The organism is Streptomyces sp. NPDC056347 (assembly GCF_042262625.1).
Taxonomy (GTDB): Bacteria; Actinomycetota; Actinomycetes; order Streptomycetales; family Streptomycetaceae; genus Streptomyces.
Window position 1 is genome coordinate 1 of record NZ_JBHJQP010000036.1, and the last position, 48,845, is coordinate 48,845.

The 48,845-nt window shown below is 72.6% G+C and carries 43 protein-coding genes and 4 tRNA genes; 13 read left to right on the forward strand and 34 right to left on the reverse strand.

What is annotated here, in order from left to right; all coding sequences use genetic code 11:
- Nucleotides 1-37: 37 nt before the first annotated feature.
- From ffh to ACFCV8_RS11395, 5 genes are all read right to left on the reverse strand, one after another.
- Complete coding sequence (gene ffh, locus ACFCV8_RS11375; protein ID WP_376685071.1) at nt 38-1,585, reverse strand: signal recognition particle protein; 1,548 nt, start codon at nt 1,583-1,585, stop codon at nt 38-40.
- Nucleotides 1,586-1,703: 118 nt separating this feature from the next.
- Nucleotides 1,704-4,181, reverse strand: a complete 2,478-nt coding sequence (locus ACFCV8_RS11380) for a [protein-PII] uridylyltransferase (RefSeq protein WP_376685072.1) — start codon at nt 4,179-4,181, stop codon at nt 1,704-1,706.
- An 80-nt stretch (nt 4,182-4,261) separates the two neighbouring features.
- A complete protein-coding gene (locus ACFCV8_RS11385) occupies nt 4,262-4,600 on the reverse strand; it encodes a P-II family nitrogen regulator (protein WP_376685073.1) in 339 nt (112 codons plus the stop codon).
- Nucleotides 4,597-5,949: an ammonium transporter gene (locus ACFCV8_RS11390; protein WP_376685074.1), complete on the reverse strand. Its 1,353-nt coding sequence runs from the start codon at nt 5,947-5,949 to the stop codon at nt 4,597-4,599. The genes ACFCV8_RS11385 and ACFCV8_RS11390 overlap by 4 nt, the downstream gene beginning before the upstream one ends.
- A gap of 316 nt (nt 5,950-6,265) precedes the next feature.
- The gene (locus ACFCV8_RS11395; RefSeq protein WP_376685075.1) at nt 6,266-7,741 is read right to left on the reverse strand and encodes a hypothetical protein; all 1,476 of its coding nucleotides are present in this window, start codon (nt 7,739-7,741) and stop codon (nt 6,266-6,268) included.
- Nucleotides 7,742-8,164: 423 nt separating this feature from the next.
- Between ACFCV8_RS11395 and ACFCV8_RS11400 the strand changes: the two genes are divergently transcribed.
- A complete protein-coding gene (locus ACFCV8_RS11400; protein WP_376685076.1) occupies nt 8,165-8,824 on the forward strand; it encodes a bifunctional DNA primase/polymerase in 660 nt (219 codons plus the stop codon).
- A gap of 106 nt (nt 8,825-8,930) precedes the next feature.
- Here ACFCV8_RS11400 and ftsY read toward each other — a convergent pair whose 3' ends face one another.
- A complete protein-coding gene (gene ftsY / locus ACFCV8_RS11405; protein ID WP_376685077.1) occupies nt 8,931-10,142 on the reverse strand; it encodes a signal recognition particle-docking protein FtsY in 1,212 nt (403 codons plus the stop codon).
- Nucleotides 10,143-10,251: 109 nt separating this feature from the next.
- Between ftsY and ACFCV8_RS11410 the strand changes: the two genes are divergently transcribed.
- Nucleotides 10,252-11,664 (forward strand): purine-cytosine permease family protein, encoded by a 1,413-nt coding sequence (locus tag ACFCV8_RS11410; RefSeq protein ID WP_376685078.1) that lies wholly within the window; start codon nt 10,252-10,254, stop codon nt 11,662-11,664.
- Between the two features lie 57 nt (nt 11,665-11,721).
- Nucleotides 11,722-12,687, forward strand: a complete 966-nt coding sequence (locus ACFCV8_RS11415) for an LLM class flavin-dependent oxidoreductase (RefSeq protein WP_376685079.1) — start codon at nt 11,722-11,724, stop codon at nt 12,685-12,687.
- A 21-nt stretch (nt 12,688-12,708) separates the two neighbouring features.
- Here the strand turns inward: ACFCV8_RS11415 and ACFCV8_RS11420 are convergent, their stop codons facing one another.
- From ACFCV8_RS11420 to ACFCV8_RS11435, 4 genes are all read right to left on the reverse strand, one after another.
- Nucleotides 12,709-14,121 (reverse strand): sugar porter family MFS transporter, encoded by a 1,413-nt coding sequence (locus ACFCV8_RS11420; protein WP_376685080.1) that lies wholly within the window; start codon nt 14,119-14,121, stop codon nt 12,709-12,711.
- An 81-nt stretch (nt 14,122-14,202) separates the two neighbouring features.
- Nucleotides 14,203-17,775 carry a chromosome segregation protein SMC gene (gene smc / locus ACFCV8_RS11425; protein ID WP_376685081.1) on the reverse strand — a complete coding sequence of 1,191 codons (3,573 nt, stop codon included), beginning with the start codon at nt 17,773-17,775 and terminating at the stop codon, nt 14,203-14,205.
- A gap of 391 nt (nt 17,776-18,166) precedes the next feature.
- The gene (locus ACFCV8_RS11430; RefSeq protein ID WP_352276296.1) at nt 18,167-18,379 is read right to left on the reverse strand and encodes a hypothetical protein; all 213 of its coding nucleotides are present in this window, start codon (nt 18,377-18,379) and stop codon (nt 18,167-18,169) included.
- 438 nt (nt 18,380-18,817) lie between these two features.
- Entirely contained in the window at nt 18,818-19,099 is a 282-nt protein-coding gene (locus ACFCV8_RS11435) for an acylphosphatase (protein WP_376685108.1), read from the reverse strand.
- Nucleotides 19,100-19,258: 159 nt separating this feature from the next.
- On the opposite strand from ACFCV8_RS11435, the gene ACFCV8_RS11440 reads away from it, so the two are divergent.
- Nucleotides 19,259-20,161, forward strand: coding sequence for a CAP domain-containing protein (locus tag ACFCV8_RS11440; protein ID WP_376685082.1), 903 nt, complete (start codon nt 19,259-19,261; stop codon nt 20,159-20,161).
- 78 nt (nt 20,162-20,239) lie between these two features.
- Here the strand turns inward: ACFCV8_RS11440 and ACFCV8_RS11445 are convergent, their stop codons facing one another.
- The 9 genes from ACFCV8_RS11445 to recG form a co-directional block, all read right to left on the reverse strand.
- Complete coding sequence (locus ACFCV8_RS11445; RefSeq protein ID WP_376685083.1) at nt 20,240-20,704, reverse strand: hypothetical protein; 465 nt, start codon at nt 20,702-20,704, stop codon at nt 20,240-20,242.
- A 96-nt stretch (nt 20,705-20,800) separates the two neighbouring features.
- Nucleotides 20,801-21,661, reverse strand: a complete 861-nt coding sequence (gene mutM / locus ACFCV8_RS11450; RefSeq protein ID WP_376685084.1) for a bifunctional DNA-formamidopyrimidine glycosylase/DNA-(apurinic or apyrimidinic site) lyase — start codon at nt 21,659-21,661, stop codon at nt 20,801-20,803.
- An 89-nt stretch (nt 21,662-21,750) separates the two neighbouring features.
- Nucleotides 21,751-22,572, reverse strand: a complete 822-nt coding sequence (gene rnc / locus ACFCV8_RS11455) for a ribonuclease III (protein WP_376685085.1) — start codon at nt 22,570-22,572, stop codon at nt 21,751-21,753.
- Between the two features lie 19 nt (nt 22,573-22,591).
- Nucleotides 22,592-22,765, reverse strand: a complete 174-nt coding sequence (rpmF, locus tag ACFCV8_RS11460; RefSeq protein WP_003965982.1) for a 50S ribosomal protein L32 — start codon at nt 22,763-22,765, stop codon at nt 22,592-22,594.
- A gap of 2 nt (nt 22,766-22,767) precedes the next feature.
- Nucleotides 22,768-23,439, reverse strand: coding sequence for a DUF177 domain-containing protein (locus ACFCV8_RS11465; RefSeq protein WP_376685086.1), 672 nt, complete (start codon nt 23,437-23,439; stop codon nt 22,768-22,770).
- Between the two features lie 187 nt (nt 23,440-23,626).
- Nucleotides 23,627-24,709: an ATP synthase F0 subunit B gene (locus ACFCV8_RS11470; RefSeq protein WP_376685087.1), complete on the reverse strand. Its 1,083-nt coding sequence runs from the start codon at nt 24,707-24,709 to the stop codon at nt 23,627-23,629.
- Nucleotides 24,710-24,804: 95 nt separating this feature from the next.
- Entirely contained in the window at nt 24,805-25,287 is a 483-nt protein-coding gene (gene coaD, locus ACFCV8_RS11475) for a pantetheine-phosphate adenylyltransferase (protein ID WP_376685109.1), read from the reverse strand.
- 26 nt (nt 25,288-25,313) lie between these two features.
- Entirely contained in the window at nt 25,314-25,898 is a 585-nt protein-coding gene (rsmD, locus tag ACFCV8_RS11480) for a 16S rRNA (guanine(966)-N(2))-methyltransferase RsmD (RefSeq protein ID WP_376685088.1), read from the reverse strand.
- A gap of 107 nt (nt 25,899-26,005) precedes the next feature.
- The gene (gene recG, locus ACFCV8_RS11485) at nt 26,006-28,213 is read right to left on the reverse strand and encodes an ATP-dependent DNA helicase RecG (protein ID WP_376685089.1); all 2,208 of its coding nucleotides are present in this window, start codon (nt 28,211-28,213) and stop codon (nt 26,006-26,008) included.
- A gap of 175 nt (nt 28,214-28,388) precedes the next feature.
- On the opposite strand from recG, the gene ACFCV8_RS11490 reads away from it, so the two are divergent.
- Both ACFCV8_RS11490 and ACFCV8_RS11495 read left to right on the forward strand, forming a co-directional pair.
- Nucleotides 28,389-30,296, forward strand: a complete 1,908-nt coding sequence (locus tag ACFCV8_RS11490) for an HSP90 family protein (RefSeq protein ID WP_376685090.1) — start codon at nt 28,389-28,391, stop codon at nt 30,294-30,296.
- Nucleotides 30,293-33,214, forward strand: a complete 2,922-nt coding sequence (locus ACFCV8_RS11495; protein WP_376685091.1) for a tetratricopeptide repeat protein — start codon at nt 30,293-30,295, stop codon at nt 33,212-33,214. The genes ACFCV8_RS11490 and ACFCV8_RS11495 overlap by 4 nt, the downstream gene beginning before the upstream one ends.
- Before the next feature lie 373 nt (nt 33,215-33,587).
- Here the strand turns inward: ACFCV8_RS11495 and ACFCV8_RS11500 are convergent, their stop codons facing one another.
- Nucleotides 33,588-35,213, reverse strand: coding sequence for a DAK2 domain-containing protein (locus tag ACFCV8_RS11500; protein ID WP_376685092.1), 1,626 nt, complete (start codon nt 35,211-35,213; stop codon nt 33,588-33,590).
- A 258-nt stretch (nt 35,214-35,471) separates the two neighbouring features.
- Between ACFCV8_RS11500 and rpmB the strand changes: the two genes are divergently transcribed.
- Nucleotides 35,472-35,657 (forward strand): 50S ribosomal protein L28, encoded by a 186-nt coding sequence (rpmB, locus tag ACFCV8_RS11505; protein ID WP_030928661.1) that lies wholly within the window; start codon nt 35,472-35,474, stop codon nt 35,655-35,657.
- Nucleotides 35,658-35,755: 98 nt separating this feature from the next.
- Here rpmB and thiD read toward each other — a convergent pair whose 3' ends face one another.
- Together thiD and ACFCV8_RS11515 are read right to left on the reverse strand one after the other, a co-directional pair.
- Entirely contained in the window at nt 35,756-36,568 is an 813-nt protein-coding gene (gene thiD, locus ACFCV8_RS11510; protein WP_376685093.1) for a bifunctional hydroxymethylpyrimidine kinase/phosphomethylpyrimidine kinase, read from the reverse strand.
- A 10-nt stretch (nt 36,569-36,578) separates the two neighbouring features.
- Nucleotides 36,579-37,547: a thiamine-phosphate kinase gene (locus ACFCV8_RS11515; protein WP_376685094.1), complete on the reverse strand. Its 969-nt coding sequence runs from the start codon at nt 37,545-37,547 to the stop codon at nt 36,579-36,581.
- A gap of 322 nt (nt 37,548-37,869) precedes the next feature.
- On the opposite strand from ACFCV8_RS11515, the gene ACFCV8_RS11520 reads away from it, so the two are divergent.
- On the forward strand, nt 37,870-38,103 hold the full coding sequence (locus ACFCV8_RS11520; protein WP_376685095.1) for an Lrp/AsnC family transcriptional regulator: 234 nt from the start codon (nt 37,870-37,872) through the stop codon (nt 38,101-38,103).
- A gap of 20 nt (nt 38,104-38,123) precedes the next feature.
- The gene (locus ACFCV8_RS11525) at nt 38,124-38,606 is read left to right on the forward strand and encodes a DUF3515 domain-containing protein (RefSeq protein WP_376685096.1); all 483 of its coding nucleotides are present in this window, start codon (nt 38,124-38,126) and stop codon (nt 38,604-38,606) included.
- A gap of 111 nt (nt 38,607-38,717) precedes the next feature.
- Here the strand turns inward: ACFCV8_RS11525 and ACFCV8_RS11530 are convergent, their stop codons facing one another.
- The 3 genes from ACFCV8_RS11530 to ACFCV8_RS11540 form a co-directional block, all read right to left on the reverse strand.
- On the reverse strand, nt 38,718-39,878 hold the full coding sequence (locus ACFCV8_RS11530) for a D-alanine--D-alanine ligase family protein (protein WP_376685097.1): 1,161 nt from the start codon (nt 39,876-39,878) through the stop codon (nt 38,718-38,720).
- A 103-nt stretch (nt 39,879-39,981) separates the two neighbouring features.
- Nucleotides 39,982-40,992 carry an NAD(P)H-dependent glycerol-3-phosphate dehydrogenase gene (locus ACFCV8_RS11535; RefSeq protein WP_376685098.1) on the reverse strand — a complete coding sequence of 337 codons (1,011 nt, stop codon included), beginning with the start codon at nt 40,990-40,992 and terminating at the stop codon, nt 39,982-39,984.
- Nucleotides 40,989-41,741, reverse strand: a complete 753-nt coding sequence (locus ACFCV8_RS11540; RefSeq protein ID WP_376685099.1) for a lysophospholipid acyltransferase family protein — start codon at nt 41,739-41,741, stop codon at nt 40,989-40,991. The genes ACFCV8_RS11535 and ACFCV8_RS11540 overlap by 4 nt, the downstream gene beginning before the upstream one ends.
- A 187-nt stretch (nt 41,742-41,928) precedes the next feature.
- Between ACFCV8_RS11540 and cofC the strand changes: the two genes are divergently transcribed.
- Together cofC and ACFCV8_RS11550 are read left to right on the forward strand one after the other, a co-directional pair.
- On the forward strand, nt 41,929-42,606 hold the full coding sequence (gene cofC / locus ACFCV8_RS11545; RefSeq protein WP_376685110.1) for a 2-phospho-L-lactate guanylyltransferase: 678 nt from the start codon (nt 41,929-41,931) through the stop codon (nt 42,604-42,606).
- A 10-nt stretch (nt 42,607-42,616) separates the two neighbouring features.
- Nucleotides 42,617-42,820 (forward strand): hypothetical protein, encoded by a 204-nt coding sequence (locus tag ACFCV8_RS11550; RefSeq protein WP_352276269.1) that lies wholly within the window; start codon nt 42,617-42,619, stop codon nt 42,818-42,820.
- 183 nt (nt 42,821-43,003) lie between these two features.
- Here the strand turns inward: ACFCV8_RS11550 and ACFCV8_RS11555 are convergent, their stop codons facing one another.
- The 4 genes from ACFCV8_RS11555 to leuC all read right to left on the reverse strand — a co-directional run bounded on the left by ACFCV8_RS11555 (nt 43,004) and on the right by leuC (nt 46,165).
- Nucleotides 43,004-43,666, reverse strand: coding sequence for an HU family DNA-binding protein (locus tag ACFCV8_RS11555; protein ID WP_376685100.1), 663 nt, complete (start codon nt 43,664-43,666; stop codon nt 43,004-43,006).
- Between the two features lie 143 nt (nt 43,667-43,809).
- Nucleotides 43,810-44,037, reverse strand: coding sequence for a hypothetical protein (locus tag ACFCV8_RS11560; protein WP_376685101.1), 228 nt, complete (start codon nt 44,035-44,037; stop codon nt 43,810-43,812).
- A gap of 104 nt (nt 44,038-44,141) precedes the next feature.
- Nucleotides 44,142-44,735, reverse strand: a complete 594-nt coding sequence (leuD, locus tag ACFCV8_RS11565) for a 3-isopropylmalate dehydratase small subunit (RefSeq protein WP_376685102.1) — start codon at nt 44,733-44,735, stop codon at nt 44,142-44,144.
- Between the two features lie 5 nt (nt 44,736-44,740).
- Entirely contained in the window at nt 44,741-46,165 is a 1,425-nt protein-coding gene (leuC, locus tag ACFCV8_RS11570) for a 3-isopropylmalate dehydratase large subunit (protein ID WP_376685103.1), read from the reverse strand.
- A gap of 174 nt (nt 46,166-46,339) precedes the next feature.
- Between leuC and ndgR the strand changes: the two genes are divergently transcribed.
- Nucleotides 46,340-47,056, forward strand: coding sequence for an IclR family transcriptional regulator NdgR (ndgR, locus tag ACFCV8_RS11575; protein WP_376685104.1), 717 nt, complete (start codon nt 46,340-46,342; stop codon nt 47,054-47,056).
- A gap of 57 nt (nt 47,057-47,113) precedes the next feature.
- Here ndgR and ACFCV8_RS11580 read toward each other — a convergent pair whose 3' ends face one another.
- Nucleotides 47,114-47,611, reverse strand: coding sequence for a DUF4188 domain-containing protein (locus ACFCV8_RS11580; RefSeq protein WP_376685105.1), 498 nt, complete (start codon nt 47,609-47,611; stop codon nt 47,114-47,116).
- A 91-nt stretch (nt 47,612-47,702) separates the two neighbouring features.
- Here ACFCV8_RS11580 and ACFCV8_RS11585 point away from each other — a divergent pair, with 91 nt between their 5' ends.
- Nucleotides 47,703-48,344, forward strand: a complete 642-nt coding sequence (locus ACFCV8_RS11585; protein WP_376685106.1) for a MerR family transcriptional regulator — start codon at nt 47,703-47,705, stop codon at nt 48,342-48,344.
- A gap of 92 nt (nt 48,345-48,436) precedes the next feature.
- Here the strand turns inward: ACFCV8_RS11585 and ACFCV8_RS11590 are convergent.
- The 4 genes from ACFCV8_RS11590 to ACFCV8_RS11605 form a co-directional block, all read right to left on the reverse strand.
- Nucleotides 48,437-48,509 (reverse strand) — tRNA-Glu (locus ACFCV8_RS11590).
- Between the two features lie 26 nt (nt 48,510-48,535).
- Nucleotides 48,536-48,607 (reverse strand) — tRNA-Gln (locus ACFCV8_RS11595).
- A gap of 12 nt (nt 48,608-48,619) precedes the next feature.
- Nucleotides 48,620-48,692: transfer RNA gene (locus ACFCV8_RS11600), tRNA-Glu, on the reverse strand.
- A 60-nt stretch (nt 48,693-48,752) separates the two neighbouring features.
- A tRNA-Glu gene (locus tag ACFCV8_RS11605) sits at nt 48,753-48,825 on the reverse strand.
- Between the last annotated feature and the right edge of the window lie 20 nt (nt 48,826-48,845).

Genomic DNA, 48,845 nt, shown 5'->3' on the forward strand with positions numbered 1-48,845 from the left:
CCTCGGGACGTCACCGGCCCGCCGGAAACGGTCCGGTTCAGCCCATGAACTTCTTGAACTCGTCCGGAAGCTCGAAGTTCTTGTCGTCCTGCGCGGGCAGCCCGAGCTCGCCGCCCTGCGCCGCCTGCGCCCGGCGGGCCGCCGCGGCCTGCTCCTCGGCCTTGCGCTTCATCGGGTTGCCGCTCTTGCGCTTGCCCTTGGCCTGCTTGACCTGCTTCTTCTGCCGGCCGGGACCGCCGCCCATGCCCGGCATCCCGGGCATCCCCGGCATGCCGCCGCCCTGGGCCATCTTCGACATCATCTTGCGCGCGTCGAGGAACCGCTCGATCAGGTTCTTCACGGCGCTGACGTCGACGCCGGAGCCCTTGGCGATACGGGCCCGGCGCGAGCCGTTGATGATCGTCGGCTCGGCGCGCTCCTTCGGGGTCATCGACTTGATGATCGCGGCGGTGCGGTCCACGTCGCGCTCGTCGATGTTGTTGATCTGGTCCTTGATCTGCCCCATGCCGGGCAGCATTCCGAGCAGCTTGGAGATGGAGCCCATCTTCCTGACCTGCTCCATCTGGGCCAGGAAGTCGTCGAGCGTGAAGTCCTTGCCCTTGCTGGACGCCAGCTTGGAGGCCATCTTGGCGGCCTCTTCCTGGCTGAAGGTCTTCTCCGCCTGCTCGATCAGGGTGAGCAGGTCACCCATGTCGAGGATGCGCGACGCCATGCGGTCGGGGTGGAAGGCGTCGAAGTCCTCGAGCTTCTCACCGTTCGACGCGAACATGATCTGCTTGCCCGTGACATGGGCGATCGACAGGGCCGCACCACCACGGGCGTCACCGTCGAGCTTGGAGAGCACCACGCCGTCGAAGCCGACACCGTCACGGAAGGCCTCCGCGGTGTTGACCGCGTCCTGACCGATCATCGCGTCGACGACGAAGAGGATCTCGTCCGGGCTGACGGCGTCGCGGATGTCCGCGGCCTGCTGCATCAGCTCCTGGTCGATACCGAGGCGACCGGCGGTGTCCACGACCACCACGTCGTACTGCTTGGAGCGCGCGTACTCGACGGAGTCCTTGGCGACCTGGACCGGGTCACCGACGCCGTTGCCCGGCTCGGGGGCGTACACCGCGACACCGGCACGGTCGGCGACGACGCTGAGCTGGTTGACGGCGTTGGGGCGCTGGAGGTCGCAGGCGACGAGCAGCGGGGAGTGGCCCTGGCCCTTCAGCCAGAGGCCGAGCTTTCCGGCGAGAGTGGTCTTACCGGCACCCTGGAGACCGGCCAGCATGATCACGGTGGGCGGGTTCTTGGCGAACCGCAGCCGCCGGGTCTCGCCGCCGAGGATGCCCACGAGCTCCTCGTTGACGATCTTGACGACCTGCTGCGCGGGGTTCAGCGCCTGGGAGACCTCGGCACCGCGTGCCCGCTCCTTGACGTTGGCGATGAAGGCGCGGACGACCGGGAGCGCGACGTCCGCTTCGAGCAGGGCGATACGGATCTCGCGAGCCGTGGCGTCGATGTCCGCCTCGGACAAGCGGCCCTTGCCCCTGAGGTTCTTGAAAGTCGCGGCAAGGCGGTCGGAGAGAGTATCGAACACGGCGCTCGTCGGTCCTCAGGGTCGGGGGCAAAGTGGATTCGGTACCCCAGGGTATCCGGCCCGGCAGGAACGACGACCCCTGCCCGGGAAATCCCGGCGCGGACCGCTCCGGGCGCTCTCAGGCCCGCAGCGCGGCCTCCACCGCGCCCGCCACCGCGAGCGCCCGCTCCCCGGGCAACGGCTTCCCGTCCGGGTCCGTGACGTAGAAGGCGTCGACCGCGTCGGCGCCCAGCGTCGACACGTGCGCGCTGCGCACCCGTACCCCGCGGCCTTCCAGCGCCCTGACGATCCGGTGCAGCAGCCCCGGGGCGTCCTGCGCGCGCACCTCGATCACCGTCGCCCGCCGGGAGCCGGCCTGCGCGACGGTCGCCCTCGGCGACGGGGCCCGGACACCGCGGCGCCGTGCGGCGGCCTCGCGTTCGGCGAGCCTGGCCGGGATGTCCAGGGTGCCGTCCAGCGCGCGGACCAGGTCGGCGCGGAGCCGGTCGGTCCGCGGCAGCGAGCCGTACTCGGCCGCCACCCGCCAGCTCAGCAGCAGCACGTCGGCGGAGCCGCCCGGCCCGGCGGGAAGGCCGGCGGAAAGGTCTGCGGGGAGTTCCACGGCGCGCAGTTCGGCGGAGCGCACGGTGAGGCAGTGCAGCGCGAGGACGCCCGCCGCCGCGGGCAGCGCCCCGGGCCGCTCGGGCAGCGCGATGCGGAGCTCGACGCCGACGGGCTCCGGACCGCCGGGCGGCCCGCCGTGTTCGGTACGGGTGCGCAGGGCGAGGACCGGGCCGCCGGTGCGCAGGGCCTCGACGGCGAGGCGTTCCTGCTCGGCGCCCGGCGCGGCCGGTTCCGGTTCCCGCGGGGCGCGCCCGGCGAGCACGGCGGCGACGCGGCGCACCAGGTCGGCGACGAGCGCGGCGCGCCAGGCGGACCAGGCGGCCGGCCCGGTGGCGAGGGCGTCGGCCTCGGTGAGCGCGTGCAGCAGCTCCAGGGTGGTGGCGTCGCCCACCGCGTCGGCGACGAGGCGGACGGTCGCCGGATCGTCCAGGTCGCGCCGGGTGGCGGCCTCGACGAGGAGCAGGTGGTGGCGGACGAGAGCGGCGACGACGTCCGCGTCGGGCCGGCCGAAGCCGATCCGGGCGGCCGTCTCCCGGGCGATGGCCGCACCGGTCGCCGCGTGGTCGCCGGGCCGTCCCTTGCCGATGTCGTGGAGGAGGGCCGCGATCAGGAGAAGGTCGGGGCGGTGGACGCGGCGGGTGAGGGCCGAGGCGCGGACGGCGGTCTCGATCAGGTGGCGGTCGACGGTCCAGGTGTGGACGGGGTTGCGCTGGGGACGGCAGTGGACGTGTTCCCAGGCCGGGAGGGACCGGGTGATCAGCCCTTCGGTCTCCAGCGCCTCCCAGACCCGGACGGTGGCCCCGCCCGCGCCGAGCAGGGTGACGAGCTGTTCGCGGGCCTCGGCGGGCCAGGGCACCGGCAGCGGACGCCCGGCGACGGCGAGTCTGCGTACGGCGTGGCGGGAGAGCGGGAGCCCGGACCGGGCGGCCGCGGCGGCGGCGCGCAGCCAGAGCACCGGGTCGTGCCCGGGGCGGGCGGTGCGGGCGAGGACCGCCTCGCCGTCGGCCTCGACGACCCCGTCGGCGAGCGGGGTACGGGGCGTGCCGGAGGTCCGTCCGCCGCCGGGCACGGAGCGCGGGCGGGGCCGCGCGGACCGGGCGCGCAGCACCCGCCCGACCTCGCGCCAGGTGACGTCGGCGGCGTACGAGACGGTGCGGGCGGCCCCGTAGACCCGGCGGAGCAGGGTGTCCGCGTCGGGCAGGCCGAGTGCGGTGGCGACCTGGTCCTGTTCCTGGAGGGCGAGCCGGTCGGTGGCGCGGCCGGTGGTGAGGTGGAGGGCGTCGCGTGCGTCGAGCAGGACCCGGCGGGCGTCGGCGAGGCCCTCGCGGGGGGCGTCGGCGATCCAGGAGGCGGCGACGGCGCGCAGCGCGGTGGCGTCCCGCAGTCCGCCGTGGGCCTCCTTGAGGTCGGGTTCGAGGAGGAAGCGCAGTTCGCCGTGGCGTTCGGCCCGTTCGCGGCAGAGCGCGTCGAGGGCGGGCAGGTGGTGGGGGGCCTGGTCGCGCCAGTCGGCGAGGACCGCGGTGCGCAGTGCGGCGACGAGTCCCGCGTCCCCGGCGAGGGGCCGGGCGTCGAGCAGCCCGAGCTGGACCCTGAGGTCGGCCCCGGCCGCCCGGCGGGCCTCGGCGGGGGTGCGTACGCAGTGGTCTAGGGCGATGCCCAGGTCCCAGACCGGGTACCAGAGGCGGTCGGCGAGGGCGGCGACGACGGTGGGGGCGGCGCTGCCGTCGTGCAGGAGCAGCAGGTCGAGGTCGCTGCGCGGGGAGAGCTCGCCGCGCCCGTAGCCGCCGACGGCGACGAGGGCGGCGCCGTGGACGCCGGTCCGTGCGGTGGCGGCGGTGAACAGGGCGGTGAGCCAGTCGTCGGTGAGCGCGGCGAGGGCGGCGCGGCGCGGCGGCCCGGTCGGCGCCGCCGCCCGCAGGAGGCGCAGCCGGGCCGCCGGATACCCGCCGGGCTCCGGGCCGGTGGGCCCGGTGGTCGTACCGGTGCTCGTCATCCGGCTGCCTTTCGTCTCGGGGACCGGTGGTCGGCCGACGGGGTGCCCCGGAGAGGTCCCCGTGGCACCCGGGCTCCGGTTCAGAGGGCGTCCGGGCCGCGTTCGCCCGTCCGTACCCGGACCGCGGTGTCGACCGGCACGCTCCAGACCTTGCCGTCGCCGATCTTGCCGGTGCGGGCGGCCCGGACGACGACGTCGATGAGCTGCTCGGCGTCCGCGTCCTCGGCCAGGACCTCGATACGGATCTTGGGGACGAGGTCGACGGTGTACTCGGCGCCCCGGTAGACCTCGGTGTGGCCGCGCTGGCGGCCGTATCCGCTCGCTTCGGTGACGGTGAGGCCCTGGACGCCGAAGGCCTGGAGGGCTTCCTTGATCTCGTCGAGCCGGTGGGGCTTCACGACCGCGGTGATGAGTTTCATGCGTCCACCTTCTTCGTCTTCGCCGCTGCCGTGGTGGCGGGGGCCGGTTCCGTGGCGCGCGGGGCGCTGCCGCCTCCGGCTCCGCTGAAGTCGTAGGCGGTCTCGGCGTGTTCGACCCGGTCGATGCCGGAGACCTCGTCGTCCTCGTCGACCCGCATGCCGATCGTCCGGTCCAGCAGGAAGGCCAGGGCCGCGGAGACGGCCAGGGAGTACGCGAGGACGGCGGCGACGCCGACGGCCTGCTTGCCGAGCTGGTCGAGGCCGCCTCCGTAGAAGAGGCCCCTGGCCTCGGACTGGACGCCGCCGGTGGCGAAGAGGCCGACGAGCAGGGAGCCCGCGATGCCGCCGACCAGGTGGACGCCGACCACGTCCAGCGAGTCGTCGTAGCCGAACCGGTACTTCAGGCCGACGGCCATGGCGCAGAGCACCCCGGCGACCGCACCGACCGCGATCGCGCCGAGCGGGCTGACCGCGCCGCCGGACGGGGTGATCGCGACGAGCCCGGCGACCGCCCCCGATGCCGCGCCGAGGGTGGTGAAGGAGCCGTGGCGCAGCTTCTCGTAGCCGAGCCAGGCGAGCATCGCGGCGCCGGTGGCGACCTGGGTGTTGACGAACATCACCGCGCCGACGCCGTCGTCGTTGCCGAGCCAGGACCCGGCGTTGAAGCCGAACCAGCCGAACCAGAGCAGTCCGGCGCCGAGCATGACGAGCGGCAGGCTGTGCGGGCGCATCGGGTCCTTCCCGAAGCCGACGCGCCTGCCGATGACCAGGATGACGCCGAGCGCCGCGGCTCCGGCGTTGATGTGGACGGCCGTGCCGCCCGCGAAGTCGATGACGCCCATCTCGTACAGCCAGCCGCCCGCGCCCCAGACCCAGTGGGCGACGGGGAAGTAGACGACGGTGACCCAGAGCGTGATGAACAGGGCCCAGGAGGTGAATTTCACCCGGTCGGCGAGGGCGCCGCTGATCAGGGCCGGGGTGAGCACGGCGAACATCAGCTGGAAGACGGCGAAGACATAGACCGGGATGGTGTAGCCGTCCCAGAGCTGGGTGACGCCGATGCCGCTGAGCCCGAGGTAGTCGGAGCTCCAGCCGACGACGGAGCCGATGTCGGTGCCGAAGGCGAGGCCGAATCCGTAGAGCACCCACAGGACCGTGACGATCCCGAGGCCGATGAAGCTCATCATCAGCATGTTGAGGGTGCTCCTGACCCGGACCATGCCGCCGTAGAAGAAGGCCAGGGCGGGGGTCATGAGCATCACCAGGGCGGAGCAGATCAGCATGAACCCGGTGTTGGCGGCGGACAGGGTCGGGGTGTCCGCGGCAAGCGTCGTGATGCCTGGGGGCATCGGCGTCTCCTCGTCGTCGAAGCGGCCGCGTGCGGGCGGTGGGGAGCAGCACCACGTGCGGGACCACTGGGGAAGGGTGCGGGCCGGTTGTGGGCACGAGATTCGCCCAGCGCGGTTTCCACCGGTGCCGCGCGGTGTTTCGCGGCGGTGACGAAGAGGTCCGGTGTGTTACGCGGCCATGAACCGCGGGTTGACGGGAGCCTTGAGGGGTACGGCGACGCGGACCGGCCGCGTCGGCCACCCGCTGACCTGGCAATGGGGGGAGCCGAAGTCGGTCGGTGCGGGGTGGCCGGCGCGGCCGGGGTCGGGGTGCCGTTCAGACCGCTTCCGCGGTCTCCGGCAGCTGTTCGGTGAGGAGGTCGGTGAGCCTGGCGACCTCGGGGATGTCCCCGAAGTCCCGGGCGGCGGTGTCGACGGTCTTGCGGAGGCGGGTGTTGACGCGCTCGGAGCGGACCTTGCGGGCGACCTTCAGGGCCTGCTCGGCCAGGACGGTGGACTGCTCGGGCTCCCGCTTGAGGAGGTGGACGGTGGCGAGGCCGATCAGGTTGAGCGCGTACGACCGCTGGTGCTCGTCGTCCTCGCCGAAGAGCTGGACGGCCTTCTCCATCAGGGGTTCGGCGAGCGAGGCGTACGTGGGGCTGCGGCCCGCCACGTAGGCGAGGTCCCGGTAGGAGTGGGAGTTCTCGCCGTTGAGCTCGGCCTCCGAGAAGAAGCGGATCCAGTCGGGCTCGGGCTCGCCGTCGAGCCCGACGTCGAGGAAGGTGTCCTCGGCCATCCGGACGGCCCGTCGGCACTTGCTGGGCTGGCCCATGTTGGCGTAGGCGCGGGCCTCCATCGCATACAGCATGGCCTGGGTGCGCGGGGTGGCGCAGTCCCGGCTGCCGTACTGCGCGAGGTGGATCAGCTCGAGGGCGTCGTCGGGCCGTCCGAGGTGGATCATCTGGCGGCTCATGCTGGAGAGGATGTACGAACCCAGCGGCTTGTCACCGGCCTCCTTGGAGGCGTGGAGGGCGAGCACGAAGTACTTCTGGGCGGTGGGCTGGAGGCCCACGTCGTAGCTCATCCAGCCCGCGAGCTCGGCCAGCTCCGCGGCGCACCGGAAGAGCCGCTTGGCGGTGGCCTCCGGCTGCTGCTCCTGGAGCAGGTCGGTGACCTCGTGGAGCTGTCCGACGACGGCCTTGCGGCGCAGCCCGCCGCCGCACTGCGCGTCCCACTGGCGGAACATCGCGGTGGTGGACTCCAGCAGATCGAGCTCGGGGCCGGAGAGCCGGGACGGGCGGTGGGACGGGGCAGCGGGCTCCGGCTCGGCGGCAACGGGGGCGGAGACCGGCACCAGCCAGCGCTGCATGGGCTCGATCAGCGCGGGCCCGGCGGCCAGGGCCAGTGAGGAGCCCAGGAATCCGCGCCGGGCGAGCATCAGATCACTGCGGGAGAACTCACTGAGCAGGGCGACGGTCTGCGGGCCCGCCCAGGGCAGGTCGACACCGGCGACCGAGGGCGACTGGTGCGCGGAGCGCAGACCCAGGTCCTCGACGGCGACGACCGAACCGAAACGCTCCGAGAACAGCTCGGAGAGAATGCGCGGAATCGGCTCGCGGGGCTGCTCGCCGTCGAGCCAGCGCCGCACCCGGGAGGTGTCGGTGCTGACGTGGTGGGCGCCCATCTGGCGCGCCCGGCGGTTCACCTGGCGGGCCAGCTCGCCCTTGGACCAGCCGCTGCGCACGAACCACGAACTCAGTTGCGCGTTGGGGCGCTTTCCGGCATTCGAAACGCCTGCGCCGCTGCCACTCACTGGAACGCCCCCATCCCGCTGAATACCTGTCGCGCGAACCATTATCAGAATGCCCTGAGCCGTCGGCGTCGCTACGGAGAAAATGCGCCATCGAACAGGGAATCGAGTTGCCTCCGGCATACCCGTGGGCGCACATACTTCCATGATTCGTGTACCGACGGTAATCCTACGATCACCCCTCGGGCGAGAGGCGCGAAGGAATCGCCACCATTCGCCACCCCTTCGAATGAACGCCACCCCCGCGGGGCGCGATTCACTTGACGCACGCGATCACCAGGGAGCGCAGTGATGCGGGCCGGGACGCGGACGCAATCGCGCGCCCCCGGACACCACCGGCGTGCTCCGGACCGGCGGCGACGACGGAGCGTCATGACCTGCCGGCCGTGTCGTAACCACCGGTGAGTCGGACCCGTTGGAGGGGGTATGGGCTTCACGATCGGCGGCATCCGCGAGATCCGCACCGGCACACGGCGTCGCGGCCGTGCCGCCGAGTGCACGGCACTGGCCGAGTACACCGGGCTGTGGGGCTGGGCCGTCGCGCCGGGTGCGCGGGCCACGGCGGGCCGCTGCTCGTGCGGGGAGGCCGCCTGCCCCTCCCCCGGCGCGCATCCGCTGGCCCTCGCCCCCGAGGTCCCCGCCGGCGCCACGCTCGACACGGTGACGGAGGCGTGGGCCCGGGTGCCGGGCGCCGCGATGATGCTGCCGGTGGGCCGTACGTTCGACGTCCTCGATGTCGCCGAGGCGGCCGGGCGCCGGGCCCTGGCGCGGATGGAGCGGATGGGGCTGCCGCTCGGCCCGGTCGCGGTGACCCCGGCCGGGCGGGCGCAGTTCTTCGTGGCGCCCGGGGCCGCCGCCGAGCTCCCGCAGCTGCTCTACCGGATGGGCTGGGACGACGCGGGGCTGGACCTGAAGGCGCTGGGGCCCGGCTGCCACATCACCGCCCCACCGTCCGACCGGGGCGGCCTGGGTCCGGTCCGCTGGCTCCGCCCCCCGGTGCTGGACACGGCGGCCGCCCCGCCCCCGGCCCGCCTGCTGCTCGGCACGCTGGCGTACAGCTGTCACCGGGCACCGCTCTGCGGCTGATGCCGCGGAGCATGGTCACGCCGTGATGCCGGGAGCCCGACCGCGGTGCTGCCGTGCGGTCGGGCTCTCGGCGTCGTGTGGCGGCTCTTGCCGTCGCGGAGCGGGGTCAGTCGCCGATCAGGGCGTCGACGAACGCCTCCGGCTCGAAGGGGGCCAGGTCGTCCGGGCCCTCGCCGAGGCCGACCAGCTTGACCGGTACGCCCAGCTCGCGCTGGACGGCGACGACGATGCCGCCCTTGGCGGTGCCGTCCAGCTTGGTGAGCACGATGCCGGTGATGTCCACGACCTCGGCGAACACCCGGGCCTGCACCAGACCGTTCTGCCCGGTCGTGGCGTCGAGGACGAGGAGGATCTCGTCCAGCGGCCCGTGCTTCTCGACGACCCGCTTGACCTTGCCGAGCTCGTCCATGAGGCCGGTCTTGGTGTGCAGCCGCCCGGCGGTGTCGATGAGCACCACGTCGGCGCCCTCGGCGATGCCCTCCTTGACCGCGTCGAAGGCGATCGAGGCGGGGTCACCACCCTCGGGGCCGCGCACGGTACGGGCGCCGACGCGCTCGCCCCAGGTCTGGAGCTGGTCGGCGGCGGCGGCGCGGAAGGTGTCGGCCGCGCCGAGCACGACGCTGCGGCCGTCGGCGACGAGCACCCGGGCCAGCTTGCCGGTGGTGGTGGTCTTGCCGGTGCCGTTGACGCCGACGACCATCACGACGCCCGGGGTGTCGAGGCCGCTCTCCGTCTTGACCGCGCGGTCGAAGTCGGTGCCGAGCAGGGTGAGGAGCTCCTCGCGCAGCAGCGCGCGCAGCCCTTCGGGGGTACGGGTGCCGAGCACCCGGACGCGCTCGCGGAGCCGCTCCACCAGCTCCTGGGTGGGAGCGACGCCGACGTCGGCGGTGAGGAGGGTGTCCTCGATCTCCTCCCAGGTGTCCTCGTCGAGGTTGTCCCGGGACAGGAGCGTGAGCAGCCCCTTGCCGAGGGAGTTCTGGGAACGGGCGAGCCGGGCGCGCAGCCGCACCAGGCGGCCCGCGGTGGGCTCGGGAACCTCGACGGCCGGGGCCGCGGGGGCCTCCGGCCCGACGGCCTCGGGGGCCTCCTCGGCGGGGGCCCCGGCCTCGGGCGGGGCGACCTCCTCGACGGTGCGGCGCGGTTCCTCGCGCGGCGTCTCGGCTTCCTCGCCGACACGGGGCTCGGCGGGAGGAGTGATGGTCGGCGTGCTCGACGGCGCCGGGGGCAGCTGCTTCTTCTTGCGGCCGCTGACCACGAGCCCGCTGATCACGCCGACCGCGACCAGGGCGATGACTACAGCAAGGATGACGAATTCCATAACCCACCCAGTATCAGTCACGTCCGGCCGCGGGGACCGCCCCGAAGGATCACCCGTGTATCACCTTGATCGTTATGCACCCTTTGGGGGGAAAGGTACGATCCTGCTCGTGGAGACCCGCGGCCTGGAGCCCGTCCCCGACAGCGAACGCACCGGCCGGGTCCGGACCCTCTTCCCCACCTGGGTCGGCGCGAATCTGACCGTGCTCCTGCTCACCATCAGCGCCGGTCTCGTCGTCCTGAACGGGCTGAACATCTGGCAGGTGCTGGCGGTCGCGGCACTGGCCTCGGTCCTCGGCTTCGGCCTGGTCGGCCTGGTCTCGGTCGCGGGCAGCCGGGGCGGGGCGCCCGGCATGGCGCTGTCCCGGGCGGTCTTCGGGCAGCGCGGCAACCTGCTGCCCGGCGCACTGACCTGGGTGGCCCGCTGGGGCTGGGAGACGGTGAACGCGGTCACCGGCACCTATGCGGCGCTGGCGGTGCTGGACCGGCTCCTCGGGGTCCCGGGCGGCCGGCGCGCCACCCTGGTGGTCCTGCTCGTCTTCGTGGGGTGCAGCTGGCTGGTGTCGGGGCTGGGCATAGGGGCGCTGCGGGTGTGCTGCACCTGGTCGGCGTACCTGTTCGGCGGAGTCAGCGTGCTCGTGCTGATCCATCTGGCCGGTGCCACCGACTGGCACGCCGTGCTGGCCCGGCCGGCCGGTCCGGCGGCGATGGTGGTCGCCGGGGTCGGCACGCTGGCGGCGGGCGGGATCAGCTGGGCCCCGTCGAGCCCGGACTTCGCCCGCTATCTTCCGCGTACCTCCTCCGGCTGGGCGATGACCGGGGCGACCGTGGGCGGCGCGGCGCTCGTCTATCTGCCGATGGTGCTGATGGGGGCGGTGATGGCGGTCGCCGAGCCGGGTCTGGCCGCCGCCCGTGATCCGGTCGCGTTCATCGGCCCGCTGCTGCCGGGCTGGCTCGCGGTGCCCTATCTGCTGTTCGTCGTGGCCGGAATGGTGCTGATCAACGCGATGTCGCTGTACTCGGCCGGGTTCACCGCGCAGACCCTGGGGTTCCGCGTCCCGCGCGCCCGGGCGGTCGGCGTGAACGCCGTGATCAGTCTCCTCCTGGGCACCTGGCTGATGTTCACGGCGGCCGGTTTCCTGGACTCCTTCGTCTCCTTCCTGACGCTGCTCGCCGTGACGTTCTCCGCGTGGATCGGGGTCTTCGCCGTCGACCTGCTGCGGGGGCGGGCGTACGACCCGGTGGCGCTCCTGGACACCACCCCGTCCAGCGCCTACTGGTACACCCGCGGCTTCGCCGTGCCGGCCGTGGCCGCCTGGGCCGCGGGGCTGGTCACGGGACTGCTGCTCACCCGGGTGCGCTGGTTCAGCGGGCCGCTCGCCACCACCTGGGCCGGGCACCAGGGGCTCGGCTGGGCGGCGGCGGTCGTGGTCTCCGCCGGCCTGTACGCCGTACTGCCGCGCCCCGCCGGGCTCCCCCGGACGGGCGGCGGAGGGACCGGGGACACCCCTCTACACTTCTGACGGCTCATCAGTTAATCTCCCGCTCGCCGCGCCCGCCGACGATGGGGAGCACCTCTCATGGCCTTCACAGTGGTCCGGTTCAATCTCGTCGACCCCGACGCCACCCCGGAGCCGCTCTCGGCCCGCTACCGCGCCGCGCTGGAGATGGCGGCGTACGCGGACGCCCACGGCATCGACACCGTGCAGACCGAGGAGCATCACGGCACCGCCAACTCCTGGCTGCCCTCCCCCTTCGCCTTCGCGGGCGCGGTGTTCGGCGCCACCCGCCGGATCGCGGTCACCGTCTCGGCGGTCATCGGCCCGCTGCACGATCCGCTGCGGCTGGCCGAGGACATCGCGGTGCTGGACCTGCTGAGCGCCGGGCGGCTGGTGACGGTGGCGGGGATCGGCTACCGGCCCGAGGAGTACGAGCGGGCGGGCGTCGAGTGGGGCAGGCGCGGCAGGCTCCAGGACGAGCTGCTGGAGACGCTGCTCCGGGCGTGGACCGGTGAGCCGTTCCCGTACCGGGGCCGGACGGTGCGGGTCACGCCGCGCCCGTACACCCAGCCGCACCCCCTGCTGCTGGTGGGCGGCAGTTCGCGGGCGGCGGCGCGGCGGGCGGCCCGGCTGGGGCTGCCGTTCTTCCCGAGCGCGCATCTGCCGGAGCTGGAGGCGTACTACCAGGAGCGGCGCGCGGCGTTCGGGACGGACGGCTTCTGCATGATGCCGTCCGCCGAGACACCGCTGCTGCACGTGTCGGAGGACCCGGACCGGACGTGGGCCGTGTACGGCGAGCACTTCCTGCACGAGGCGCGCACGTACGCCTCCTGGCAGTCCAAGGACATCCGCTCCGCCGTGCGTTCGGCGGCGACGACGGTGGCGCAGCTGCGGGCCGAGGGGGTCTACCGGGTCCTCACCCCCGAGGAGTGCGCCGCCACTGCCGGGCGGCTGGACAGCCTGGTGCTGCACCCGCTGTGCGGCGGGATGCCCGTCGAGGAGGGGTGGCGCAGTCTGCGGCTGTTCTGTTCGGCGCTCGGGCACTGAGGAGCGTCCGCGTGGCGCGGCTCAGCCCATCTCCTCCAGCGCCTTGCCCTTGGTCTCCTTGACGAAGGTGAGCACGAAGGGGATCGAGAGCGCGGCGAAGCAGGCGTAGATGACGTACGTGGCCGAGAGGTTCCAGTCGGACAGGCTCGGGAAGCTCGCGGTGATCGCCCAGTTGGCGAGCCACTGGGCGGAGGCGGCGACGCCGAGCGCGGCGGCGCGGATCCTGTTGGGGAACATCTCGCCGAGGAAGACCCAGACCACGACGCCCCACGACAGCGCGAAGAAGAGCACGAACACATGGGCCGCGACGAGCGCCACCGCGCCCTGGGGGCTGGGCAGTTTGCCGTCGACCAGCTTCGCGGAGAAGGCCCATGCCTCGAAGGCCAGGGCGACGGCCATGCCGGTGGAGCCCGCGAGGGCGAGCGGTTTGCGGCCCACCCGGTCGACCAGGACCATCGCGATGACGGTGCCGATGATGTTGATGATGGACGTGGTGAACGAGTAGAAGAAGGACTGGGTCGGGTCGATGCCGACGGACTGCCAGAGCGTCGCCGAGTAGTAGAACGCCACGTTGATGCCGACGAGTTGCTGGAACACCGAGAGGCCGATGCCGACCCAGACGATCGGCAGGAAGCCGAAACGGGCGCCGAGCAGGTCCTTGAAGGTGGACTTGTGCTCACGGTGCATGGCGGCCTCGATCTCGGCCACCCGGGCGTCGAGGTCGACGCCCTTGCCCTCGACCTCGGCGAGGATCCCGCGGGCCCGTTCCGTGCGGCCGACGGAGATCAGAAACCGCGGCGACTCGGGGATCGCGAAGGACAGCAGCCCGTACAGGAGGGCCGGGACGACCATCACGCCGAGCATCCACTGCCAGGCCTCGAGGCCGCCGATCCGGCCGCGCTGGTCGCCGTCGGCGAGTTGCAGGATGCCGTAGTTGACCAGCTGGGAGATGGCGATGCCGATGACGATCGCCGCCTGCTGGAAGGAGCCGAGCCGCCCCCGGTACGCGGGCGGCGAGACCTCCGCGATGTACGCCGGGCCGATCACCGAGGCCATGCCGATGGCGAAGCCGCCGATGATGCGCCACATGGCCAGGTCCCAGAGCGCGAACGGCAGGGCCGAGCCGACCGCGCTGACGGTGAAGAGCCCGGAGGCGATCCGCATGCACTGGATACGGCCGATGCGGTCGGCGATCCTTCCGGCCGTGGCCGCGCCGATCGCACAGCCGATCAGGGCGATGGCGATGACCTGGGCAAGAGTGGCGGAGCCGATGTCGTAGCGGCTGCGGATGGCCTCGACGGCGCCGTTGATGACCGAGCTGTCGTAGCCGAAGAGGAAGCCGCCCATGGCGGCGGCCGCGGTGATGAAGATGACATGGCCGAGGTGGTCGGGCTGGCTCGCCCCGGCCGCCGGTCCCTGCGCTGTGCTGGTCACATGTGCTCCTGACGCGTCATCCCCCAGTGGCGCACATCTTTCGGGTGCCCACCACTCGAGGAACGGGGGCCGGGAACGGGCTCAGCGCAGCCGCTGGCTGATCACCTTGGAGACGCCGTCGCCCTGCATCGATACGCCGTACAGCGCGTCGGCGACCTCCATCGTCCGCTTCTGATGCGTGATCACGATGAGCTGCGAGCTCTCCTGGAGCTCCTCCATGATCCGGATCAGCCGCTGGAGGTTGGTGTCGTCGAGCGCCGCCTCGACCTCGTCCATCACGTAGAACGGGCTCGGTCGGGCCTTGAAGATGGAGACCAGCAGCGCCACCGCCGTGAGCGAGCGCTCGCCGCCGGAGAGCAGCGAGAGCCGCTTGACCTTCTTGCCGGGCGGCCGCGCCTCGACGTCCACCCCGGTCGCGAGCATGTTCTCCGGGTCGGTGAGGACGAGCCGGCCCTCGCCGCCCGGGAAGAGCCGCGAGAAGACGCCCTCGAACTCGCGGGCCGTGTCCCGGTACGCCTCCGTGAACACCTGCTCGACCCGCTGGTCGACCTCCTTGATGACCTGGACCAGATCGGTCCGGGTCTTCTTCAGGTCCGCCAGCTGCTCGGAGAGGAACTGGTGCCGCTCCTCCAGCGCCGAGAACTCCTCCAGGGCGAGCGGATTCACCTTTCCGAGCTGCTGGTACGCCCGTTCGGCCGCCTTCAGCCGTTTCTCCTGCTCGGCCCGGACGAACGGCCTCGGCCTGTTGCGCGGATGGTCCGGGTCCTCGGGCAGCTCCTCGCCCGCCTCGGCCGGTGACGGCGGTACGAGCTGGTCGGGGCCGTACTCGGCGGTCAGCCCGGCGGGCTCGATGCCCAGCTCCTCCAGCGCCTTCGTCTCCAGCTGTTCGATCCGCAGCCGCTTCTCGGCGCCGAGCACCTCCCCCCGGTGGACGGAGTCGGTGAGCTTGTCCAGCTCGCCCTTGAGTTCACGGCCCCGGCCGCGCTCCGCCGCCAGTTCCCGCTCCCGCTCGCCCTTCGCCGCCTCGGCCACGGCCCGCTCCCGCTCGGCCCGTACGACGGAGACCTCGACGTGGGCGAGGAGCTGGCGGGCGCCGGAGGCCACGGCGGAGGCGACCTCGGCCTCGTGGCGGCGGCGGGCCCGGCGGCGCTCGGCGCGGGTCCGGGCCTCGCGCTCGGCGCGGGCGGCCCGGTCCAGGGAGTCGGCCCGGCCCGCGAGCGCCTTGACCCGCTCCTCATGGGTACGGGCCTGGAGGCGGGCCTCCATCTCGGTCTGGCGGGCGTTGGCCCCGTCGGCGGCGAGCCGGTCCCGTACGGAGGTGTCCGGCTCCTCGGCCACCGGGGTCTCCTCGGCGACGAGCAGCCGCTCGGCCAGCTCCTCGGCCTCCTCGACCGCCCGGTCCAGGGCCTCCTGGGCGCGGGCGGCGGAGGCGGTCATCCGCTCGGCCTCGCCCGCCGCGCCCCGGGCCTGCCCGGCCAGCCGCCCCAGCTGCTGGGAGACCCCGGACTTCTCCCGCTCGGCGGCCCGGCGCCGCTCCCCCAGCTCCTCGGCCAGCCCGGCTGCGGCCCGGCGCCGCTCCCCGGCGATCCGCTGCGCCTCGGCCGACTCCGCGCACCGCACGGCCAGCTCCTCCAGCTGGGCGGCGGCCTCGTCGACCGACGCCTGCACTTCGAGGAGGCTCGGCGCACCGGCGGAACCGCCGTGCGCGAAGTGCGCCGAGAGGATGTCGCCCTCGGCGGTCACGGCCGTCAGCTCCGGGTGCCCCTCGACGAGGTCCTCGGCGTCCTCCAGGGTGGGGACGACCACCATGTCCCGCACCAGCCGGCGCACCGCGCCCAGCAGTCCGGCGGGCCCGCCGACCAGATCGGCCACGGCGGGCGGCCCCGCCTCCGTGGTGACGGCGGGGGCGGGCACCGGCTCCGGCGCCCCGGCCCGCACCCCGCCCAGGAGCAGCGCGGCCCGCCCCGCGTCCTGCTTGCGCAGCAGCCGGACGGCCTCCGCCGCCGCGGCCGGGCCGGTCGCCGCGACCGCGTCCGCCGCCGCACCCAGCGCCGCCGCCACGGCCACCTCGTACCCCGGCGCCACGGTCAGGAGTTCCGCGGCCGGACCGAGCAGCCCGGCGGGCCGGTCCCGCGCCCCGAGCAGCGCGCCCGTGCCGTCCTTGCGGCGCAGCCCGAGGGCCAGCGCCTCGTGGCGGGCCGCCACCGCCGCCCGCTTCCGCTCCGCGGTGGTGGCCGTCTCCCGGGCCGTGGTGAGCGCCGCTTCCGCCTCGGCCAGCTCCCGCCGGGCGGTGTCGTGCCGCTCGCCGAGTTCCTGGTCCCCGGCGTCCAGGCCCGCCACCTCGGCCTTCAGCTGCTCGTACTCCTGCTGGGCGGCGACGGCCCGCTCCCGCGCCTCGTCCCGGGCGGCGGCCAGCCGGTCGATCTCGGCCTGCGCCGAAGCGGCCCGGCCGCGTGCGGCGTTAACCTGGCCGGTGAGCCGGGCGAGCCCCTCGCGGCGGTCGGCGATGGCGCGGGCGGCGTCCTTGAGCCGACGCTCCTCGGCCGCCAACTCCCGCTCCAGCTCGGCACGGTGGGACGCGGTGTCCTCCAGTGCGTGCTCGGCGGCGGTGAGCGCGGCGGTCAGTTCCGCCTCCTGCTCGCGGATCCGGGCGGCCTCCCGCTCCATGTCCTCGGGGTCGCGGCCGCGCCGCTCCTCCTCCACGGGCGCGGAGGCGCTCGTCACCCGGGCGTCGGCCAGCGAGATCGTGCCTCGTACCCGCTCGGCCAGCTGGGACAGCTCGTACCAGGTCTGCTGGGCCCGCTGGAGCCGTGGGGCGAGGCGCCGCACCTCCCCCTCCAGCTCCGCCTCGCGGCCGAGCGCCGCCTCGAGCTCCGCCTCCGCGGCCTCGCGGCGCTGCTTGAGCGCGGCCTCGTCGGCGATCTCGTCGCGCAGCGCGGTACGCAGCACGACCAGGTCGTCGGCGAGCAGCCGCAGTCTGGCGTCGCGCAGGTCGGCCTGGATGACGGCGGCCCGCCGCGCCACGGCGGCCTGGCGGCCGAGCGGCTTCAGCTGCCGCCGCAGTTCGTCGGTGAGGTCCTGGACGCGGGCCAGGTTGGCCCCCATCGCGTCCAGTTTCCGCAGCGCCTTCTCCTTGCGTTTGCGGTGTTTGAGGACGCCCGCGGCCTCCTCGATGAAGGCGCGGCGGCCCGCCGGGTCGGCGTGGAGCACCGAGTCGAGCCGGCCCTGACCGACGATGACGTGCATCTCACGGCCGATACCGGAGTCCGAGAGGAGTTCCTGGATGTCCAGGAGCCGGCAGGTGTCGCCATTGATCTGGTATTCGCTGCCGCCGTTGCGGAACATGATCCGAGTGATCGTCACCTCGGCGTACTCGATGGGCAGCGCGCCGTCGGAATTGTCGATGGTCAGTGACACCTCGGCCCGGCCGAGCGGAGGACGCCCGGTGGTTCCGGCGAAGATCACGTCCTCCATCTTGCCGCCGCGCAGGGATTTGGCGCCCTGTTCCCCCATGACCCAGGAGAGCGCGTCCACCACATTGGATTTGCCGGAGCCATTGGGTCCGACGACGCAGGTGATGCCGGGTTCGAAGCGGAGCGTCGTGGCGGAGGCGAACGACTTGAAACCACGCAGGGTCAGGGCCTTGAGATGCACGCCGCCCGACTCTACCTTTCACTCTCGGTTTCACCCATGAAGGTGCAGGGCACATCAGACGTTAAGAGAAGGGGTACGCCGGGGGGCGGGAGCCGCGCGGGTCCGGGCGGAATCGCCGCCGGACACGGATCCGGCGGAAGGGTCCGGGGAAAAGAAAGAAGGGACGCCGGAGCGCCCCTTTGGTAAATCTTGTGCGGTGTTACGCGCGGTGGTTCCGGTGCAGGTGGTTCTGGTTCCGATGCAACTGCGCATGGCGGATCAACGGCATGTCACGGAAGTGACAGACCAAGAGCAGTGATCTTCAATGATCCGACGGTTTTCCGGAGACGATCCGGGTGATGTTCTCCGACGACTGACGCGTGCGAGCCCGACCGGCCCTGAAGGCCTTCGGTCAGGTCAGCGCCGGCTCCGCCTGAGGTACGTCGATGTCGATGCTGTCGAGCAGCGACTCTTGGTGCTGGGCGGCGGCGGTCAGCGCGTCGTTCTCGTCCTGAATCCGTACGAGCTCGGATTCGAGGTCCTGGACGCGCTGCTGGAGCCGTCGCATCTCGGCGAGGAGTCGCGGGTCGGAACCGCCGACGTAACCGAGAAGCGCCTTTGCCATGATGGATGGTCCTCCACACTGAGTGACCGACCGATGCGGTGTGGGTCGTGAGGGAATCGCACCCGCGGTGCTCGGCATTGCTCTGTCGTCACTGCTGTCCTGCTGCCGAACAGCTCTGCCAAACAGCTAAGGTGCGCGGGGATTTCAGAGTCTCACCAAAAAGTTTGACGGTCAACACGATCACGCCCGGCTGAGGCGGGCATCCCGCGGTGCGCGGCCCGATGATCATGCGGCGCGTCTCTCCTGCGGGGCCCGGCGGGGCGTGGAGATCATCCTTACTGCGGCAGCCTGGCACGTCGGCCGGATCTTGGCAACCATCTGAACATTCCGCAGGTCATTTCATGTGTACGGTGACGACCGGGCCGCCCGACAACCCCTCGCCCCTTATCGAACACGGTCCGAACACGGGGCGTTCCGCATCTCCGGCACGGGCCGTGGTCAGCGGATGGCGAAGCCCTCGTAACCGCCGCGCGGGGTGTCCCATATCTCAGTGACGCCGTCCACACGTCCGGGTGTGTCGGCCGAGCGCAGCCAGTCCAGCAGCCGCTCGCAGTCCCGCCGCCGCCCCTCGGCGACGACCTGTACCCGTCCGTCGTCCAGGTTGAGCGCGAAGCCGGTGAGGCCGCCGATCTCCAGCGCGTTCTCCCTGGTGAACCAGCGGAATCCGACCCGCTGCACCTGGCCGCGCACCCAGGCGGTGAGCCGTACGTCCTCGTTCATGACGTCTTCGTCCATGGCCGAACGCTAACCGGCGGGCCGCCCTCGGAGCACATCCCTCCGCATGTCCATGGCGTACAGTCCGCACCCAATAGACTCACCCGAACGGGTTAAGACCGGTGGCGCCGGAAGAGGCGTCCGGACCTCAGAAGGGCTCAGCAGATGGGACGCCATCGTCGCTCCGCCGTCACTCCGGCCACCGACGAGCACGGGGCGGAGGGTGCGGATTCCCGGCAGAGCGGGCACCGCAGAAAGCGGTCCGGGGCGTCCGTCCGTACGGGAATGGTCGGTGTCTCCGCGGCGCTCGCGGTGGGAGCCGTGGCGATGAGCTCGGGGCTGATACCCGGAGGCGACACCCTCACGATCGGCGGTGGCGCCGCCGACCGGGTACGAGCCGACAGCTCCCCCGACACCCGGGCCCAGGGCGGGTCCGGCACCCCGGCCGAGCGCGGCACCACGGCCGCCGACCGGGGCACCGGCCGGTCGGGCGCCCCCGCGCACGGCCGGGCACCCACGAAATCCCCCTCCGCCACCCCGTCGGCGTCGAAGCCGAAATCGTCCGCCGAGGCGCGGAAGAAGCCCTCCGCCCCCGCCTCGAAGCCCGCCGCGGTGCGGACCACTGCCCCGGCCGCCCCCGAGCACTCCACCACACCGAGGTCGAGCGCCCCCACCGCCCGGAGCTCCGCCGTCACCGGCACCCGGGCCGCCGTGCTCGCACTGGTCAACCAGGAACGCGCGAAGGTCGGCTGCAGCCCGCTGACCGCCAGCTCCCCGCTCGCCTCACTGGCCCAGAACTACAGCGAGGACATGGCCGCCCGCGGCTTCTTCGACCACACCGACCCCGACGGCCGCTCCCCCTGGGACCGCGCCTCGAAGGCCGGCGTCCGGGGCCTGGCCGCCGAGAACATAGCCCGCGGCCAGGCGAACGCACAGGCCGTGATGACCGCCTGGATGAACAGCCCGGGCCACCGTGCCAACATCCTCAACTGCGACTACAAGACCTTCGGCCTCGGCGTCCACTTCGCCTCCGGCGGCCCCTGGTGGACCCAGGAATTCGGCTTCTGACCCGGCCGCCCCGGCCGTCGGCCGTCCGGCCGTTCCCCCGGCAGGGGCCACCGGCAGGAGACATCGGCGGGGCTCTCCTCAGGGCCGCGTGAGCGCGGTTCTCATGGCGGTCATGAGGCTCTGCCGGGCCTCTCTGAACGCACGCCGCGCCTCGGCGCACTCGGGGTCGTCGCGCAGATGTCCGGCCACCACCACGTCCCGGTAGAGGAGCAGGCGGTACGAGGCGTCCCTGGCGATCCGGCCCACTTCCGGGGCGGCCAGCAGCTCCAGTTGGTACTGCTTCGCGTGCACGCCGTGGGTCAGCGTGGCGGCGCGCGCGAGTTCGGCCCGCTCGTCCGCCGGCAGGTGCCCCGACCGGCTCGCGTCGCTTATCGTGTCGCGCGCCTCGGTCAGGGCTTCCAGGAACTGGGCGGACACCGTGCGCAGGGTCTCCCGGTCGCGCTCGCCCGTTTCCCGCCGCCAACGCGCCCGGTCCGTGGCGAGCGTGCTGCCCACCCCGATCAGCGCACCGACCAACGTGGCGACCAACGCTGTCCATTCCATGGCCGCGAGACTACGAGGCCGTCGCGCGCGACGGCCAGGGTTCCCGCGGCTCCTCCCCCGCCCGCAGCGCGCGGGACCGTCCCGGCCCGTGACCGCTCAGGCGGTCGGGCGGGGCGGGCGCTGGCAGCGGGGGCAGTAGTAGCTGGAGCGGTTCATCCAGGGACGGCGGCGGATCGGGGTGCCGCAGCGGTGGCAGGGCTCGTCCTCGCGGCCGTAGGCGTCGAGGGAGCGGTCGAAGTAGCCGGACTCGCCGTTCACGTTGACGTAGAGGCTGTCGAAGCTGGTGCCGCCCTGGTCGAGTGCGGCGTTCATCACGTCGCGGACGTGGCCGAGCAGCTCGGCCGACCTGGGGCGGGTGAGGGTCGCGGTCGGCCGGTCGTAGTGCAGCCTGCTGCGCCAGAGCGCCTCGTCCGCGTAGATGTTGCCGACGCCGCTGATCAGTGACTGGTCGAGCAGGGCGCGCTTGATCGTGGTGCGGCGCAGCCGCAGGGCCGTGTGGAAGGCGGCTTCGTCGAACGCCGGGTCCAGGGGGTCGCGGGCGATGTGCGCGATGGTGTCCGGCAGCCCGTCGGGGGTGTTGTCGTGGAGCGAGAGCCCGCCGAAGGTCCGCTGGTCGACGAAGCGGAGCTCGGTGCCGAGGGCGTCGTCGAAACGGATACGGACCCGCAGGTGCTTCTCGTCCGGCGCGTCCTCGGGCTGCACGAGCAGCTGGCCGCTCATGCCGAGATGGCCCAGGAGCGAGGCGGACTCGTCGTCCAGCGGAATCCAGAGGTACTTGCCGCGCCGCATCGCCGTACCGAAACGGACACCGGCGAGCCGGGCCGCGAAATCCGCGCCGCCGCCCGGGTGGCGGCGGATCGCGCGCGGGTGCAGCACCTCGGCCCCGGCGACGGTGCGGCCGGTGACCCAGCGCTCAAGACCACGCCGTACGACTTCGACCTCGGGCAGCTCGGGCACGATGACGCTCCTGGTGAGGGGTGGATGGGACTACGGGTTCCGGACAGGAAGAAACCCCCGGTGCACCTGGCACCGGGGGTTGCCTCGCCTCAGGCGGGAGCCGCGTCCGTGGACGGCGGGTCCGCGGGGACCTCGGTGGTCCCCGCGTCGGCCGCGGCCTTCGCCGCTGCCGTCCGCTGCTCCGCGGCGGCGCTGATCCCGCGCCAGGCGGACTCCGCCGCCTGCTGCTCCGCTTCCTTCTTGCTACGGCCGGTGCCGGTGCCGTACGAGACACCACCGACGCGAGCAGCAGCAGTAAAGGTCTTCTCGTGGTCCGGGCCGGTCTCCGTGACGATGTACTCGGGGACTCCGAGACTCTCGCCGGCGGTGAGCTCCTGGAGACTGGTCTTCCAGTCCAGGCCGGCACCGAGGTTCGAGGACCTGTCGATCAGCGGGTCGAAGAGCCGGTGTACCAGCTCCGAGGCCGCGCTGAGGCCCTGGTCGAGATAGACCGCGCCGATCACCGCTTCAAGGGTGTCGGCGAGGATGGACGCCTTGTCCCGGCCTCCCGTGCCCTCTTCACCCCGGCCGAGCCGGATGAAGGAGCCGAGTTCGAGGCCGCGGCCCACTTCCGCAAGCGCACGCGAGTTGACCACCGCGGCCCGCAACTTGGCCAGCTGGCCTTCGGGCAGGTCGGGGTGGGTGCGGTACAGCGTGTCCGTGACCACCAGGCCGAGCACCGAATCCCCGAGGAATTCGAGCCGCTCGTTGGTGGGCAGGCCGCCGTTCTCGTACGCGTACGAGCGATGGGTCAGCGCACGCACCAGAAGGGCGGTCTCGAGTCGATACCCGAGCCGCCCTTCCAGAAGCGTGTGGGACGAGGCTGTGTTGACGTTGTCTGCCTTCTTCTTGGCATGGGACAACTCAGACATCGGGCCTCTCACCAGCCGCTCAGACCTCGAGGACCTGGCGCTTGTTGTACGTGCCGCAGCTGGGGCACGCGATGTGCTGCAGCTTCGGCTCCTGGCAACGCTCGCACGAAACCAGGGTGGGGACCGCAGCCTTCCACTGCGACCGGCGGTGGCGCGTGTTGCTGCGCGACATCTTCCGCTTCGGAACAGCCACGGCTACTTCTCCTGCTTCTCGTCGACGCCCGCATCGGCGCCGCCCATGTTGTCCTTCTCGCCGTCCTGAACGGTCTCGGCGAGTCCCTGCAATGCCGCCCAACGGATGTCGACGGCGTCGTGGTGATGATCGGGGTTCTCGTCCAGCCTGACTCCGCATTCGGAGCACAGACCGGCACAGGACTCCCGGCACACCGGCTGCATCGGCAGTGCGAGCACCACCGCATCGCGCAGCACTGGTTCGAGGTCGAACAAGCCGTCCTCGACGAAGAGCCTGTCCTCGTCGTCCTCGGCGTCGTCGGCCGGTTCCGCCCTGGGGCGGCCCCGGTCATCGGCGTCAGGGTACGAGAACATCTCCTGGAAGTCCGCCACGACCTCAAGGCGCAGCGGCTCCAGACACCTTACGCACTCCCCCTCGGTCGACGCACGGGCGGTGCCTGTGACAAGCACCCCTTCCATGACCGATTCGAGGCGGAGGTCCAGCTCCACGGGCGCACCTTCCGGCACACCGATGACCCCGTCGATGCCGAGGACCGCGGGCGGACCGGGTGCGTCCACCGTGCGGGAGAGCCGCTGGAGGGCACCGGGACGCCGTCCCAGCTCGTGCGTGTCGAACACGAGGGGGTTTCGGTGGTCGAGGTGGCCGTTCAGGGCTTTTCCTGCTTTCGCGATCATGTGCAGCGCACATCGGGGGGATGGCCGCCCGGCTTCGGAGTCGAAGCGGGCAGCGGGGAGCGCGGAGGTACGCGCGACCGAAGAGCCAGGATACTGGACGTGTCGCCCAGCTCCCAATCCGGGCCGCCCGGCCCTCCGCCCGGGCCGTCCGCCTCTCCCGGCCCGCCGCCGTCCGGTCGGCGTCCGGTCAGCGCCCCTGCTCGTACCGGCGGAGCTGGTCCAGGTCGATCATGCTGGTGTCGAAGAGGCTGGTCTCGTCGAGGGCGCCCCCGGCCTGCTCCGGCAGGGCCTGCTGGGGCTGTACGGGCTGCTGCCAGCCCTCGTAGCCCTGGGCGACCGGCATCTGGGCCTGGCCCTGGTCGTACCCCTGCTGCTGATAGGCGGCGTACGGGTCCGGCTGCTGCTGGTAGCCGTAGGCGTCCTGCTGGGGCGCCTGGGGCTGCTCCTGGTAGCCGTAGCTCTCCGCGTAGGACGGCTGGGCCTGGGCGGGGAACTGCTGCGGGGGCTGCTGGTGCGCCGGCGCGGGCTCCGGGGTGGCGAGCTCGGCGAGCCCGGCCCAGTGGTCCTCGTCACTCATGCGCGGGCGGCCGCCCGCCGCGTCCTGGGCGGCCACGTGCGCGCCGAGGTCGTCGGTGGGGATGCGACCGTGCAGCTTCTGCCGGCCGCGGCCGACCGCCTCCAGGGTCTTGGCCAGCACCGCCTCGAAGGCGCCGAACTTGGCGTCGACGTACTCGTCGGCCCGGCGCTGGAGGGTGGCCGGGTCGGTGCTGCGCTCGGGGGCCTCGGCGAAGTCGGGGTCCTCGTAGCCCTGCTCGTCGAAGGGGGTGCCGCGGCCGAGGAGCTTCTCGCGGCCCCGGTCCACGGAGCCGATGGTCTTGGTGAGGACGACCTCGAAGTTGGCGAGCTTGCTGTCGACGTACTCGTCGGCCTCGGCGCGGACCTCGGCGGCCTCCCGGCGGGCCTCCTCCAGGATGCGGTCGGCCTCGCCCTGGGACTGCCGGGCGATCTCGGTCCCGGCGATCAGCGAGGTGCGCTCGGCGCGGGCGGCCTCGATGATCCGCTCGGCCTCCTGGCGGGCCTGCTCGGCCAGCTGCTCCCGGCCGCCGATGAGCTCCTGGGCGTGGGCGAGCGAGCCGGGCAGCGCGTCGCGCACCTCTTCGAGCATCGCCAGCAGGTCGGCGCGGTTGACCACGCACGAAGCCGACATGGGCATCGACCGGGCGTTCCCGACGACTTCGACGATCTCGTCGAGCTTCTTCTGCACGTCCACCGTGTGCTCGCCACTCTCTACAGCCGATTGGAGACGGACGGGACGACTGTACGGCCAGTCGGCGCCCGCCCGACACCTGCTGACGGCTCGTCAGCTCATCGGTCCCGGGCGAGGCGCTCGGTGAGGGCCTCCTGGACCACCGGCGGGAGCAGGTGGGAGACGTCGCCGCCCCAGGTGGCGACTTCCTTGACCAGGGAGGACGAGAGGAAGCTGTAGGTGGGATTGGTCGGCACGAAGAGTGTCTCGACGCCGGACAGGCCATTGTTCATCTGGGCCATCTGGAGCTCGTAGTCGAAGTCGCTGACGGCCCGCAGGCCCTTCACGATCGCCGGGATCTCGCGCTGCTTGCAGAAGTCGACCAGGAGGCCGTGGAAGGCCTCGACCCGGACGTTGCCGAACTCCGCGGTGACCTGCTCGATCAGGTCGATCCGCTCGTCGACGGCGAACAGGCCCTTCTTGGACTGGTTGATCATCACCGCGACATGTACGACGTCGTACAGCTTCGAGGCACGGCCGATGATGTCGAGGTGTCCGTTGGTGATGGGGTCGAACGACCCCGGACAGACGGCGCGGCGCAATGTGATTCCCTCCCTCTCCGGTCCGGTCATCGTGCGTCTTCGCACGTAGAGGCGGCGCGACCGTACCAAAGCGTGCCTTCGCCGTAGCGCCGGGCCCGCAGGGGTTCGAATCCATGCGGCCAGCCGAATTCTCCGCCTCTGGTGCTGCGTTCCACGGTGACGAGGGCATCGCCGGTGAGCCACCCCTGAGCACGGAGTGTGACCAGTATCTCGCCAAGATCGTCGTCGGTGACGGCGTACGGCGGGTCCAGGAAGACCACGTCGTACGGTTCGGCCGGTGCCGGTCCCGTCACGATCTGTTCCGCTTTGCCGGTGCGGACCTCGGCGCCGGGCAGGCCGAGCGTGCGGACGTTGTCGCGGACGGTCCGCACGGCCCTGGCGTCGGCCTCGACGAGCAGGGCGTGGGCCGCGCCGCGGGAGAGCGCCTCCAGGCCGACGGCACCGGAGCCCGCGTACAGGTCGGCGATCCGGATGCCCTCCAGGGTGCCGAGCAGGGCTTCCCAGGTGGAGAAGAGGCCCTCGCGCGCCCGGTCGGAGGTGGGGCGGGTGCCGGTGCCGGGCGGCACGGCCAGGCGGCGTCCGCCGGCCGAGCCGGCGATCACGCGGGTCATGGGTGTCTGGTCCTCGGTTCGTGGGCGGCCCGCGGGGTGCCGCGGCGCCGTGCCACCACGATATGGCGTGGCGGCCGGTCGGGCCCGCCCACCCGTCCCGCCGGGCGTCAGCCCTTGTCGAGGTACTGCTCGCGCTCCTTGTCCAGCAGGGCGTCCAGCGCCGTGCGCAGTTCGGGCAGGCCGGCCAGCTCCGGATCGGCGGCGACGGTCGCGACCGCCTCCTCGCGGGCGGCGGCGATGACCTCCTCGTCGTCGATGACGGTGAGCATCCGCAGCGAGGAGCGGACCCCGGACTGGGCCTGGCCGAGGACATCGCCCTCGCGGCGCTGCTCGAGGTCGATCCGGGAGAGCTCGAAGCCGTCGAGCGTGGCGGCGACGGCGGAGAGCCGGGCGCGGGCCGGGGACGCCTCGTGGGCCTCGGTCACCAGCAGGCAGAGCCCGGGGGCGGAGCCGCGGCCGACCCGGCCGCGCAGCTGGTGCAGCTGGGAGACCCCGAAGCGGTCGGCGTCCATGATCACCATGGCGGTGGCGTTGGGGACGTTGACCCCGACCTCGATGACGGTGGTGGCGACCAGGACGTCGACCCCGCCCGCGGCGAAGCGGCGCATCACGTCGTCCTTGTCCTCCGGGTTCATCCTGCCGTGCAGGACCTCGACGCGGAGTCCGGCCAGCGGGCCCTTGGCGAGCTGTTCGGCGATCTCCAGCACGGCCAGCGGGGGACGCTTCTCGCCCTCGTCCTCGGCGGCCTGCTTCGGCTTCTTCCTCCCCGCCGTCTCGTCCTCGGCGTCGTCGCCGATGCGGGGGCAGACCACGTACGCCTGGTGTCCGCCCTCGACCTCCTCGCGCACCCGCTCCCAGGCCCGGGCGAGGAAATGCGGCTTGTCCTTGGCGGGGACCACATGGCTCGCGATCGGCGAGCGGCCCGCCGGGAGCTGGTCCAGGACGGAGGTCTCCAGGTCGCCGAAGACGGTCATGGCGACCGTACGGGGAATGGGGGTGGCGGTCATGACCAGCAGGTGCGGCGGCTGTTTGCCCTTGGAACGCAGGGCGTCGCGCTGCTCCACGCCGAAGCGGTGCTGCTCGTCGACGACGACCAGGCCCAGGTCGTGGAACTTCACCTTGTCCTCGATCAGGGCGTGGGTGCCGATCACGATCCCGGCCTCGCCGGTGACCAGGTCGAGCAGGGCCCGGCGGCGGGCGGCGGTGCCCATCGAGCCGGTGAGCAGCACCACCTTCGTACCCTGTTCGCTGCCGCCGAGCAGTCCGCCCTCGGCCAGCTCCCCCATCATCTCCGTGATGGACCGGTGGTGCTGCTGGGCGAGCACCTCGGTGGGCGCGAGCATGGCGGCCTGTCCGCCCGCGTCGACGACGCCGAGCATGGCGCGCAGGGCGACCATGGTCTTGCCGGAGCCGACCTCGCCCTGCAGGAGCCGGTGCATCGGGTGCTCGGTCGCGAGGTCGCCGAAGATCTCTCCGGAGACCTTCTGCTGCCCCTCGGTGAGGGTGAAGGGCAGTTTGGCGTCGAAGGCGTCGAGCAGTCCGCCCGGGGCGGGCCTGCGGGGCGCCGCCGGAAGCTGGGTGTCGGCGTATCTGCGGCGGGCCAGCGCGACCTGGAGGACGAAGGCCTCGTCCCATTTGAGCCGGTCCCTGGCCTGCGCGATGTCCGCCTTGGTCTGCGGACGGTGCACCCTGAGCAGTGCCTCGGGCAGCGAGGTGAGGCCGCGGCCCTCGCGCAGCCCCGGCGGCAGCGGGTCGACTGCCTCCTGGGCGCTCGGCAGCACCGTGTCGACCGCCTTGGCGATCCGCCACGAGTCGATCTGCTTGCAGGCGGGGTAGATCGGCAGCAGCCGCCCGGCGAAGGCGTCCACCGCCTCGCTGTCCCCGTCCCCCTCGGCGTCGAGCAGCTGGTACGTGGGGTGGGCCAGCTGCATCTTCCGGTTGAAGACGGAGACCTTGCCCGCGAACATCGCCCGTCTGCCGGGCAGCAGCTCCTTGTGCGGCTTGTGGACGCCGTGCCCGAAGAAGACCAGCTGGAGGCGGCCGTGGCCGTCGGTGAGGGTCACTTCGAGGCGCCTGCCGCGGCCGTTGTTGAACGTCAGGACCCGGGCCTCGGCGACCTGCGCGACCACCGTCACGTGCTCGTCCAGCGGAAGGTCGGACAGGGCCGTGAGCCGGCCGCGCTCCTCGTACCGCCGCGGGTAGTGATGGAGCAGATCACCGACCGTGTGCAGGTCGAGGTGTTCGGCCATCACCTTGGCGGTGGCGCCGCCGAGCAGCTTCTTGAGGGGTTCGTCGAACGCAGACACGCGGTCCATTGCACACCACATCACTGACAACCGTCCGGCCGCCACCACCCGGAACCCGGGAATCCCCTGGTCACCACCGTCGCCGCACCGCTAAGGTCGGCTCCCACACCTCCGGCTCGCGGTCCCCGCGCACGGGATCGCCCGACCCGCGCTGTCGCAAGTACCCCCCACCGGCGCTGCGACGATGGCATCCGAGACCTCAGCGAACTCCGCGTCCCCCGAAAACTCCGACCGGTCGGAGCAGTCCGACTTCCCCGCCGGCCGCTCGCCGCACACCTTCCAGGTGGACCTGCGGGGACTGGTCGACCTCCTCTCCCACCATCTCTACTCCTCTCCCCGCGTCTACCTGCGCGAACTGCTCCAGAACGCCGTGGACGCGATCACGGCCCGCCGCGCCGAGCAGCACGACCCGCCCGCCCGGATACGGCTGTACGCGGACGGCGGGCGGCTGCGGATCGAGGACAGCGGGATCGGCCTGACCGAGGCCGATGTGCACGGCCTGCTCGCCACGATCGGCCGCAGCTCCAAACGCGACGGAGAGGCGGGTATCGCCTCGGCGCGCGCCGACTTCCTCGGCCGGTTCGGGATCGGGCTGCTGGCCTGTTTCGTCGTCGCGGCCGAGATCCGGGTGGTGAGCCGTTCGGCGCGTACGCCGGGCGCGTCGCCCGTGGAGTGGTGTGCCCGCGACGACGGCTCGTACACCGTCCGGACGCTGCCTAACGACGCGCGGCCGGAGCCGGGCACCACCGTGCACCTGACCGCGCGGCCCGGCAGCGGGGAGTGGCTCGCCGAGGAGCGGGTGCTCGCCCTGGCCCGCGACTTCGGCTCGCTGCTGCCGTACGACGTACGGGTGGGCGAGGTGCCGGTCACCGATCTGCCGGCGCCGTGGGACCGCCCCTACCCGGGCCCGGCCGCCCGCCGGGTGGCGCTGGCCCGCCACTGCCACGAGCTGTTCGGCTTCACCCCGCTGGACGCGATCGGGCTGGACCTGCCGCTCGCCGGGGTCCGCGGCGTCGCCTACGTACTGCCGTCCGCCGTGAGCCCGGCGCAGCGGGCCGGTCACCGGGTGCACCTGAAGGGGATGCTGCTGACCGACCGGGCCGACGAGCTGCTGCCCGACTGGGCGTTCTTCGTCCGCTGTGTCGTGGACACGGACAGCCTGCGCCCCACCGCCTCGCGGGAGTCGCTGTACGCGGACGAGACCCTGGCCGCCGTCCGGGAGGCGCTCGGCGAGCGGATCAGGCAGTGGCTGACCGGCCTGGCCGCGGGCGATCCGGAGCGGCTCGGGGAGTTCCTGGCCGTGCACCACCTGGGGGTGAAGTCGCTCGCCCGGCACGACGGGGCGATGCTGCGCACGATGCTGCCGTGGCTGCCGTTCGAGACGACGGACGGGCGGCTGTCGCTGGAGGAGTTCGCCCGGCGCCACCCGGTGGTGCACTTCACCCGGACCGTGGAGGAGTTCCGGCAGGTCGCGCCGATCGCCTCCGCGCAGGGCATCGGGGTGGTCAACGGCGGCTACACGTACGACGCCGAGCTGGTCGAGCGGCTGCCCGGGGCCCGCCCCGGGGCGGTGGTCGCGGAGCTGGACGCCGACACCGTCACCGCGCACCTGGACTCCGTGGACCCGGAGCAGGAGCTGGCGCTGGGCGCGTTCCTCGCCGCGGCCCGGGCCCGGCTGGACCCGCTGGGCTGCGACGTGGCGCTGCGCGCCTTCCATCCGCTGACCGTGCCCGCGCTCCACCTCGACGACCGTTCGGCCCGCCACGAGCGGGCCCGGACGGAGGCCGAGGGGCAGGCCGACGAGTTGTGGGCGGGCATCCTCGGCTCACTGCGGGGCAGTGCGCCGCGCGCCCGGCTGGTGCTGAACCATCTCAACCCGCTGGTCCGCAGAATCGGTTCGCTCGGCTCCGCGGAACTGGCCGGGACGGCGACGGAGGCACTGTACGGGCAGGCGCTGCTGATGGCGCAGCGCCCGCTGCGCCCGGCCGACTCGGCGCTGCTGAACCGGGCGTTCCTCGGCCTGCTGGAGTGGGCCGCACCTCCCGTACCGCCAGGACACTCCCCTTCGGACCCCCAGGAGGACGGCCGATGAGCGCCGACGTCAGTGCGATCCGCCGGGCCATGGCGGAGAACGGCCGCGAGCCGGAGGGACCTGCGCGCAACGCCCGCGCGGAGCGGCTGCTCGCCGAGGCCGAGTCGTCCGGGGAGGCGGCGTTGTTGGTCGAGGCGCTCGTCCATCAGCTGGAGGTCTACAACTACAGCTCCGAGCGGGACAAGATGTTCGTGCCCTTCGCGCGGCTGCTGCGCCTGTGGGACGAACGGCCCGGCGACTTCGACGAGTTCACGGCGTACCGGCTGTTCTGGATGTTCAAGTGGGTCTCCGGCTCCCTGGTCGACCAGCCGCACATCCCGCTCGCCGCCATCGAGAAGTGGCAGGGCGAGATGGAGCGCCGCTACCGGCTGGCGGGCCACTCGGAGCGGGCCGTGCGCCAGGGCGAGCTGGAGATCGCGCGGCATCTGGGCGATCTGCCGCGCGCCGAGCGGGCGTACGCGGCCTGGCGCGCCGCCGACCGCGACCGGATGGCCAACTGTCACGCCTGCGAGCTGCACGACCAGGGCGACTGGCTGGCCGAGCGCGGCCGGGACGCCGAGGCGCTGGAGGTCTGGGCACCGGTGCTGAACGGTGAGCACACCTGCGCCCACGAGCCGCACGCGGTGCTGGCGGCCTCGCTGCTGCCGCTGCTGCGCACCGGCCGGCCCGAAGCGGCCCGCGCCCATCATCTGCGCGGGTACCGGATGGTCCGGCCGATGGAGAGCATGCGCGGCTCGACGGCCCGGCACATCGAGTTCTGCGCCCTGACCGGCAACGAGGCGCGAGCCCTGGAGATCCTCGCGGAACGGCCCTCGTACTTCACCGACAGCGGGAACCCCGCGAGCCTGATGGAGTATCTGGCGGTCACGGCGCTGCTGATGGACCGGCTGACCGCGCTGGGCCACGGCGGGCAGCCGGTGCCGGGCCCCGCCGGGACCGGGTGGACGGCCGCCGCGCTGGCCGCCCACGCCCGCGCCGGGGCGCTGGAGCTGGCCGCCCGGTTCGACGAGCGCAACGGCACCGGACGGGTGGGCACCCTGGTGCGCGAGCGCCTGGAGCTGCGGCCGCTGGTGGACCGGCTGCCGCTCGGGGTACGGGCCGGGCGGCCGGCTGCCCCGGCCCGGGTCCCGGAACCCGCCGCCCCGGCACCGGAGCCGGCGTCCGTGGACCTGGCCGCGCTGCTGGCCGAGGCGCGCCGCCTCTCCGATGCCCAGCACCCCGGGGCCGGGGCCGCCTGGGCGGCCGTCTCCCGGGCCGGGGAGACGGGCGGGGCCGGGCTGTCGGACCACGACCGGGCGTGCGTCGAGGACCACCGGGCGATGTACGGCGCGCTGGAGCCCGCCGGGGCGGCCGAGGCCTTCGAGACCGCCGCCCGTCTCTACGCCGCGGCGGACGATCCGGGCGAGGCCGCCGCCGCGGCGGGCCGGGCCGGGTACGCCCGCGCGCTGGAGCCCGGCGGGGCGGACGGGGCGCTGGCTTCGGTCACCCCGGTCCTGGAGCGGGTCCTGGCGCTGCACGCCGAGGGGGCGGCCACCGCCCGCCAGGCGAGCGCGGTACTGGTGTGCCGGGCGCGGATCCTGGGCCGGGCGGTGGAGGACGCCGCGGACGAGACGGCCGCCGGGCAGGCGCTCACCGCGCTCGAACAGGGGGCGCGGGCGCTCCTCGCGTTCGCCGAACCGCTGCGCGGCGAGGCCGGGGTGGCCACCCGGATCGCGGAGGGGCTGGAACTGCTGGGCGACGTCGCGGCGTTCCGGGGCGATGCGCACGGCGCGCTGGAGCGGTACGAGCGGGCCGCCGCGGAGACCGGTGCGGCGGGGCTGCCCTGGTACGGGGTGGAGTGCCTGGCCAAGGCCGCCGGGCTCGCCGCCCAGCTGGAGGAGTACGAGCGGGCCGAGGCCGCGGCGCGGGCCGCGCTGGAGCACGGGGCGCCGTTCGTCCCGGCGCGCGGCCGGGCCCGGCTGCATCTGCGGCTCGCCGAGATCCTCGCCGCGGGCGGGCAGTTCACCGAGGCGGCTGAGCAGGCGCTGGACGCCGCGCACTGGGCGGACGAGTCGGGCGAGAGCGCCACGCTCGGGGCCCACGCCCGGCATCTGCTGGGCGGCTGGCTGCTGCGGCTGGACCGGGCGGCGGAGGCGGCGGCGGTGCTGGAGGCGGTGCTGCCCGACCTCACCGCCGAGGAGCACGGCGAGGGCGCGGTGGTGCAGACGCGGTGGTGGCTGGGCGAGGCGCTGACCGCGCTGCGCGAGCCCCGGGAGGCCGCCGCGCACTGGCTGCGGGCGGCGGACATCGCCCGTGGCTGGCCCGACCAGCGTGATCACGCGATGCTGGCGAACCTGGCCGCGCAGGCGCTGTACCGGGCCGGTCTCGACGCGGAGGCGGAGCTGGCGTACGCCCGTGCCGGGGAGCTGTGGCGGGGGCTCGGCGATGTCCCGGCGCTGGTACGGACCCTGCGGGTGCGGGCCTGGATCGCGGTCCGGGAGGGGCGGCCGGGCCCGGCGGCGGCGCGGGCGTTCATGGCGGAGGCGGTGCGGGAGTGCGAGGCTGCGCTGGTCCGAGGGGCGGCCGGGGAGGCGCCCCGGCTCCTCGCCGAACTCGCGGACACCCACCGCCAGACCGGTGAGCTGATCGCCCACGCCTGCCCGGGCGAGCCGGGCGAGGCCCCGGAGTACGAGGAAGCCCTCGGGTACGTGGACCGGGCGGTCGCCCTCTACGCGGAGGCCGGCGACGGTTTCGACCCGCTGCGTACCTCCGCCGAGCTGGTGGCCGGCTGGCTGGAGGCCGACCTGGGCCGCCCGGACGCGGCCCGGGAGCGGGCCCGCCGCGTCCTGGGGATCCACAGCGGCGGGGCCCCGGACGGGACCGGCGAGGAACGCCGTGCGGAGGCCGAGGCCCTGCTGCGCTACGCGGACCGCGCGTAGGACCGGCCGCCGGACCCCCGCCGTCGCCCACGGCGTGACCGGGCGGCGGGCGCCGCACGCCTACCCGGATGTACGAGGGCGCCACCGCAGGCCGGGGGCCTCCCCGGCACGGGCCGGACCAGGAGCCACCGGGCCCGCTCCGGCCCGCGCACCACGGCCCTCGCCGCGCGGGCGGGACGGTCCGGGAGCGCGGGGCGTCGCCGGGCGCCAGGCGGCCCGGCGGGCGGGGGAAGTACCGCCCGTCACCGGGCGCGAGGCGGCCCGCCGGGCGGGGCAAGTACCGCCCGTCACCGGGCGCCAGGCGGCCCGGCGGACGGGGCAAGTACCGCCCGTCACCGGGCGCGAGGCGGTCCGCCGGGCGGCCCCGGACCCGTCACTCGACCCCGATGAGCAGCGGCGCGCTCCGGCGGCCGCCCCGGTAGACCATGGTGTCCACCGCCAGATACCCCTCGCGCACGTGCTCCTCCAGCGCGTCCGCGAGGGAGCCGGGGACGTCCTCGCCCAGCACCAGGGTGACCAGTTCGCCGCCCGCAGCCAGCATCCGGTCCAGCACGTCGCGGGCGGTCTGCGCCACGTCCTTGCCGATGACCGCGACATCGCCGTCGATCAGGCCGAGCACGTCCCCGGCCTGGCAGATGCCCGCCATGGTCCAGGACTGCCGTTCGGCGACGGCGAGTTCGGCGTAGCGGGTGGCTCCGGCGGCCGCGGTCATCGCCACCACGTCCTCGTCGAAGCTGCGGCCGGGTTCGTGGACGGCGAGGGCCGCGATGCCCTGGACGGCCGCCCGGGTGGGGACGAGGGCGACCCTGACCCCTTCCGCGCGGGCCTGCTCGGCGGCCGCGGCGGCGGTGTGGCGCAGCTCGGCGTCGTTGGGCAGCAGGACCACCTCGCGGGCGTGCGCCCGGCGGATCGCGTCGACCAGTTCGCCGCTGGCCGGGGGCTCGCCGGGGCGGGCCAGGACGGTCGTGGCCCCGGCCTCCTCGCACAGCCCGCGCAGCCCTTCGCCGGGGACGACCGCGACGACGGCGCGCTGCACGGGCTCGGTCGCGGGGTGTACCCGGTCCGCGCCGAAGTGGGTGATCCGGATGCGGTACGGGCGTCCCGCCTCGACCCCGGCCTCCACGGCCGCGCCCGCGTCGTCGACGTGCACATGGACGTTCCACAGCCCGTCGCCGCCCACCACCACGAGCGAGTCGCCGAGTCCGTCGAGCCGGTCCCGCAGCCGGTCCACCGCCTCGTCCGACGCCTCCAGCAGGTAGATCACCTCGAAGGCGGGCCCGCCCGCCGCCGCGCAGTCGTCCGGCACCGGCCGGGCGGGCACCGGAAGGGCGGCCACCGCCCCCCGGACCGGTGCGGGCGCCCGCCCGCCGACCGCCTCGACGAGCGCCCCGAGCACCGCCACCAGTCCGCGCCCCCCGGCGTCCACGACGCCCGCCCGGCCGAGGACGGCGAGCTGTGCGGGGGTGGCCTCCAGGGCGTCGCACGCCCCGTCGTACGCGGCGCGGGCGACCTCGGCGGTCCGGGCGCCGTCCCCGGTGTGCGCGGCGGCTTCGGCGGCCGCGGCGGCGACGGTCAGCACGGTGCCCTCGACGGGGTGGGCGACGGCCTGCCGGGCCGCGGCCGCGGCGACCGCGAGGGCCCGGCGCAGGTGGCCGGCGTCGTGGCCGAGGGCCAGCTCACCGGCCATCCCGCGCAGCAGCTGGGCCAGGATCGTGCCGGAGTTGCCGCGGGCGCCGATCAGGGCGCCGTGCGCCATGGCCCGTACCGCGTCGGCGGTGTCGGGGGCACTCGCGCCGGTCTCGTGGGCGGCGAAGACCGCTTCGACGGCCCCGGCGGCGGATTCCAGGGTGAGGTAGAGATTCGTCCCGGTGTCGCCGTCGGCGACCGGGTACACGTTGATCGCGTCGATCGCCTCGCGTTCCCGGCCCAGCGCGTCCAGCGCCAGTGAGCACCAGGTACGCACCGCGACGGCGTCCATGTCGTCGGCGGTCTGCGGCACCGGTCGGCCCTCCTCTGGTGCGGCCGTGGGCGGCCGGCTGGATGGCAGCGTAGCCCCGGGCTCCGGAGCCGGCGGGGACAGGGGGCGGGAGGGGACCGGTGGAACCCGTGGTAGTTTCGTTCTGTCGAAGCGGTCGTTGTATGCTGCTTCGGTTGCCCGATGAAAGTCGGGCCATCCCTCCGGTACCGCCACTTCAGTCACCTGATTCCGGCGCGCCGGATTTCACTGTAAGTGCATCTGAAGTCTTTGGAGTGACCCGTGGCTGCCAACTGCGACGTCTGCGGCAAGGGGCCGGGCTTCGGCAACAACATTTCGCACTCGCACCGCCGTACGTCCCGTCGCTGGAACCCCAACATCCAGCGCGTGCGTGCCGTGGTCGGTCGGACGCCGAAGCGGCTCAACGTCTGCACCTCGTGCATCAAGGCCGGTAAGGTCGCGCGCTGACGTTCCCGTCGTAGCGCAGCCTTCCGGTTGCCCAAAAAGCCGGTCCACCTCGGTGGACCGGCTTTTTGCTGTGCTCCCGCCCCGTCCTTCCGGTCCGCTCAGCCGGTGCGGAGGCGCCAGCCGTGGTCGACCGGGCCGATCCCGGCGCCGAGCGGGAATCCCGCCGCGATCGCCCCGGTGACGTAGCTCTTCGCGTTCCGCACCGCCGCCGGTACGTCCTCTCCCAGGGCCAGTCCGCAGGCGATCGCGGAGGCGAGGGTGCAGCCGGTGCCGTGGGTGTGGCGGTTGTCGTGCCGGGCGGCGGGCAGCCAGTGCTCCTCGGTGCCGTCGGTCAGCAGGTCGACGGGGTCGCCGGGCAGATGTCCGCCCTTGACGACGACCCAGCGCGGGCCGAATTCCAGCAGGGCGCCGGCGGCCCGGCGCATTCCGGGTCCGTCCGTCACGCGGATGCCGGTGAGTTGCGCCACTTCGTCCAGGTTGGGGGTGGCGACGGTGGCGGCCGGCAGCAGTCTCGTCCGTACGGAATCAAGGGCCTCGGCGGCGAGCAGCGGGTCGCCGTGCTTGGAGACGCCGACCGGGTCGACGACGGCCGGGGCGCCGGTGCCGGCGAGCAGTTCGGCCACCGTCTCCACCAGGAGGGCGGAGGAGAGCATCCCGGTCTTGACCGCCTGCACCCCGATGTCGTCCACCACGCTGCGGTACTGGGCGCGCACCGCCTCGGCGGGCAGCTCCCAGGCACCCTGAACCCCCAGGGAGTTCTGGGCGGTGACGGCGGTCAGCACGCTCATCCCGTGCACGCCGTGGGCGAGCATCGTCTTCAGGTCGGCCTGGATGCCCGCACCGCCGCCGGAGTCCGATCCGGCGACGGTGAGCACACGGGCGGGTACGGCGGGAGGTACGGGTATCGGCATACGCCGCAATCTACTGGGCGTCCTCGATGTCGCCGAAGTGGTCCCAGCCCTTGCTGGTCCACGGCGCCCCGTCGACCGTGACCTGCGGCAGCACGGAGGGGTTGAGGACCTCGCCGATCACCTTCCAGCGGGCGGGCAGCTTCACGTCCGGCGGGAAGGTGGCCACGATCGCGTGGTCCTCTCCCCCGGTCAGCACCCACTGGAGCGGGTCGACGCCGACGGCCTGCCCGATGTCGGACATCTGTGAGGGGATGTCGATGAGCCCGGCCCGCAGATCGATCCGGACCTTGCTGGCCTCGGCGATGTGCCCGAGGTCGGCGACGAGCCCGTCGCTCACGTCCGTCATGGCGGTGGCGCCGAGCCCGGCGGCCGCGGGGCCCGCGTGGTAGGGCGGCTCGGGGCGGCGGTGGGCCTCGACGAAGGCGCGGGGCGAGCGGAAGCCGCGGGAGAGGACCGCGTATCCGGCGGCGGACCAGCCGAGCCAGCCGGTGACGGCGACGACGTCGCCGGGCTGGGCCCCGGACCGGGTGACCGGCTCATGGTTGCGCAGGTCGCCCAGGGCGGTGATCGAGACGGTGATGGTGTCGCCCCGTACGACGTCCCCGCCGACCACGGCCGCGCCCGCGACCTGGCACTCGTCACGGATGCCGTCCATCAGTTCACCGGCCCAGGTGACCGGGAGTTCGGCCGGGACGACCAGACCGAGGAGCAGCGCGGTGGGCACCGCGCCCATGGCGGCGATGTCGGCGAGGTTCTGGGCGGCGGCCTTGCGGCCGACGTCGTACGCGGTCGACCAGTCGCGGCGGAAGTGCCGCCCCTCCAAAAGGATGTCCGTACTGGCCACGACCCTGCGGTCGGGAGCGGTCACGACCGCGGCGTCGTCGCCGGGGCCGAGCCGTACCGCCGGAGTGGTGGTGAGCCGGGACGTGAGCTCCCTGATGAGCCCGAACTCCCCCAACTCGCCCACGGTTCCCTTCACCGAGTCTCACCTCTCATCTGTCGCGCCGGACACTCGTCCGGGCTGCTTCGGCGGACGGGTTCCCGGGGTCCGGACCGGCCGCCGCGGCGGGGAGCAGTCCGCTCCGCCGGCCCTCGCCGTCCCGTCCCCTTCCGGACCGCTGCGCTCGCGGTCGCGGGCCGTCCCTGCTGTCGGTAGTGTCAAAAGACACGTCAACCTGTGTCTGGTGCGCGCCACGCGGTGGGTGTCAACGGCCCCCGGGTCTCCCCGTGGCACGCGGTGACGCGATACCGTGGCGTCCCTTTCTCCCCCGCATGATCCTCGTGGCCGCCCTGGAGGTTCCGTGGTACAGGCGTACATCCTTATTCAGACCGAGGTGGGCAAGGCGTCGACCGTCGCCGAGACCATCTCCCGAGTTCCGGGAGTGATCCAGGCAGAGGACGTGACCGGCCCGTACGACGTGATCGTGCGCGCGAAGGCCGACACCGTCGACGAGCTGGGCCGCATGGTGGTCGCCAAGGTCCAGCAGGTGGAAGGCATCACCCGAACCCTGACCTGCCCGGTCGTCCATCTGTAGTCCCCGTCTAGGCTGGGCCGGTGACCTCATCGCGCCGATTCCGCCACTCCGTGTTCCCCGGCCTGGCCGTGGCCGCTTCACTGCTGGCCGCGACAGGCTGTTCCTCGACGGACGCCGCGGTGTCGATCACGGTTCCCACTCCGTCCCCGCAAGCCGCGGCGTACTGCCGCGCGCTGCACGGGGAGCTGCCGGGGACCGTTGCCGGACTCGGCCGCGGCGACTCCGGACCCGAGTCCGAACTGACCGCCGAATGGGGGGACGGGGAGATCGTACTGCGCTGCGGTGTCCCCCGGCCCGCGAAGATGGACGACCCCATGGCGAAGGGCACCGAGGCGAACGGCGTCAACTGGCTGCTGGAGCAGCCCGAGGACGCCGGTCCGCGGTTCACCACGACGTACCGCAAGGCGTACGTGGAGGTGACGCTCTCGGCGGCGTACGCCCATGACGCGAGCCCGCTGGCGGCGTTCGGCCCCGCCATCAGCAAGACGGTGCCGGGGCTCTAGGTCCTGTCTTCGAACGGCCGGACGACCCCGGTCCGAGGACAGGACCCGGGTCCGCCGGACACGGGTCCGGGGGTGCCCCGCCACGACCGGCGGGACACCCCCGGACCTGGGTCAGCGCAGGCCGGTCGGGCGGCGCAGCGCGGCCTGGATCAGCCGGTCCACCAGCTCCGGGTAGCTCACACCGCTCTCCTGCCACATCCGCGGGTACATGGAGATCGGGGTGAAACCCGGCAGGGTGTTGATCTCGTTGATCACGAACGTGCCGTCCTCGGTGAGGAAGAAGTCGGCGCGGACCAGCCCCTCGCAGGAGGTGGCCTCGAAGGCCTCGACCGCCAGGCGCTGGACCTCGGCGGTCTGTTCCCCGGTGAGCGGGGCGGGCACGATCCCGGAAGCGGAGTCGATGTACTTGGCCTCGAAGTCGTAGAAGTCGTGCGAGGTCACCGGCGGGATCTCGGCGGGCACGCTGGCGCGCGGCCCGTCCTCGAACTCCAGCACCCCGCACTCGATCTCGCGGCCCCGCAGCAGCGACTCGACCAGGAACTTGGGGTCGTGGCGGCGGGCCTCCTCGATCGCCTCGTCGAGCCCGGACAGATCGTCGACCTTGGTGATGCCGATCGACGAACCGGCCCGCGCGGGCTTGATGAAGAGCGGCCAGCCGTGCTCGCCGGCGAAGTCCACGATCCGCTTGCGGGCACCGGAGGGGTCGTTGTCCCATTCGCGGGGGCGGACCACCAGGTACGGGCCGACCGGCAGCCCGAAGGAGGTGAAGACCCGCTTCATGTACTCCTTGTCCTGGCCGACGGCCGAGGCGAGCACCCCGGCGCCGACGTAGGGCACTCCGGAGAGCTCCAGCAGCCCCTGGAGCGTGCCGTCCTCGCCGTACGGGCCGTGCAGCACGGGGAAGACGACGTCGACCTCGCCGAGCGCCTTGGGGACCGCGCCGGGCTCGGTGTACGTCACTTCGCGGCTGGCGGGGTCGGCGGAGAGCGCGACGGTGCCATCGGCGGATTCGGCCAGCTGGGACACGTCCGGCATCCGCCGGTCCGTGATGGCCATGCGTTCGGGTTCGTCGGCGGTGAGCGCCCAGCGTCCGTCGGCCGTGATGCCGATCGGCAGGACGTCGTACGCGGTCCGGTCGATGGCGTTCAGGACGGCGCCGGCCGTGACGACCGAGATGCCGTGTTCGGAACTGCGGCCGCCGAACACGACGGCCACGCGCGGCTTGCGGAGCTGCTGCTGCTCCGGGCTCTGGGGGAGGTTCTCGCTGCTCATATCGCGTTGAGCGTACCTGCTGGTACTCCGCCCGTCAGCGTGGCCGGGTCCGGTCGCGGCGGTGAGGGCGGACGTTCACCGCGGTGGCCGGACCCGGTCCGTTTCAGCGCCGCTCGGGCTTGGCGCTGCGCGACATCAGCTCACCCAGCGCGACCATCGGCGGCTTGCCCTCGTGGACGATCCCGACGACCGTCTCGGTGATCGGCATGTCGACGCCGTGCCGCCGTGCCAGATCGAGCACCGACTGGCAGGACTTGACGCCCTCGGCCGTCTGCCTGGTCACGGCGATGGTCTCCTGGAGCGTCATGCCCTTGCCCAGGTTGGTGCCGAAGGTGTGGTTGCGCGAGAGCGGCGAGGAGCAGGTCGCCACCAGGTCGCCCAGGCCCGCGAGTCCGGAGAAGGTCAGCGGGTCGGCGCCCATGGCGAGGCCGAGCCGGGTCGTCTCGGCGAGGCCCCGGGTGATGAGCGAGCCCTTCGCGTTGTCGCCGAGGCCCATGCCGTCCGCGATGCCGACCGCCAGACCGATCACGTTCTTCACCGCGCCGCCGAGTTCGCAGCCGACCACGTCGGTGTTGGTGTAGGGACGGAAGTAGGAGGTGTGGCAGGCGGCCTGGAGGCGCCGGGCCACGGCCTCGTCCTGGCAGGCGACGACGGCCGCGGCGGGGCGGCGTTCGGCGACCTCCCTGGCGAGGTTGGGGCCGGTGATGACGGCGATCCGGTCCGCGGAGATCCCGGCGACCTCCTCGATGACCTCGCTCATCCGCTTCGCGGTGCCGAGTTCGACGCCCTTCATCATGGAGACGAGCACGGTGTCGGGGGCGATGTGCCGGGACCACTCGGCGAGGTTGGCGCGCAGCGTCTGCGAGGGCACCACGAACACGACGAAGTCGGCGCCGTCCAGCGCCTCGACGGCGTCCGTGGTGGCCCGGACCGAGGCGGGGAGCTCGATTCCCGGCAGGTAGTCCGGGTTGGTCCGGGTCGTGTTGACGGCCTCGGCGAGCCCGGCGCGGCGGCCCCAGAGGGTGACGTCGCAGCCCGCGTCGGCGAGAACCATGCCGAAGGCCGTACCCCAGGAGCCGGTTCCGAAGACGGCGGCCTTCACGGGCTGGGTCACTTGTGTCCCTCTCCTTCGGCCCTGCGTCGCTGCTCCGCACGGGCCTTGCGGTGGTCGTAGGGGTGCTCGGGGGCCTTCTCGCCCCGCACGATCTCCAGTTGTTCGGTGATCGCGGCCATGATGACCTCGGTCGCCTCGCGCAGGACCTCGGGCGTGGGCTCCTCGCCGTAGAACCGGGAGAGGTCCACGGGCGGTCCGGCCTGCACCTGAAGGGTCTTGCGGGGGAACAGCCGGAGCTTGTTCTCCTTCGCGTACGGGGGCATGGCCAGGTTGGCGCCCCACTGTGCGACGGGGATGACCGGGGCCTTCGTCATCAACGCGACACGGGCGGCACCGGTCTTGCCGGCCATCGGCCACATGTCGGGATCGCGGGTGAGCGTGCCCTCGGGGTAGAAAGCGACGCACTCGCCGCGCTCGATGGCGTCGACGGCCGCCCGGAAGGCGTCCAGCGCGTTGGTCGACTCGCGGTACACCGGGATCTGTCCGGTACCGCGCAGCATCATTCCGACAAAGGGGGTCTTGAAAAGGCCGGCCTTGGCGAGGAGCCGTGGCACCCGGCCGGTGTTGTACTGGAAGTGACCGTAGGAAAGCGGGTCCAGATAGGAGTTGTGGTTGACCGCGGTGATGAATCCACCGTCGGCCGGAATGTGTTCCGTCCCTCGCCAGTCACGCTTGAACAGAACCACCAACGGCGGTTTTGTGATGACCGCCGCCAGGCGGTACCAGAAGCCGATTCTGCGGCGGGACACTCGGACACCTTCCTCTAAGGACTTGATCTCTGCCTGGCTACCGACGGTCAAGTCTCGCCCCAGGCCCCTGCTCTGTCGAGAACACCGTACGCCCCGCTCCCGGAACCGACTCCCCGGGTTCGGGACCGGCTCCCCGGGTTCTCGCACCGGCAGGCGAGAATAGGCGGCGACGCGCACCGAGGGGGAGATCGCCACGAACACCGACCCGGCCGGGCCCTGGTCACTGGTCGTCCCGTTGAAGCCCCTGGCGCAGGCCAAGAGCAGGCTGGCGCCCGTGACCGGGCCGGTTCTGCGCCCCCGGCTCGCCCTCGCCCTCGCCCGGGACACCGTGACCGCGGCCCTGTCCTGCCCGGTGGTGCTGGATGTGGTGGTGGTCACGGACGATCCCCGGGCCGGGGCCGCGCTCACCGCGCTCGGTGCGCGGGTGGTCGCCGACGAGCCCGGCCGCGGGCTCAACGCCGCGCTCGCGCACGGCGAGCGGACGGTACGGGCCGGGCGGCCCCGGGCCGCGGTAGCCGCCCTCAACGCCGACCTGCCCGCGCTGCGCCCCGAAGAATTGGCCCGGGTGCTCAATTACTCCGAGGAATTCCCCCGGGCATTTGTGACCGATGCGGCAGGAATCGGGACAACATTTCTTTCGGCCGTGCCGGGAGTGGAATTGCGGCCTGCTTTCGGCGGCCCGTCGCGGGCCCGCCATCTGGACTCCGGGGCGGTGGAAATCGACCTGCCCGGTATCGATTCGGTCCGCCAGGACGTGGACACCGGCGAGGACCTGCGGGCCGCGGTGGCTCTGGGTGTCGGGCCGTACACGGCGGGGCAGTGGGCGGCAATGGCCCCGGACCCCGACCGGCCGGTCATCGCCTAGGCTGGCGCCCATGCAGGCGACCTCGTACACCTACGACCCCGAGACCCGCTGCGGCAGCGTGCTGCTCGACGACGGCACCCCGGTGGACTTCGACGCCCGCGCCTTCGACGCGGGCGGGCTGAGGCTGCTGCGCCCGGGGCAGCGGGTGCGCATCGAGGGCACCGGCGAGGGCGCGGCGCTGCGGATCACCCTGGTGACCCTGCAGACCTTCTGAACGGACGCGCACGAGCCCCGCGCCGCCGCGACCGCGAGGGGCCGCAAGGGGCCGCCCCCGTGGCGGCCCGCCGCACGGACAGCCCGGCCACAGCCCGCGCACAGGTGCCGCGACAGCCCGCGGGCCGGGCTCCCCGAGGGGAGCCCGGCCCGGCGCGTGTGAGAAGCCTTGCGCTGCTCGGCCTCACTTCTTGCGTGCGGTGGCCTTCTTCGCCGTGGTCTTGCGCGCGGTGGTCTTCTTCGCGGGCGCCTTCTTCGCCGTGGCCTTCTTGGCGGGGGCCGTCTTGGCGGCGACGGCCTTCTTCGCGGTCGTGGCCTTCTTCGCCGCCGCGGTGGTCTTCTTCGCCGTGGTCTTCTTGGCGGCCGCGGTGGTGGTGGCCTTCTTCGCCGTCACCTTCTTCGCCACCGTGGTCTTCGCCGCGGTGGTCTTCTTGGCGGTGGCCTTCTTCGCCGTGGCCTTCTTGGCGGTGGCCTTCTTGGCCGCGGCCTTGGCGGTCGTACGGGTGGAAGATCCTCCCGAGAGGCTGCCCTTGGGCGCCTTCTTGACGGCCACGTCGTTCTTGGGGAGCTTCTTCGAGCCGCTCACCAGGTCCTTGAAGCCCTGGCCCGCGCGGAAGCGGGGCACCGAGGTCTTCTTGACCCGCACACGCTCACCCGTCTGCGGGTTGCGGGCGTAACGGGCCGGGCGGTCGACCTTCTCGAACGAGCCGAAGCCGGTGACCGAGACCCGGTCACCCGCGACAACCGCACGGACCATCGCGTCGAGCACCGCGTCGACGGCGTCGGCGGCCTGCTGACGGCCTCCGAGCTTGTCGGCAATCGCTTCTACGAGCTGCGCCTTGTTCACGTCTTCCCCTTCGGAGACATTGCCAGAACGTATGTGTTCAAGCGTTTTCGCACGTTAGGCAGATATATACCGCAAATCAAACACGAAACGGGCTAATCACCCTAGTGCCGCAACGAAGTCGACTGCTGCGCAGTTCCGCAGAGTCAGTCACCTTCGGGGAATCGGCCCTCATCGAGGTCCTTCATCAACCGGTCCAGACGCCTTGCCGCGCCCGGGAGATCGTGCTTAGCCGCGGCCGTGATGGCCAACAGCTTCCGGGAGAGCGCCATCCGTACGCCCTCCGGGACTTGCAGTTCACGCACGACTGTGTGCGCTTCCTTCAATCGGTCGGCGACTTGGCCGTAAAGCTTGAGTTGGCTGTCGCGTTCCATGCACCGATTGTGCCATCTGGGGCGAGTTGTCGCCCGACAGGGTCTCAACAAGCGACTGCGCCCCCTACCAGATGGCAGGGGGCGCAGTCCGGGAAACGTGCTGCTCAGGCTTGAATTGTACGCGGTTTGAAGGTCGGCCTTGCCGCCTCATAAGCCGCGATGTCCGCTTCGTTCTGAAGGGTGAGGCTGATGTCGTCCAGGCCGTTGAGCAGGCGCCAGCGGGAGTTCTCGTCGAGCTCGAAGTCGGCGGTGATGCCCTCGGCACGGACCTGGCGCGCCTCCAGGTCGACGGTGATCCCGGCCGTGGGGTCGGCCTCGGTCAGCGCCCAGAGCGCGTCCACGACCTGCTGGTCCAGGACCACGGTCAGCAGTCCGTTCTTCAGCGAGTTGCCGCGGAAGATGTCGGCGAACCGGGAGGAGATGACGGCCTTGAAGCCGTAGTTCTGCAGAGCCCAGACGGCGTGCTCGCGGGAGGAGCCGGTACCGAAGTCGGGTCCGGCCACCAGGACCGTGGCACCCGCGCGCTCGGGGCGGTTGAGGACGAAGTCCGCGTCCTTGCGCCAGGCCTCGAAGAGTCCGTCCTCGAAGCCGTCCCGGGTGACCTTTTTCAGCCAGTGGGCGGGGATGATCTGGTCGGTGTCCACGTTGCTGCGGCGCAGCGGGACGGCCCGGCCGGTGTGCGTGGTGAAAGCTTCCATGATTCTCAGACTCCGGCGGGCGTACGGGCGTCGGACAGGTCGGCGGGCGAGGCCAGGTGACCCAGCACGGCGGTGGCGGCGGCAACCTGCGGGGAGACCAGGTGCGTGCGGCCGCCCTTGCCCTGGCGGCCCTCGAAGTTGCGGTTCGAGGTGGAGGCGGAGCGCTCGCCGGGGGCCAGCTGGTCGGGGTTCATGCCGAGGCACATCGAGCAGCCGGCGTGCCGCCATTCGGCCCCCGCGGCGGTGAAGACCTTGTCCAGCCCCTCCTCGACGGCCTGCAGCGCGACCCGGACGGAGCCCGGGACGACCAGCATCCGTACGCCGTCGGCGACTTTGCGGCCCTCCAGGACGGCGGCCGCGTTGCGCAGGTCCTCGATCCGGCCGTTGGTGCAGGAGCCTACGAAGACGGTGTCCACGGCGATGTCGCGCAGCGGCTGCCCGGCGGTCAACCCCATGTACTCCAGGGCCTTTTCCGCGGCGTTGCGCTCCGAGGCGTCCTCGTACGAAGCGGGGTCGGGGACGTCGGCGGACAGCGGGGCGCCCTGGCCGGGGTTGGTGCCCCAGGTCACGAACGGGGCCAGCTCCGCGGCGTCGATGACGACCTCGGCGTCGAAGACCGCGTCGTCGTCGGTGCGCAGCGTCCTCCAGTACGCGACGGCGGCGTCCCAGTCCTCGCCCCGCGGGGCGTGGTCGCGGTCCTTCAGGTAGTCGAAGGTGGTCTCGTCCGGGGCGATCATGCCCGCGCGGGCGCCCGCCTCGATCGACATGTTGCAGACGGTCATCCGGGCCTCCATCGAGAGCTTCTCGATGGCCGGACCGCGGTATTCCAGGATGTAGCCCTGGCCGCCGCCGGTGCCGATCCTGGCGATCACCGCGAGGATCAGGTCCTTGGCCGTGACGCCGTCGGGCAGATCGCCGTCGATGGTGATCGCCATGGTCTTCGGGCGGGCCATGGGCAGCGTCTGGGTGGCCAGCACGTGCTCGACCTGGCTGGTGCCGATGCCGAACGCCAGCGCGCCGAAGGCGCCGTGCGTGGACGTGTGGGAGTCGCCGCAGACCACGGTGGTGCCGGGCTGGGTCAGCCCCAGCTGCGGGCCGACCACGTGCACGACGCCCTGCTCGACGTCGCCCAGCGGGTGCAGCCGTACGCCGAACTCCGCGCAGTTCCTGCGCAGGGTCTCCAACTGGGCGCGGGAGACCGGATCGGCGATCGGCTTGTCGATGTCGAGGGTCGGGGTGTTGTGGTCCTCCGTCGCGATGGTGAGATCGAGGCGTCGCACCGGGCGCCCGGCCTGCCGGAGACCGTCGAAGGCCTGGGGGCTGGTCACCTCGTGCAGCAGGTGCAGATCGATGAAGAGGAGATCGGGCTCACCTTCGGCGCGCCGGACGACATGGTCGTCCCAGACCTTCTCCGCGAGTGTCCTACCCATCGCTTTCCCTCCGACCGGCGTCTTCGCCGGCCCAACTAGAGATTCGGTGCGCCGCCGTCCGGACCCCTGAGCGGGGCGACGGCTGCGGGCCGTTGTGCGGCCGCACCCACAGGTTCGCAACTTCCGCCGATTATTGAACTTGCGTTTCACAGAGTGAGACGGGAGTATCGTCGTATGGACAACTCTAGCGGCGTAGGCGTTCTCGACAAGGCAGCTCTGGTATTGAGCGCCCTGGAGTCCGGTCCGGCCACCCTCGCCGGACTGGTCGCGGCGACCGGGCTCGCACGGCCCACGGCCCACCGGCTGGCGGTGGCGCTGGAACACCACCGCCTGGTGGCGAGGGACATGCAGGGCCGGTTCATTCTCGGCCCCAGGCTGGCGGAGCTAGCCGCGGCCGCCGGCGAGGACCGCCTGCTGGCCACGGCCGGCCCGGTGCTCACCCACCTCCGGGACATCACGGGTGAGAGCGCGCAGCTCTACCGCAGACAGGGTGACATGCGGATCTGCGTGGCGGCGGCGGAACGGCTGTCCGGTCTGCGGGACACCGTTCCGGTCGGCTCCACCCTCACCATGAAGGCCGGCTCCTCGGCCCAGATCCTGATGGCCTGGGAGGAGCCGGAGCGCCTGCACCGCGGCCTCCAGGGCGCCCGTTTCACGGCCACGGCGCTCTCGGGCGTACGGCGCAGGGGCTGGGCCCAGTCGATCGGCGAGCGCGAGCCTGGTGTGGCCTCCGTCTCGGCGCCGGTGCGCGGCCCGTCGAACCGGGTGGTCGCCGCCGTCTCGGTCTCCGGACCGATCGAGCGGCTGACCCGGCACCCGGGCCGGATGCACGCCCAGGCGGTCATCGACTCGGCGGCCCGGCTCAGCGAGGCCCTGCGCCGCAACGGCTGACGCGCCGCCCGCCCCTTCCCGGCCGCCCCAGCGTCGTGGCGGCCCCCTCCCAGCACCTCACTTCGCGCCCGAGCGGTGCGCGAGCCGGTCCGCGGCCCGGCGTCCCCGCCGCTCGACCGGCAGCACCCCCGTCGCCCCGGCGAGGCCGTGCACCGGCATGTCCGCGTAGATCGCCTCGTAGCCGCCCTCGGGGACCAGGTACGTCTCGTGCCAGAGCCCCACGTGCCGCCGGGACTTGCGCTCCTTGCGGTTCATCACCGCCCAGGCCCTCCGGTGGAACATGTCGGGCGCGCTCGCGTACGCGTACAGCTTCTCCTTCGACTCCCAGTACTGGACGACGCAGTACGTCCGCGGCGAGCCGGTCAGCAGGCTGTAGCCCAGCAGTCCGCGCTCCTTGTCGCGCCCCAACTCCCGCAGCATGCGCAGCATCGCGCCGAACACCGGCAGCCAGTGGTGGACGCCCCGGAAGTGGTTGATCCGCATCCCGATGAGCAGCACGACCACCTCCCCCTCGGCCGCGGCGGTGGTCCGTCCCGGAATCGGCTTCGCGAACATGCCCTGCCCCCTGATTTCACCGGAGAGTGCCACTGTCCAATGATTGGATAGTGGCACTGTCCAAGAGGTGGCGCAAGGAAAGGCACGGCACATGCGGCTCTCGGAACTGAGCGAGCGGAGCGGCGTCGGAACCGCGACGATCAAGTACTACCTGCGCGAGGGCCTGTTGCACCCCGGCCTCCGGGTCAACGCCACCCGGGCCGAGTACGACGGGAGCCATCTGCGCCGGCTGCGCCTGGTGCGGGCCCTGATCCAGGTGGGCCGTCTCCCGGTGGCCACCGCGCGCGAGGTCCTCTCCCATGTGGACGACGACACACTGGGGCGGACGGTCCGGCTGGGCGCGGCGCTCTGGGCGCTCCCGCAGGGCCCGGAGGCCGACGAGCAGGCCCCGGAGACGGCGGCCGCCCGTGCGGCCGTGGAGCAGTTGCTGGAGGCGCTCGGCTGGGCCACCGCGCAGGAGATCGGCGCCCTCTCCCCCACGTACCGCTCGCTGGTGTCCTCGGCGGCCACCCTGATCCGGCTCGGCTACCCCTGCGATGTGGCCTACCTCACCGGGCAGGCCCGCCTGATGCACCAAGTCGCCGTCCAGGACCTGGACATGATGGAGACGTATCCCACGGAGTCGGAGCAGGTGGAGGCGGCGGTCGCATCGGCCGTGCTGTACGAGCCGCTGCTGATGGCGCTGCGGAGGATGGCGCAGGAGGAGGAGTCGGCCCGGCGTTACGGCCTCTGAGTCCGGACGGCCCGGCCGCCCCGGCTGCGGCGCCCGGGGCCAGCAGAAAGGCCCTTCGCCGGAGCGAAGGGCCTTTGACTGTTTCTCTGTTGTACCCCCGACCGGATTCGAACCGGCGCTACTGCCGTGAGAGGGCAGCGTGCTAGGCCGCTACACAACGGGGGCTTGTTACTACTGGTTGCATTTCTGCGCTGGGCTACCAGGACTCGAACCTAGAATGACGGTACCAGAAACCGTAGTGTTGCCAATTACACCATAGCCCATGGTGTTACAAGTACCCCCGACCGGATTCGAACCGGCGCTACTGCCGTGAGAGGGCAGCGTGCTAGGCCGCTACACAACGGGGGCCCTAGCGATCCTGCATCGAAATCGTGGGTGCGACCCAGGTGATCTCGCGGGAAGGATCTGTACCCCCGACCGGATTCGAACCGGCGCTACTGCCGTGAGAGGGCAGCGTGCTAGGCCGCTACACAACGGGGGCTTGTTACTACTGGTTGCATT

What these genes read in the sequence shown, in the direction of transcription:
- ACFCV8_RS11380 (WP_376685072.1), bottom strand. Translation starts at nt 4,181, where the DNA reads ATGACGAGCACCGGTACGACCACCGGGCCCACCGGCCCGGAGCCCGGC.
- ACFCV8_RS11385 (WP_376685073.1), bottom strand. Translation starts at nt 4,600, where the DNA reads ATGAAACTCATCACCGCGGTCGTGAAGCCCCACCGGCTCGACGAGATC.
- ACFCV8_RS11390 (WP_376685074.1), bottom strand. Translation starts at nt 5,949, where the DNA reads ATGCCCCCAGGCATCACGACGCTTGCCGCGGACACCCCGACCCTGTCC.
- ACFCV8_RS11400 (WP_376685076.1), top strand. Translation starts at nt 8,165, where the DNA reads ATGGGCTTCACGATCGGCGGCATCCGCGAGATCCGCACCGGCACACGG.
- ftsY (WP_376685077.1), bottom strand. Translation starts at nt 10,142, where the DNA reads ATGGAATTCGTCATCCTTGCTGTAGTCATCGCCCTGGTCGCGGTCGGC.
- ACFCV8_RS11415 (WP_376685079.1), top strand. Translation starts at nt 11,722, where the DNA reads ATGGCCTTCACAGTGGTCCGGTTCAATCTCGTCGACCCCGACGCCACC.
- ACFCV8_RS11430 (WP_352276296.1), bottom strand. Translation starts at nt 18,379, where the DNA reads ATGGCAAAGGCGCTTCTCGGTTACGTCGGCGGTTCCGACCCGCGACTC.
- ACFCV8_RS11435 (WP_376685108.1), bottom strand. Translation starts at nt 19,099, where the DNA reads ATGAACGAGGACGTACGGCTCACCGCCTGGGTGCGCGGCCAGGTGCAG.
- ACFCV8_RS11440 (WP_376685082.1), top strand. Translation starts at nt 19,259, where the DNA reads ATGGGACGCCATCGTCGCTCCGCCGTCACTCCGGCCACCGACGAGCAC.
- ACFCV8_RS11445 (WP_376685083.1), bottom strand. Translation starts at nt 20,704, where the DNA reads ATGGAATGGACAGCGTTGGTCGCCACGTTGGTCGGTGCGCTGATCGGG.
- rnc (WP_376685085.1), bottom strand. Translation starts at nt 22,572, where the DNA reads ATGTCTGAGTTGTCCCATGCCAAGAAGAAGGCAGACAACGTCAACACA.
- ACFCV8_RS11465 (WP_376685086.1), bottom strand. Translation starts at nt 23,439, where the DNA reads ATGATCGCGAAAGCAGGAAAAGCCCTGAACGGCCACCTCGACCACCGA.
- rsmD (WP_376685088.1), bottom strand. Translation starts at nt 25,898, where the DNA reads ATGACCCGCGTGATCGCCGGCTCGGCCGGCGGACGCCGCCTGGCCGTG.
- recG (WP_376685089.1), bottom strand. Translation starts at nt 28,213, where the DNA reads ATGGACCGCGTGTCTGCGTTCGACGAACCCCTCAAGAAGCTGCTCGGC.
- ACFCV8_RS11490 (WP_376685090.1), top strand. Translation starts at nt 28,389, where the DNA reads ATGGCATCCGAGACCTCAGCGAACTCCGCGTCCCCCGAAAACTCCGAC.
- ACFCV8_RS11495 (WP_376685091.1), top strand. Translation starts at nt 30,293, where the DNA reads ATGAGCGCCGACGTCAGTGCGATCCGCCGGGCCATGGCGGAGAACGGC.
- thiD (WP_376685093.1), bottom strand. Translation starts at nt 36,568, where the DNA reads ATGCCGATACCCGTACCTCCCGCCGTACCCGCCCGTGTGCTCACCGTC.
- ACFCV8_RS11530 (WP_376685097.1), bottom strand. Translation starts at nt 39,878, where the DNA reads ATGAGCAGCGAGAACCTCCCCCAGAGCCCGGAGCAGCAGCAGCTCCGC.
- ACFCV8_RS11550 (WP_352276269.1), top strand. Translation starts at nt 42,617, where the DNA reads ATGCAGGCGACCTCGTACACCTACGACCCCGAGACCCGCTGCGGCAGC.
- ACFCV8_RS11560 (WP_376685101.1), bottom strand. Translation starts at nt 44,037, where the DNA reads ATGGAACGCGACAGCCAACTCAAGCTTTACGGCCAAGTCGCCGACCGA.
- leuD (WP_376685102.1), bottom strand. Translation starts at nt 44,735, where the DNA reads ATGGAAGCTTTCACCACGCACACCGGCCGGGCCGTCCCGCTGCGCCGC.
- leuC (WP_376685103.1), bottom strand. Translation starts at nt 46,165, where the DNA reads ATGGGTAGGACACTCGCGGAGAAGGTCTGGGACGACCATGTCGTCCGG.
- ndgR (WP_376685104.1), top strand. Translation starts at nt 46,340, where the DNA reads ATGGACAACTCTAGCGGCGTAGGCGTTCTCGACAAGGCAGCTCTGGTA.
- ACFCV8_RS11580 (WP_376685105.1), bottom strand. Translation starts at nt 47,611, where the DNA reads ATGTTCGCGAAGCCGATTCCGGGACGGACCACCGCCGCGGCCGAGGGG.
- ACFCV8_RS11585 (WP_376685106.1), top strand. Translation starts at nt 47,703, where the DNA reads ATGCGGCTCTCGGAACTGAGCGAGCGGAGCGGCGTCGGAACCGCGACG.